Annotated in this window: 50 protein-coding genes, 2 pseudogenes and 1 riboswitch (2 of these 53 cut by a window edge); of the genes and pseudogenes, 19 read left to right on the forward strand and 33 right to left on the reverse strand. The window is 50.1% G+C overall.

Translation table 11 applies throughout. The features are described from left to right. The 11 genes and pseudogenes from ttcA to ccoN form a co-directional block, all read right to left on the reverse strand. On the reverse strand, positions 1–450 hold the beginning of the coding sequence (gene ttcA / locus C2M29_RS09545; protein ID WP_105190230.1) for a tRNA 2-thiocytidine(32) synthetase TtcA. 468 nt of this gene lie to the left of the window's left edge; 450 of the gene's 918 nt are visible here — the first part of the coding sequence; its start codon is at positions 448–450; its stop codon lies off the left edge, out of view. Positions 451–556: 106 nt separating this feature from the next. Beyond that, the gene (gene uspE / locus C2M29_RS09550) at positions 557–1,480 is read right to left on the reverse strand and encodes a universal stress protein UspE (protein ID WP_105189566.1); all 924 of its coding nucleotides are present in this window, start codon (positions 1,478–1,480) and stop codon (positions 557–559) included. A 105-nt stretch (positions 1,481–1,585) separates the two neighbouring features. After that, positions 1,586–2,341, reverse strand: coding sequence for an FNR family transcription factor (locus C2M29_RS09555; protein ID WP_105189567.1), 756 nt, complete (start codon positions 2,339–2,341; stop codon positions 1,586–1,588). A 36-nt stretch (positions 2,342–2,377) separates the two neighbouring features. Next, positions 2,378–3,049 carry a sulfite exporter TauE/SafE family protein gene (locus tag C2M29_RS09560; protein ID WP_105189568.1) on the reverse strand — a complete coding sequence of 224 codons (672 nt, stop codon included), beginning with the start codon at positions 3,047–3,049 and terminating at the stop codon, positions 2,378–2,380. Next, positions 3,036–3,209, reverse strand: a complete 174-nt coding sequence (gene ccoS / locus C2M29_RS09565) for a cbb3-type cytochrome oxidase assembly protein CcoS (protein WP_105189569.1) — start codon at positions 3,207–3,209, stop codon at positions 3,036–3,038. The genes C2M29_RS09560 and ccoS overlap by 14 nt, the downstream gene beginning before the upstream one ends. After that, the gene (locus C2M29_RS09570) at positions 3,206–5,581 is read right to left on the reverse strand and encodes a heavy metal translocating P-type ATPase (RefSeq protein ID WP_442792559.1); all 2,376 of its coding nucleotides are present in this window, start codon (positions 5,579–5,581) and stop codon (positions 3,206–3,208) included. Before C2M29_RS09570 ends, ccoS begins: the two co-directional genes overlap by 4 nt. Before the next feature lie 6 nt (positions 5,582–5,587). Beyond that, positions 5,588–6,082 carry a FixH family protein gene (locus C2M29_RS09575; protein ID WP_105189571.1) on the reverse strand — a complete coding sequence of 165 codons (495 nt, stop codon included), beginning with the start codon at positions 6,080–6,082 and terminating at the stop codon, positions 5,588–5,590. 114 nt (positions 6,083–6,196) lie between these two features. Next, the gene (gene ccoP, locus C2M29_RS09580; protein ID WP_105189572.1) at positions 6,197–7,165 is read right to left on the reverse strand and encodes a cytochrome-c oxidase, cbb3-type subunit III; all 969 of its coding nucleotides are present in this window, start codon (positions 7,163–7,165) and stop codon (positions 6,197–6,199) included. Next, positions 7,162–7,347, reverse strand: a complete 186-nt coding sequence (locus tag C2M29_RS09585) for a cbb3-type cytochrome oxidase subunit 3 (protein ID WP_105189573.1) — start codon at positions 7,345–7,347, stop codon at positions 7,162–7,164. Before C2M29_RS09585 ends, ccoP begins: the two co-directional genes overlap by 4 nt. A gap of 5 nt (positions 7,348–7,352) precedes the next feature. Beyond that, positions 7,353–7,972, reverse strand: a pseudogene (gene ccoO / locus C2M29_RS09590) (cytochrome-c oxidase, cbb3-type subunit II). Between the two features lie 11 nt (positions 7,973–7,983). Next, on the reverse strand, positions 7,984–9,417 hold the full coding sequence (gene ccoN, locus C2M29_RS09595) for a cytochrome-c oxidase, cbb3-type subunit I (protein ID WP_105189574.1): 1,434 nt from the start codon (positions 9,415–9,417) through the stop codon (positions 7,984–7,986). A gap of 314 nt (positions 9,418–9,731) precedes the next feature. Between ccoN and C2M29_RS16590 the strand changes: the two genes are divergently transcribed. The 3 genes from C2M29_RS16590 to C2M29_RS09605 all read left to right on the forward strand — a co-directional run bounded on the left by C2M29_RS16590 (position 9,732) and on the right by C2M29_RS09605 (position 14,835). After that, complete coding sequence (locus C2M29_RS16590; protein ID WP_158684700.1) at positions 9,732–10,175, forward strand: hypothetical protein; 444 nt, start codon at positions 9,732–9,734, stop codon at positions 10,173–10,175. Positions 10,176–10,755: 580 nt separating this feature from the next. Then, positions 10,756–13,347 carry a TonB-dependent receptor plug domain-containing protein gene (locus C2M29_RS09600; protein ID WP_105189575.1) on the forward strand — a complete coding sequence of 864 codons (2,592 nt, stop codon included), beginning with the start codon at positions 10,756–10,758 and terminating at the stop codon, positions 13,345–13,347. A 111-nt stretch (positions 13,348–13,458) separates the two neighbouring features. Then, on the forward strand, positions 13,459–14,835 hold the full coding sequence (locus tag C2M29_RS09605; protein WP_442792548.1) for a hypothetical protein: 1,377 nt from the start codon (positions 13,459–13,461) through the stop codon (positions 14,833–14,835). 1 nt (position 14,836) lies between these two features. Here the strand turns inward: C2M29_RS09605 and C2M29_RS09610 are convergent, their stop codons facing one another. The 9 genes from C2M29_RS09610 to C2M29_RS09650 all read right to left on the reverse strand — a co-directional run bounded on the left by C2M29_RS09610 (position 14,837) and on the right by C2M29_RS09650 (position 27,051). Next, positions 14,837–15,289 (reverse strand): hypothetical protein, encoded by a 453-nt coding sequence (locus C2M29_RS09610; protein ID WP_105189576.1) that lies wholly within the window; start codon positions 15,287–15,289, stop codon positions 14,837–14,839. A gap of 63 nt (positions 15,290–15,352) precedes the next feature. After that, the gene (gene bamE, locus C2M29_RS09615) at positions 15,353–15,604 is read right to left on the reverse strand and encodes an outer membrane protein assembly factor BamE domain-containing protein (protein WP_105189577.1); all 252 of its coding nucleotides are present in this window, start codon (positions 15,602–15,604) and stop codon (positions 15,353–15,355) included. A gap of 20 nt (positions 15,605–15,624) precedes the next feature. Beyond that, entirely contained in the window at positions 15,625–16,422 is a 798-nt protein-coding gene (locus tag C2M29_RS09620; protein ID WP_158684701.1) for a CsiV family protein, read from the reverse strand. A gap of 11 nt (positions 16,423–16,433) precedes the next feature. Further along, positions 16,434–19,907, reverse strand: a complete 3,474-nt coding sequence (gene mfd / locus C2M29_RS09625; protein WP_105189579.1) for a transcription-repair coupling factor — start codon at positions 19,905–19,907, stop codon at positions 16,434–16,436. 13 nt (positions 19,908–19,920) lie between these two features. Next, positions 19,921–20,826: a carbon-nitrogen hydrolase gene (locus C2M29_RS09630; RefSeq protein WP_105189580.1), complete on the reverse strand. Its 906-nt coding sequence runs from the start codon at positions 20,824–20,826 to the stop codon at positions 19,921–19,923. After that, positions 20,826–21,866 (reverse strand): agmatine deiminase family protein, encoded by a 1,041-nt coding sequence (locus C2M29_RS09635; protein ID WP_105189581.1) that lies wholly within the window; start codon positions 21,864–21,866, stop codon positions 20,826–20,828. Before C2M29_RS09635 ends, C2M29_RS09630 begins: the two co-directional genes overlap by 1 nt. Positions 21,867–21,993: 127 nt before the next feature. Continuing rightward, entirely contained in the window at positions 21,994–22,572 is a 579-nt protein-coding gene (locus C2M29_RS09640; RefSeq protein ID WP_105189582.1) for a PilZ domain-containing protein, read from the reverse strand. 113 nt (positions 22,573–22,685) lie between these two features. Beyond that, positions 22,686–25,859 carry an efflux RND transporter permease subunit gene (locus C2M29_RS09645; protein ID WP_105189583.1) on the reverse strand — a complete coding sequence of 1,058 codons (3,174 nt, stop codon included), beginning with the start codon at positions 25,857–25,859 and terminating at the stop codon, positions 22,686–22,688. A 7-nt stretch (positions 25,860–25,866) separates the two neighbouring features. Beyond that, positions 25,867–27,051, reverse strand: coding sequence for an efflux RND transporter periplasmic adaptor subunit (locus C2M29_RS09650; RefSeq protein ID WP_105189584.1), 1,185 nt, complete (start codon positions 27,049–27,051; stop codon positions 25,867–25,869). A gap of 290 nt (positions 27,052–27,341) precedes the next feature. On the opposite strand from C2M29_RS09650, the gene C2M29_RS09655 reads away from it, so the two are divergent. After that, positions 27,342–27,932, forward strand: a complete 591-nt coding sequence (locus C2M29_RS09655) for a TetR/AcrR family transcriptional regulator (protein WP_105189585.1) — start codon at positions 27,342–27,344, stop codon at positions 27,930–27,932. On the opposite strand, the gene C2M29_RS09660 is transcribed toward C2M29_RS09655, so the two are convergent. Continuing rightward, positions 27,914–29,200 (reverse strand): Glu/Leu/Phe/Val family dehydrogenase, encoded by a 1,287-nt coding sequence (locus C2M29_RS09660; protein WP_105189586.1) that lies wholly within the window; start codon positions 29,198–29,200, stop codon positions 27,914–27,916. The genes C2M29_RS09655 and C2M29_RS09660 overlap by 19 nt on opposite strands. A gap of 141 nt (positions 29,201–29,341) precedes the next feature. Here C2M29_RS09660 and C2M29_RS09665 point away from each other — a divergent pair, with 141 nt between their 5' ends. The 3 genes from C2M29_RS09665 (at position 29,342) to secF (ending at position 32,707) form a co-directional block, all read left to right on the forward strand. Then, positions 29,342–29,824, forward strand: a complete 483-nt coding sequence (locus C2M29_RS09665) for a hypothetical protein (RefSeq protein WP_105189587.1) — start codon at positions 29,342–29,344, stop codon at positions 29,822–29,824. Between the two features lie 155 nt (positions 29,825–29,979). Next, a complete protein-coding gene (secD, locus tag C2M29_RS09670; RefSeq protein ID WP_105189588.1) occupies positions 29,980–31,818 on the forward strand; it encodes a protein translocase subunit SecD in 1,839 nt (612 codons plus the stop codon). After that, positions 31,808–32,707, forward strand: a complete 900-nt coding sequence (gene secF / locus C2M29_RS09675) for a protein translocase subunit SecF (RefSeq protein WP_105189589.1) — start codon at positions 31,808–31,810, stop codon at positions 32,705–32,707. Before secD ends, secF begins: the two co-directional genes overlap by 11 nt. A 46-nt stretch (positions 32,708–32,753) precedes the next feature. Here the strand turns inward: secF and C2M29_RS09680 are convergent, their stop codons facing one another. The 3 genes from C2M29_RS09680 to C2M29_RS09690 all read right to left on the reverse strand — a co-directional run bounded on the left by C2M29_RS09680 (position 32,754) and on the right by C2M29_RS09690 (position 34,207). After that, entirely contained in the window at positions 32,754–33,287 is a 534-nt protein-coding gene (locus C2M29_RS09680) for a cytochrome b (protein WP_105189590.1), read from the reverse strand. A 140-nt stretch (positions 33,288–33,427) separates the two neighbouring features. Continuing rightward, positions 33,428–33,784 (reverse strand): hypothetical protein, encoded by a 357-nt coding sequence (locus C2M29_RS09685; protein WP_158684702.1) that lies wholly within the window; start codon positions 33,782–33,784, stop codon positions 33,428–33,430. A 39-nt stretch (positions 33,785–33,823) separates the two neighbouring features. Continuing rightward, complete coding sequence (locus tag C2M29_RS09690; RefSeq protein ID WP_105189592.1) at positions 33,824–34,207, reverse strand: VOC family protein; 384 nt, start codon at positions 34,205–34,207, stop codon at positions 33,824–33,826. Positions 34,208–34,496: 289 nt separating this feature from the next. Here C2M29_RS09690 and C2M29_RS09695 point away from each other — a divergent pair, with 289 nt between their 5' ends. Then, positions 34,497–34,850 (forward strand): DUF1428 domain-containing protein, encoded by a 354-nt coding sequence (locus tag C2M29_RS09695; RefSeq protein ID WP_105189593.1) that lies wholly within the window; start codon positions 34,497–34,499, stop codon positions 34,848–34,850. 53 nt (positions 34,851–34,903) lie between these two features. Here C2M29_RS09695 and C2M29_RS09700 read toward each other — a convergent pair whose 3' ends face one another. Genes C2M29_RS09700 through C2M29_RS09710 form a run of 3 tightly spaced genes read right to left on the reverse strand, consistent with a single transcriptional unit; the run spans position 34,904 to position 39,525 of the window. After that, complete coding sequence (locus C2M29_RS09700) at positions 34,904–37,693, reverse strand: ATPase (RefSeq protein WP_105189594.1); 2,790 nt, start codon at positions 37,691–37,693, stop codon at positions 34,904–34,906. Continuing rightward, a complete protein-coding gene (locus C2M29_RS09705; RefSeq protein WP_105189595.1) occupies positions 37,694–38,248 on the reverse strand; it encodes a condensin complex protein MksE in 555 nt (184 codons plus the stop codon). It abuts the gene before it with no gap. 2 nt (positions 38,249–38,250) lie between these two features. Next, positions 38,251–39,525 carry a hypothetical protein gene (locus C2M29_RS09710; RefSeq protein ID WP_105189596.1) on the reverse strand — a complete coding sequence of 425 codons (1,275 nt, stop codon included), beginning with the start codon at positions 39,523–39,525 and terminating at the stop codon, positions 38,251–38,253. Between the two features lie 329 nt (positions 39,526–39,854). Here C2M29_RS09710 and nhaD point away from each other — a divergent pair. From nhaD to lysC, 3 genes and pseudogenes are all read left to right on the forward strand, one after another. Then, positions 39,855–41,101: pseudogene (gene nhaD / locus C2M29_RS09715) on the forward strand (sodium:proton antiporter NhaD). A gap of 187 nt (positions 41,102–41,288) precedes the next feature. After that, entirely contained in the window at positions 41,289–42,278 is a 990-nt protein-coding gene (locus C2M29_RS09720; protein ID WP_105189597.1) for a 2-dehydropantoate 2-reductase, read from the forward strand. Positions 42,279–42,366: 88 nt separating this feature from the next. Next, a riboswitch (Lysine riboswitch) is annotated at positions 42,367–42,539 on the forward strand. Positions 42,540–42,619: 80 nt separating this feature from the next. Further along, positions 42,620–43,975, forward strand: coding sequence for a lysine-sensitive aspartokinase 3 (gene lysC / locus C2M29_RS09725; protein WP_105189598.1), 1,356 nt, complete (start codon positions 42,620–42,622; stop codon positions 43,973–43,975). On the opposite strand, the gene C2M29_RS09730 is transcribed toward lysC, so the two are convergent. Next, positions 43,941–44,543, reverse strand: coding sequence for a 4'-phosphopantetheinyl transferase family protein (locus tag C2M29_RS09730; protein ID WP_158684703.1), 603 nt, complete (start codon positions 44,541–44,543; stop codon positions 43,941–43,943). The genes lysC and C2M29_RS09730 overlap by 35 nt on opposite strands. Before the next feature lie 195 nt (positions 44,544–44,738). Between C2M29_RS09730 and C2M29_RS09735 the strand changes: the two genes are divergently transcribed. Beyond that, positions 44,739–46,061 carry a sodium-dependent transporter gene (locus C2M29_RS09735; RefSeq protein ID WP_105189600.1) on the forward strand — a complete coding sequence of 441 codons (1,323 nt, stop codon included), beginning with the start codon at positions 44,739–44,741 and terminating at the stop codon, positions 46,059–46,061. 78 nt (positions 46,062–46,139) lie between these two features. Here C2M29_RS09735 and C2M29_RS09740 read toward each other — a convergent pair whose 3' ends face one another. Together C2M29_RS09740 and C2M29_RS09745 are read right to left on the reverse strand one after the other, a co-directional pair. Continuing rightward, positions 46,140–47,120 carry a 2-hydroxyacid dehydrogenase gene (locus C2M29_RS09740; protein ID WP_105189601.1) on the reverse strand — a complete coding sequence of 327 codons (981 nt, stop codon included), beginning with the start codon at positions 47,118–47,120 and terminating at the stop codon, positions 46,140–46,142. Further along, the gene (locus C2M29_RS09745) at positions 47,086–47,598 is read right to left on the reverse strand and encodes a glutathione peroxidase (protein WP_105189602.1); all 513 of its coding nucleotides are present in this window, start codon (positions 47,596–47,598) and stop codon (positions 47,086–47,088) included. Before C2M29_RS09745 ends, C2M29_RS09740 begins: the two co-directional genes overlap by 35 nt. 95 nt (positions 47,599–47,693) lie before the next feature. On the opposite strand from C2M29_RS09745, the gene C2M29_RS09750 reads away from it, so the two are divergent. Continuing rightward, the gene (locus C2M29_RS09750) at positions 47,694–48,578 is read left to right on the forward strand and encodes an NAD(P)-dependent oxidoreductase (protein WP_105189603.1); all 885 of its coding nucleotides are present in this window, start codon (positions 47,694–47,696) and stop codon (positions 48,576–48,578) included. 31 nt (positions 48,579–48,609) lie between these two features. On the opposite strand, the gene sbcB is transcribed toward C2M29_RS09750, so the two are convergent. Then, complete coding sequence (gene sbcB / locus C2M29_RS09755) at positions 48,610–50,055, reverse strand: exodeoxyribonuclease I (RefSeq protein ID WP_105189604.1); 1,446 nt, start codon at positions 50,053–50,055, stop codon at positions 48,610–48,612. Between the two features lie 549 nt (positions 50,056–50,604). On the opposite strand from sbcB, the gene C2M29_RS09760 reads away from it, so the two are divergent. The 4 genes from C2M29_RS09760 to C2M29_RS09775 all read left to right on the forward strand — a co-directional run bounded on the left by C2M29_RS09760 (position 50,605) and on the right by C2M29_RS09775 (position 55,495). Continuing rightward, positions 50,605–51,315: a hypothetical protein gene (locus tag C2M29_RS09760; protein WP_105189605.1), complete on the forward strand. Its 711-nt coding sequence runs from the start codon at positions 50,605–50,607 to the stop codon at positions 51,313–51,315. 157 nt (positions 51,316–51,472) lie between these two features. After that, positions 51,473–54,163 carry an insulinase family protein gene (locus tag C2M29_RS09765; protein ID WP_105189606.1) on the forward strand — a complete coding sequence of 897 codons (2,691 nt, stop codon included), beginning with the start codon at positions 51,473–51,475 and terminating at the stop codon, positions 54,161–54,163. 241 nt (positions 54,164–54,404) lie between these two features. Beyond that, a complete protein-coding gene (locus C2M29_RS09770; protein WP_158684704.1) occupies positions 54,405–54,818 on the forward strand; it encodes a GFA family protein in 414 nt (137 codons plus the stop codon). A gap of 116 nt (positions 54,819–54,934) precedes the next feature. After that, entirely contained in the window at positions 54,935–55,495 is a 561-nt protein-coding gene (locus tag C2M29_RS09775) for a DUF922 domain-containing protein (RefSeq protein WP_158684705.1), read from the forward strand. A 21-nt stretch (positions 55,496–55,516) separates the two neighbouring features. Here the strand turns inward: C2M29_RS09775 and C2M29_RS09780 are convergent, their stop codons facing one another. Together C2M29_RS09780 and C2M29_RS09785 are read right to left on the reverse strand one after the other, a co-directional pair. Next, on the reverse strand, positions 55,517–56,053 hold the full coding sequence (locus C2M29_RS09780; protein ID WP_105189609.1) for a DUF2937 family protein: 537 nt from the start codon (positions 56,051–56,053) through the stop codon (positions 55,517–55,519). Positions 56,054–56,058: 5 nt separating this feature from the next. Next, a complete protein-coding gene (locus C2M29_RS09785; RefSeq protein WP_158678960.1) occupies positions 56,059–56,757 on the reverse strand; it encodes a lytic transglycosylase domain-containing protein in 699 nt (232 codons plus the stop codon). Between the two features lie 424 nt (positions 56,758–57,181). On the opposite strand from C2M29_RS09785, the gene C2M29_RS09790 reads away from it, so the two are divergent. Both C2M29_RS09790 and malQ read left to right on the forward strand, forming a co-directional pair. Next, positions 57,182–57,481, forward strand: a complete 300-nt coding sequence (locus C2M29_RS09790) for an isoamylase early set domain-containing protein (protein WP_105189611.1) — start codon at positions 57,182–57,184, stop codon at positions 57,479–57,481. 8 nt (positions 57,482–57,489) lie between these two features. Next, positions 57,490–57,671 carry the 5' portion of a 4-alpha-glucanotransferase gene (gene malQ / locus C2M29_RS09795; RefSeq protein ID WP_105189612.1) on the forward strand. It continues 1,831 nt past the right edge of the window, so the window shows 182 of its 2,013 coding nt (coding positions 1–182); the start codon lies at positions 57,490–57,492; the stop codon falls past the right edge of the window.

Consider the following 57,671-nt stretch of genomic DNA (forward strand, 5'->3'; position numbering starts at 1 on the left):
GTCACGGTGATGGCCCAGGGCAATCTTGGTGGCGCCCATTTCTTTGGCGGTGCGGTACAAAATGCCGCGGCGCAGACGTGAGCATAGCGAGCAGGTGGTTTTACCTTCGGGGATCTTGTCCTTAACGATGGCGTAGGTGTCTTCCTCGACTATCTTGTATTCAATACCCAACTCATTAAGGTATCCAGGGAGAATATGTTCTGGGAAGCCGGGCTGCTTTTGATCTAGGTTTACGGCGAACAGCTCGAAGTTGACTGGTGCCGAACGTTGCAGGTTTTGCAGTATATCCAGCAGGGTGTAGCTGTCTTTACCACCAGACAAGCACACCATGATGCGATCGCCTTCTTCAATCATATTAAAGTCGGCAATGGCCTGACCGGTATGGCGGCGTAAGCGCTTTTGCAGTTTGTTGAAATTGTATTGCGCTTTGGCTTGTGCTGAATGCGACACCTGGGCACCCTCGTTACGGCTAAAATCAAAGGCGCGTATTATAGGCTGACGCACTCTAGGCATCAAGAAAAAGGCAGCTGATGCTGCCTTTGGGTTTTGAAAAACGTTAATCTTCTAGGGGGCTGCGATAGCCGTCCGGCTTAAGCGCCAGTACATCGCAATCAAGGCTATCGATCACATGCTCGGCGGTGTTACCCACGAGTGCAGCACTAAACCCGGTACGACCCACGGTACCAATGACCACCAATTCGCTGTCGAGTTTTTTCGCCAGGCGAGGCAGCACGTCTTCGGGCAGGCCTTCTTCCACATGTTGATGATGCTCGGCAATACCAAATTGCTTACCCAGCTCCCGGGTGGAATTTAGGTGGTGCTCTTTCACCGTTTCATTATATTGAGACGGGTTAAACTCGGGGATTTCGATGGCAATATTGACCGGAGTTGCCGGGTAGGCATTGACCAGGTGCAGATCGCCCTGAGCGATTTTGCTAATAAACTGGGCATCCTTAATAATGCGCTCGCTCAGTGCTTGATGCTCTTCATCATCACTGGATGCATTAACGGCCGCCAAAATAGCGCCGCCAACCAACCACTTATGATCCTTCACCAGCAACAACGGAGTGGGGCACTTACGAATAAGGTGCCAGTCGGTAGGGGTGAAAATCACCGATTTAAGAGCGTGATGCTGATGGGTACCCTTGATCACCAAGTCATATTCATGCTCTAACACCTCACGAATAATGGCTTCAAAAGGACGGTTATGCCACACCACCTTGGTATCGAAGCTGATGTCCTCATGCTGTGCCGATAACGATTGTAGCCACTGCTGTTTATCGGCGATCACGGCTCTGCGCATGGCTTCACGCTCATCGCCGCTAAGCATGGTGGTCATTTCATAAGAGAAATCGTAGATGGATAAGAAGGCGGTTATTTTTGCGCCGGTGTTGCGTGCTATTTCAGCGGCTCGAGATAAGCTCTGTTGTAGCTCGACGGAAGGGTCGACAACTGCGAGTATTCGTTTAATTTTGTCCATTATGCGCCTCCTTAATACCTAATTTTAAGAGTATTTCAATACATCTTTGAGTGTAATCGAAATCTCTGATATTTAAAGGCGCTAATGGACTTAGTTTGAGTCAGATCAACTGCTTGGCGTAGAAATCGCTGCGGCCTGAGCAAGTTGCTGATGATCGTTGATGGTAATAAATTTACCGTCGACGCTAATAAAACCACTTTTTTGGAAACGGCTGAGTAAACGGCTGATGGTTTCAACGGTTAAACCCAGGTAATTACCAATTTCACCTCGGGTCATGGTAAGGCGAAATTCACGGGCCGAGAAACCACGCTCGCTAAAGCGACGAGACAAGGTATGCAAAAACGACGCAAGGCGTTGCTCAGCGGTCTTTTTGTTCAGTAGCAGCAGCATCTCCTGATCGTAATTAATCTCGTTGCTCATCAGGCGCATGATCTGCTGGCGCAATTTTGGCAAGCGTCCGGCCAAATCATCGAGGGTTTCAAAGGGAATTTCACACACCATAGAGGTCTCCATGGCCTGGGCAAAGCTTTGGTGAGTAAAGGTATGAATGCCATCGAAACCCACGAGATCTCCCGCAAGATGAAAACCAGTGATCTGCTCTTCACCTTGCTCGGAAAGGGTGAAGGACTTAAACGAGCCGCTGCGAACCGCGAAAATGGACTTTAGCTTAGTGCCGGACTCGAACAGGTAGTCGCCCTTGTGCAGTGGCTTTTTGCGCTCAATGATTTCATCAAGGCGGTCCATTTCTTCGCCATTTAAGCTAAAAGGAAGGCACAACTGTGAGATAGAGCAGTTGGTACAGCTAATGGTGCAATTCGATTTACCGGCGAATTTACCAGAAAGTTGTGTTTTTACGTCCATTTTACATTCCAAGGTAAGCAAGAGATGAAGTTAAATCTACGTGACTAGCGAGGCACTTGCAATAACCAAGCTATAGAGCCCATACCAAAGTAATAGATTACCTAGCACCAGGCGCACCCACGTTTGGTTAAGTATACCCTTTATGGCGTTGGCGCCCAAGCCCAAGGCGAGCAGCGCGGGTAAAGTCCCCAGGGCAAACAAAGCCATAAATAAGGCACCGTCGGCTGCACTTTGGCTGAAAATAGCCCAGGTGAGGGCACTGTATACCAAACCACAGGGCAACCAACCCCACAACGCGCCATATAACAGTGCCTTGGGGTAACTATTGACCGGCATCAGGTGACGATTAAGCTTGACGATATGGCGCCAAATAGCCCAGTTTCCGAGCTTTTCTATGCCGCCCAGGGGGTTAAATAGGCGCATCACATAGAGGCCAACGAGGACCATGAACACCGCACTGAGCAGGCTCAAAGCCTGACTAATATGGTTATTTTGACTGGCGAATGCGGCGCTAAAACCGCCGACCAGGGCACCGGCAAGGGCATAGCTGCTTAAGCGCCCGGCATTATAGGCAAGGGTTGCCCCGAGCGGCGGCAGATCGCGGCTGGCGAGCTGAAACGTGCCGGCGATACCCCCGCACATGGCGACGCAGTGACCGCTACCGGCTAGGCCCATAAGCAGGGCCGCGGCAAAGTTAATCTCGTTCATTGCTCTTGTCGTGTTCCTCTTTGTCGTCTTCAAAGAGAATACTGTGACCTTGCTTTTCCAGATCGGAAAACTGCTCGCTTCTGACCGCCCAGAAAAAAATACCTATGGCGATAAGCACAAACAAAATGGCAATGGGGATTAAAACGTAGATGATACTCATAAGCGCAGCAGCCGTAGTGAATTGGTTATAACAATAATCGAGCTTGCCGACATGCCGATCACCGCCATCCAAGGGGCGACCCAGCCCAAGGCGGCAAGGGGCAGAATAGCTCCGTTATAACACAAAGACAGGGTTAAGTTCTGCCTAATGATGCGCCGCGTTTGTTTGGCCACGCGGATCAGTTGCGCCACCGAGCGTAAGTCGCTGTTAAGCAGTACCACATCGGCGGTGTTTTTAGAAATATCGGCACCGCTGTCCATTGCAATGGAGAGGTGAGCGGCATTAAAGACAGGGCTGTCGTTCACGCCATCACCTATCATGGCGCATACCTGTCCTTCGCCATGCCATGTTTGCATTAACGCCAGCTTGTCTTCGGGAAGCAGGGCGCCGTGGTAGGCATCGAGCTCCAGCTTTTCGGCCAAGAACTCACCGGCTGTAGAAGGGTCACCGGTGAGCATCACACGGCTGATATTTTGCTCTTTAAGCTCCGCTTGCAGCGCTTCGGCATGGTCACGTACCTGGTCCTCCAGATAAAAGGCGGCCACGGGCTGTTGGTCGATAAACAACACCGCCTGGGCATTGAGGTCAAGGTCGTGGGTGAACCAGTTGGCCTTGCCTATATGTACCCGATGTGCTTGCCACACCCCGGCAACGCCAAAGCCGGTATGCACTTCCACCTGCTCCGGTTGGGGGTGAATGGGAGTGATATCGCTAAAGGCTTTGGCAATTGGGTGCTCGGAATAGCGCTCCAAACTGGCCGCTAATGAACGCAACTGCTGGTCGCTGTAACTGGTATCGAGAATTTCTATTTCGGCGATGGCGAAGCGGCCGTAGGTCAGCGTGCCTGTTTTATCAAAACCGACCTTGGTCAACTTGGTGGCGGTTTCCAGCACATGGGCTTGTTTTATTAACACGCCCCGCTTGGTGAGGTTGGCCACCGCACAGGTGAGCGCCGTGGGAATTGCCAGGCTCAAGGCACAGGGGCAGGTGGCAACCAAGACAGCTATGGTCACCCAAAAGGCATGTTCCGGATCGATTTGATACCAGGACAACGCGGTAATCGAGGCAAAAACCAATAAGCAGGCGACAAACCACTGGGCCACCTTGTCGGTGATTTGCGCAATTTTCGGGCGTTGACTCAGGGCACTGTGCTGCAGGCGAATAATCTGATTGACCAGGGTGTTTTGGCCTACCTTGTTTACCTCTAAGGTTAACACTCCGTCGTGATTTACCGTGCCGGCATGAACCTGATCGCCGTGGGTTTTGTTAACTGGGTGATGTTCGCCGGTCATCATTGACTCATCGACGCTGGAGCGCCCGCTCACCACCAGGCCGTCGGCGGCAATGGTTTCGCCGGCTTTGACTCGCACCGTATCGCCGAGCTTTAACAACTTAGCGCTGATCAACTGCTCTTCGTTATCGCCGTCAACCACGCGGGCCGTCAGTGGCAGCAGTTGCTGCAGGTTTGCGGTGAATTCGCTGGCTTTGAGGCGGGCGCGAAACTCCAGGTATTTGCCCAGCAGCAGTAAGAAGGTAAACATACAGATGGACTCAAAATACACCTCGCCGGTACCGCTGACGGTGGCATAACCGCTAGCAAAATAGGCGCCGAAAATGGCCAAGGAGACGGGCACATCCATATTTAATTGTTTGGCCTTTAAGCCGGTGATGGCGTTACTTAAAAACGGCAGTGCTGAGTAGAAAATTACCGGCGTGGCCAGGCTTAGGCTGATCCAGCGAAAATACTGTTCAAAGTTGTCTTCCATGCCGGAAAACATGCCAAAGTACATGGCGAAGGCAAACATCATCACCTGCATGGTCATCAAGCCGGCCACACCGAGACGGCGAATAAAACTCTTTGCCTGTGCCTGCTTTTGCGCCGCTTCGTTATCGGCCTGGAAGGGGTAAGACTTGTAGCCGATCTCCGCCAGGCTGGTGATCAGGGTACTGAGTTTGGCCTGAGTGTCGTCCCAGACGATCATGGCGCGATGGGTTGAGGTATTTACATCGACGCGCTTCACCCCGGAATGAGCCAACAGCTGTTTTTCAATCAGCCAGGCACAAGCAGCACAGCTTATGCCTTCCACACTTAGCAGTACTTCTTTGTCATTGCCCTGATGGGAAATAAATTCCTGCTGGATAGACTCGTTATCATAGCTTTGGATCAATGCCAGTTGCTCTGGCACCAGCTGCTGAACCTTGCCCGCGGACTCGGTGCGGTATTTGTAATAGTCACTCATGCCCTGAGCGATAATGGTCTCGGCCACCGCCTTACAGCCAATACAACACATGGGCTCGGGCTGGTTGTTAACAACAACCGACTCATTGAAGCCCTTGGGTATGGGCTCCAGGCAATGAAAGCAGGACTGCATGCTCATTTATTTATACTCGGGGCTCACTTTAATCGCGCCCGGTTGTGGCAGTTGAATGTTTTCTTTTAACTTCCAGGTGTCATCGAATGGGGTGATAAACACCGTATAGGCACCTTGCTCGATAGGTGCATCGAGTAGGGTGGTGAACTGGCCACGAGCGTTTTTGGTAAGCCTGAAGGTCTGGTCTTTATCGCCAATGGTACGGTGATATAACCCTATGTTTAGCGCCGCTACCTTTGAGTCATCGCCCTTCGTGAAGGTAAAGCTGATACGCTCACCAGTGATTTGCAAATCGCCATGTAAATACAAGGCCTTAGCCTTATTGAACTTGGTTAACTCGAGGTTGATGGCCTTGCCTTTTTTATAGTAGTCATCGACCACCATATCCGGGCCATTGCCCACCGCCAGAGTGATCAGGCCAACACAGGCAATAATGGTTGCAAGAGGGAAGAAAAGTAAAAACCAAGGCCAAAACTGCTTATACCAGGGAGTTGCGTTCATAATACCAAGTTAGTTGCCAGATAAGTGACGGCTATTTTACGGCATTGGTGAATAAAATCCTAAAAAAAAGCCTCCAAATAGGAGGCTTTTTTGATTTCGATTAAATTCGTATGCTTACTTGTCTTGCGACAGGCTGTATACGTAGGCGGTCAACAGGTGAACCTTGTCTTCGCCAAGAATGTCTTTCCACGCTGGCATTACACCGGCACGACCGTTACGTAGCGTTTCTTCTACAGAACGAGCTGAACCGCTGCCGTATAACCAGGTGTTGTCGGTTAGGTTAGGCGCACCGAAAGGTAGGTTATGAGCCACCGAACCTTTACCGTCGGCACCGTGACAGGCAGCACACATGGCAAACTTAGTTTTACCTGCGGCGGCATCACGTTGGTTAACCGTACGACCAGAAAGGCTAAGTACATAGGCAGTCATTTCTTTGATGCCTTGGTCACCAAGGGCTGCTTCCCAGCTAGGCATAGCAGCAACACGACCGTGTAGTAGCGTTTCTTTGATCTTGTCAGGCGTACCACCGTATAACCAATCATTGTCGGTTAGGTTAGGGAAGCCGTCACCACCACGGGCGTCAGAGCCGTGACACTGAGCACAGTTTTGTAGAAACAGGCGTTGGCCGATTTCTAGCGCTTGCTCGTCAGATGCCAGGTCCAGTACGTCACGTTTAGCGAATGACTCAAAAATAGGGCCGAATTTTTCTTCTGCCGCGCGGTACTCGCCATCCAGCTGGATGCGGTAGCCGTTAGCGTGCATGTCTTCAACCGCTTTTTTCGACTCTTCTAGTGATGTTACGCCCTGGTTAGAGCTTTTCCACTTTAACAAACCCTCAAAGTTACCCAGGCCAGGGTAGGCTGCTAGGTAGTACACGGCCCACACGAAGGTCGCGAAGAACATGTAAGTCCACCATTTAGGCAGCGGGTTGTTAATTTCTTCGATGCCATCGAATTCATGGCCACAGCTCTCGCCTTCTTTAACACCTACGAAGTTCTTTAAGTTCCAAACTAGTAGGCCGAAGATAAGAACTAGACAGGCCAAGGTTAGAACGATGACCCAAATACTCCAAAAGCTAGTCATTTCTCAGACTCCTTTTCCTCATTAGTGATTGTGCTTTGGTGTTTCTTTTCGTCTTCAAACACGGCGTTGGCTGCATCGTCGAAGCGCTTTTTGCTGCGCTTGCTGAAGGCCCACAACACAATCACGATAAAAAGTACCATTATTACCAGAGTTAAAATGCCTCTGAACGTGCCGTAATCCATAATAATTACTTCAAGTGTGTGCCAAGTTGCTGCAAGTAAGCGATAAGCGCTTGCATTTCGGTCTTGCCGTTTACAGACTCTTGCGCGCCCTGGATGTCTTCATCCGTGTAAGGCACACCAAAGTCACGGAAAACTTCCATTTTCTTGGCGGTCAACTTGCCATCAAGTACGTTTTCATCTAACCAAGGAAAAGCCGGCATATTTGACTCAGGAACCACGGCGCGTGGGTCCATTAAGTGAGCATAATGCCAATCGTCAGAGTAACGTTCACCAACACGAGCCAGATCTGGACCGGTACGCTTAGAACCCCACTGGAATGGGTGGTCCCACACGCTTTCACCAGCAACAGAGTAGTGGCCGTAGCGTTCAACTTCGTCACGGAAAGGACGGATCATCTGTGAGTGACAGTTGTAACAACCTTCACGTACATAGATGTCGCGGCCTTCAAGTTCTAGCGCCGTTAGAGGACGTAGACCGTCTACCGGCACAGTGGTGTCTTTTGGAACATCAACGGAGTGATTTCCACTAGGGCACCAAAGCTGATTGCGAACACCGTGAGAATGGCCATTAGGCCAACGTTCTTTTCAACAATTTCGTGTTTGTTGCTAGAGTTATTATTGCTCATCATCCTACCCCTTAAGCTACTTGTGCTTGCGCATCGTCTGCAATTGAGCCTTTCTTAGCTGCAATAGTGCGATAGCTGTTGTAGGCCATTACCAGCATACCCGCTACGATGAATACACCGCCTAGGAAACGCATGATGTAGAAAGGATGTGATGCTTCTAGCGATTGTACGAAGCTGTACATAAGCGTACCGTCTTCGTTTACTGCACGCCACATTAGACCTTGCATTACGCCAGAGATCCACATAGCAACGATGTACAGTACAACACCTACTGTGTGTAGCCAGAAGTGGGTGTTAACCAGTTTCACGCTGTACATACGGCTGTGGCCGAATAGTGCAGGGATCAGGTGGTATGTTGCACCGATTGAAATCATGGCAACCCAACCTAGGGCACCCGAGTGTACGTGACCAACGGTCCAGTCAGTGTAGTGCGAAAGCGCGTTTACTGACTTGATAGCCATCATTGGGCCTTCGAACGTAGACATACCGTAGAAAGAAAGCGATACAACTAGGAAACGAAGTACCGGGTCGGTACGTAGTTTGTGCCATGCGCCAGATAGCGTCATGATACCGTTGATCATACCACCCCAAGACGGAACGAATAGAATTACAGACATCACCATACCCAGTGACTGAGTCCAGTCAGGTAGCGCGGTGTAGTGTAGGTGGTGAGGACCAGCCCAGATGTATAGAGAGATAAGTGCCCAGAAGTGAACAACCGATAGACGGTAAGAATAAACAGGGCGACCCGCTTGCTTAGGTACGAAGTAGTACATCATACCAAGGAAACCAGCGGTCAGTAGGAAACCTACCGCATTGTGACCGTACCACCACTGTACCATGGCATCAACGGCACCGGCGTAGATAGAGTATGACTTAGTCAGTGATACCGGTACGGCCATGCTGTTAACAATGTGCAATACCGCAACCGTGATAATGAAGCCGGCATAGAACCAGTTGGCAACATAGATGTGCGATACTTTACGCTTAATCAGGGTGCCAAAGAAAACAACAGCGTAAGAAATCCAGACGATGGCGATTAGGATATCGATTGGCCACTCAAGCTCGGCATATTCTTTCGAGCTGGTAATACCCAAAGGCAGGGTAATGGCGGCTAAAACGATAACCAGTTGCCAGCCCCAGAAGGTGAAAGCTGCAAGTTTATCGGAGAAAAGGCGCGTTTGGCAGGTACGCTGCACAACGTAGTAAGACGTTGCGAACAGGGCACTGGTGCCGAATGCGAAGATAACTGCGTTCGTGTGTAACGGACGTAGTCGAGAGTATGTTAGCCATGGGGTGTCGAAGTTCAATGCTGGCCAGGCAAGCTGGGCAGCAATTAACACACCAACACTCATGCCAACGATGCCCCAAATCACTGTCATAATAGCGAATTGGCGAACAACTTTATAGTTGTACTCAGTTTGTGATGCTACTGTTTGGCTCATTGTCAGGTTTCCGCTGCATTATTATGCGATTAGAAATGAAATACCTACTCTTGCGAATAGGGCCTACTGATGGTGTCAAAGCCGACTACCTAAAACTCTCATTTCACTAAGCGTTTCAGAAAGCAGACTCACAACACTCTTATTATTTGCGGTCGAAATAATAAAATTTTTGACCTCAAAAAGATAGCGCAAATGGCTAAAATAATGACTTCAATCAAATTATCACGCGAAGTTGGGGATTTTTTAACTAATGCCTAGTCAGCGGTGATCCCTTTGGTTAATATTGTCGCTAAATTAATGTTCAATAAATAACCATGCTGCCGCCGTTCCACACCCGTCACTACCTTATTTTGTTTCCCCTGTTGGCGACGCTGCTGTCATTGACCGCGTGTGACGACGCCGACATGAGTATAGTCAAAGATGGGCCGCTCACCCATTGTTGTGATTACCACCCCTTGCATATCGAGCCATTTTACTTCGCCCTAAGTGCCGAGCGTGTCCATCCTGAGTCGTCGTTTTCTGTTTCTTTGCACATGCCATCCGATACGCAGATACAGGGCGCAAAGATGCAGGGAATCACCATGTATATGGGCACTATCCCGGTGCTTTTTAAGCAAATAGACGAGCAGTTGTGGCAGGCCGATATCATGGTTGGCGCCTGCTCCGAACCTAACATGCTCTGGCACTTAAGTGTCAATGTGAGCCATAACGGACAAGCACAAACCCTTACGTATCCCATTAACGTTACCCACCCGTAACACGCCCAGTGGACGGCCTCGTTCTATCCCAGTAATTCAACGGCAAAGCTCATTTCCGGCTGATACTTAGGTCTCGGTGCTGTTTCGCCGCGCCCGTTTGAATATTCTGTTTGCATATAAATTCACCGATAGTTGGTTGGATTATAATCGCCAGCCATTATTGTTTTTTCAGCAAGTCAAAAACTGGTGGCGCTAAGCTATTAATTTAACCCGTATATTTTAAATGCATGAATAACGGCCTGTGTATAACTTGTAAATTTTCGATTAAGCAAACCCCGGCACCTCTGATTACATTGAGTTACAAAGTCACCGCATATAGTTTCAGGTATCAAAAATTGTTATTTGCCAAGGTGCTTAGTTCGCATTTTTAAAGGCTTATAGGCGTAAACATTTATAACAAGTGGTTACATGCTTTTATGGGAAAACTCGGGGTATTTTGTGTTGTTTGATATGCGTACTTTCATTCAGTTTTCGTTCAGTTAATTAAACCTAAGTTGCTCGGCGTTGTGCAGTAAATTCATAAAAATATGAACTGCATAGCCACCCAAAACGGGTAAAAATTCAACAAGTAGGGTTTAATATGAAAAAGACACAACTAGGGCTAGCTGTTGTTGCAGCTTTGCCTATGTTCTCAAGTGTTCAAGCAATTGCTGCGGATTCTTCAGCCGACGCAATTGAAAAGATTCAAGTAACGGGCTCTCGCATCAAGCGTACCGACATGGAAACTGCGTCGCCAGTAACCTTGATCGGTGCCAACGATATTAAAGCCATGGGTGCGACCAGCATCGATAGCGTATTACAAAAAATGACTGCTGCCAGCGGTGCCATGACTAACCCTGCCGTGAACAACGGCTCAGGTGGTAACGCACGCGTTGATCTACGTGGTTTAGGTGCTCAGCGTACGCTAGTACTTGTAAACGGTCGTCGTATGATCAACTCAGGTACAGGTGCTGCGTCTACTGTTGACCTTAACACCATCCCTGTTTCTATGATCAAGCAGGTTGAAGTACTAAAAGACGGTGCTTCTGCTGTTTACGGTACCGATGCGGTAGCCGGCGTAGTTAACATCATCCTTAAAGATGACTTTGAAGGTCTGGACATGAACCTAAGCGGTGCAATCACCGGTGAAGGCGATGCCGATGAGACTTCATTCGACATCACTATGGGTTCTAGCTTCGACCGCGGTAACGTGGTTATCGGTCTTCAGTACACCGACCGTGGCGATGCTTCTCAGGCTGACCGTGATTTCTCTGATTGTCCAATCGAAGAAGATTACGATAACGGCAGCTTCTACTGTGGCGGTTCTTCTTACACGCCTTTCGGTCACGTTTGGGCTGAAAATGCCAGTTTACAAGGCCAAGCTGACGGTGAATGGCACGACTACGACGGTACTAAAGATGCATACAACTACTCGGCATCTAGCTACCTATACACGCCAATGCGTCGTCTTAACCTAACGGGTGTGGGTAACTTTGAGCTAACAGACACTACGCGTCTAGTTTCAGAGTTCACTTACTCTAAGCGTTGGTCAGATCAGCAAATGGCACCTCAGCCAGTATGGTTCGACTTTACTTATGACGCTGAAAATATGGGTGATTCTCTAGTTTCACACGGTGTTGCCGACGGTGAAGAGATCTCTTACGGTCGTCGTATGACTGACGTTGGTCCTCGTGGTTACGAGCAGGTTGTTGATACTGTACGTGCCGTAGTTGGCCTAAACGGTGAATTCGACAACGGTTGGGGCTGGGATACATCAGTTGTATTCGGTCGTAACGACTCGGTTGACCGCGCAACTAACCTACTAAACATGGGTTCAATCCAAGACGCTATCGTTGAAGGCGACTTCAACCCATTAGATCAAACTGACTGGTCTGGTGACAACTTACAACAGTACAACTACACCGAAAACAACTCGGGCGGTAGCCAGCTATTGGTTATTTCTGCGGGCCTTAACGGTGAAGTAATGGAACTTCCTGCTGGTTACGTAGGTTTCGCTGCGGGTATCGAGCGTCGTGAAGAAAAAGCCTGGTATGTGCCAGACTCACTAACTTCACAAGGTCTTGCTAATGACCCACGTGTTGAGCCTACCGGCGGTCGTTTCGATGTAAACGAAGCTTATGTTGAATTCGCCGTGCCGCTAGTTGCCGATGCAGCATTTGCTGACAGCATCGACCTAAGTGCAGCCGTTCGTGCATTCGACTACAGCACCTTCGGTTCTGACGAGACGTGGAAGCTAGGTCTAACTTATCGTGTAAACGATGAACTAATGCTTCGTGCGGTACGTTCAACAGCTTTCCGTGCTCCTACCGTATCTGAGCTATACCAAGGTAAATCACCTTCATTCGAACAGGTTAAGTTCCCAGGTGCACAAGACCAGGCTGAAGTAACTGTAGGTGGTAACGACCAATTGACTCCAGAAGAAGCTGATACGCTAACTGCTGGTTTCGTATACGCGCCTTCATGGTTAGACGGTTTCTCAATGACCGTTGACTACTTCGACATTGAAATTGAAAACGCGATTTCAAGCGTAAACGACCAGTACATTGTTGAGTACTGTCTAGACAAGAACACAGGTGGTTACATCAACACAGGTTCGGCTCTATGTCAGTCTGCAGACATCAACTTCAACCAAAGCACTGGCCGCATCAGCTTCAACAACCAGCTACAAAACATCGGTGCTGAGCAAACTAAAGGCTACGATGTTAACTTCAAGTACGCGTTTGACGCCCTTGATCTAGCATGGCGTACAGGCCTGGATATCACTATCCTTGACGAATACATCGTTGACTCAGGTACAAGCAGCATCGACTATGTAGGTCTAGTAACTTCTAGCCTAGGCAGCTACGCTGAGTACAAGACTAACTTCACGCTAAATGTTGCTGGCGACAACTGGGACGCACAGTATCAAGCACGTATGATCGACGGTCTTGACAGCTACTCATGTCTTGCCGATGACGCTGAGTGTCTAGTACCAAGCGTTGGCACCGTGGTTTACCATGACATCAGCGGTTCATACATCATCAACGACACTGTGTCGCTTTCTGGTGGTGTAAACAACTTGTTTGATAAGCAAGCGCCTTACTACTCAGGCAACAACGATTCTAACACTGACCCGTACACGTATGACGTACTAGGTCGTCGCTTCTTCGCGAGTGTGAACGTTAAGTTCTAATTGGCTTTAAGCCTTAGCATTAAAATGCCTATCAGCGTGCTGATGGGCATTTTTTTTATCCATGAAAAATAGGTTATACTTTTATTATCAATACAATAGGGGGCTTAGCCTTTGCACGAAATCGCTACACTCAAACTTGATGAAGGCTTGCGTCTGGCGCTTGGGCAATCATTGCTACCTAAATCCCACACCCGTATCGAGTTGTATTTTTGTATCCCCAATGAAATGGGTATTAATCCCAACACTCTGGGGGAAGAAAGCTTCTACTATAACCATATTAAAAGTCATTTGGCTTATAATGCCAGCGGTATACATTTACCCTTAGTTCGTAGCCGCTACGTAAGTAAAGTGCGTGGTGATGAGCAGGAATACCGGCAAAATCTTAACCTATATTGCTATCAGGTACGTCTGGCAGTGGATACTGATATTTCTGAAGCGCTGAGTATTACTGAGGCGGACGAATTTTATATACGGGCATTAGCATTAAAACAAGAAACCGAGCGGCTGTTAAAACGTTTGCGCCGTTACAAGCCGAAAGAGAAGAAACTGTTATCTTTCTATCACAACGCGGATAACTTTCTCAGTTGGTATATTGAGCAAGGGCTTTTAAGGTTACTCGACAAGGCGCCAAAAACCACCGACTTCGGTTTGGAGCGTTCGCAATTACTACAATTTTGCCAAGATGAGAACGAGCACCGTCAAAATGCCCGCTATAATTCCTCATCAACCTTGGAAGATCCCAACCGTCTCGCCAATAAGATGCTGTTATTACAGCGTTTAATTGAACATGGTGTGGTCTTGAAAAGAGAGACGAAGAACCTGAATACGTTGTTGAAAAGGATGGTTAAAGGTCTGGTAACTGCGGTGATCATGGCTTTTGTGATGGTACTCGTACTCAATACGCGAACCAGTTTTACTCAGGTTACCGTTGGTCTAGTGGCTTTATTGGGAGCCATTTATGGTTTACGGGAGATATTTAAAGAAGATATTACCCATTTTTTATGGCGGCGTATTATTCGTGGTCGCGCCAAGTGGCTTAATATATTTTATAACACTACTACTCGGTCTCGAGTTGGCAAACAAAAGGTGTGGTTGGAATATATTAGGCCTAAGCGTATACCCAAGGATGTTGCGGCTATATTTTCTAAACGACGTCAGCAGAATAAGCAGGCTGCACAATGGCTATATATGCAGTTTGAAAACCAGGTTATGGTTAATGCGTTTTTACCTGGCTACGACGCATTAAATCAAACTACGAGTATAAGCTTGGCACCCATGGTGCGTTATTTACGTAAAGGGGAAGGGAAGCTATATGAATATACAGGTAAAAAAATACGTAAGCATGTGGTTGAGCGGCGTTATCAGATTAATCTGGTATTAGTAAGCCACAGCAGCGCTGGCGATAAACAGGCCCAGCGCTATAAGATCACTTTGAATCGTTCCGCGGTCGTGGCCTTAGAGCCCATAGGTGAAGTACAGCATAGTTAGATTAGTTAGTGGTGTCGTTGACCACGTCATCGATCTTGCTGGAGTCGATATATTTTTCCAGTCCAGCGATGGACTGCGTGACCTCAGGGCTGGCAAACAATTCCTGACCCGCTACCTGGCCAAGCACTTCAAAACTGCCTTGGATGGCATATGGCCCTTCGTAACGAATGGCATCTCTAGTTTGCACCTTGCATGACTTGGTTAACAAGCGCATAAATAACCCGGCGGTAAGCTTGTTGGCTGTTTCCATTTGTTGCCCTGTCACGTTAGAGATGTCTTGTACCGCAGGGTGGGCAGAGGCGGCGGCAAACATCCATTGTACTAATTGGGTTCTATCTTGAGGGCTGGTTGATTTAACCAAACATTTTGCCAGGTCATCGGTATAAATACCGGCAATGGAGTGACTTGATAGCAGTAGGGTGGCACAGGCGCCAACCAGGCTTATTTTTTTCATGGCAATATCCTTATTCCATTAATGAGAGTAGATTGTCGGGGTGGCAACGCCACCCCATCTCGATTACAAACCTTTTTCAGAATAAAGAGTTACTTTATCCGATACCAGGGTAACTTGAATGTTTTTGCTTTCTGAACCCCAGATGCAGTTGGTGTGTAGGGCTTTGTCTTCACAGGCAGACGGGCTGCCTAAAAGCGCTTCTACTTCTGCGCGGTCCATACCGACCTTGATTTGCTCGTAGTTTTCCAAGGTTACTTTAGAACAAGCAGTTAGGGTTAAACCCGCGGCGATAGCTAAAAGAAGCGATTTTTTCATGTTATTTTCCTTATCACTAATTAGTGATTAAAACGTCTAATTTGCACCAGCATGCCAATTTGCGGGTGATCGAAGTAATGGATTTCGCCAGAAATAACGCGACGAAATTGTGAAAACTCACCACTGACCGAGGTGTCGGTGTCGCCTAAGGCGCGGGTCACCAGGTTAGAGGTGATGTAAAGATAATGGTTTAGGTGCACCTTTAAAAAGCCATCCAATTGCCACTGCGGTTCGTAGTGCGTGCTTGGTGCTAATAATAGACCATCTTGTGCCATCTGTTCGGGTAGCTCGCTCAAGGTCGCCACCTGCTCACCACCGAAAAGGCGAAAACGCGGCGCCGAGCGTTTAGATTGACCGGCAAAACGCCAGCCGGTATGCACAAGAACCCGTTTGCCTTTACGGTTGAGGGCCTGGCGCTGCTCGTCAAATTGCAGTTGCTCGGGCGCAAGCACATAAGGACTGGCGGTATGGTCTTGCGCCTCGGCCTTGGGTACCTTGGGCAAGCGCTGCAGGTTCACCAAGTCGGCGGCATTGTAGTCACAACTAGCGCCCGACGCTTGCCCTTGCAGAGCAAACACATCGTTGGCTCTTGTTGGCGGGCTTATTTCGCCATTAGCACACTGGCCGTTTAGGGTATACAGGTAGGCTGGGGTCAGCAGGTCGTTGTCGTATTGATACTGGCTCAGATCGAGCTCCTCGTTACGCAGCGTTTCCGTACTTTGGGTCTGGCCTTGGTCAAAGACCAGTACCTCGATTTCAAACCAACGACCATCGGCGTAACTCGGGACACTGAGCATTGCCAGCAACGTGATTAACATTATTCTTATCATTAACTTCCTACCTTGGCTTCAAATTCGGTGATCATCGCCGTAATTAACTTAAGTCGCTCTTTGGCATTGGCTTCACTGATCATAAAGCGTAACCGATTCGCGCCTTCCATTCTATAGTGTTTTGGATCTGCTTGAATTAAACCAATAATAAAGCCCGGGCTCACCTTGGTGTGTTGGCTAAATTCAAAGTAACCGCCCTTAGGGTTGGCTTCAACCTTGGTTATTCCTATTGCACCGGCACGTTGTTTTAGCTCCTGCAGGGCGAATAAGTGTTTGGTGGCGTCGGGCAGCAGGCCAAAGCGGTCAATAAGCTCCACCTTAAGCTCGTCCAGAGTTTCCGTATCACCGGCACTGGCAATGCGTTTATACAAGCCCAAGCGCAGATTCACATCGCCTATGTAGTCGTTGGGGAGCAGCGCAGGCAGCTTGAGATCCACTTCGGTGTGGGATTTAAGCAGCTTATCTAAAGTGGGCTCCTGGCCATTTTTTAACGCTTCAACGGCCTGTTCCAGCATTTCCATATACATGCTAAAGCCAATGGTTTGAATTTGCCCGCTTTGCTCATCGCCAAGCAGCTCACCGGCGCCACGAATCTCCAGGTCATGGGTTGCCAGGGTAAAGCCGGCGCCCAGGTCTTCCAGCGAGGCGATGGCCTCAAGACGTTTTTGTGCATCTTTAGACATGGCTTTGGGCGGTGGCGTTAACAAATAGGCATAGGCCTGGTGATGGCTGCGGCCCACACGACCACGTAGCTGATGCAATTGCGCCAGGCCGAGGCGATCGGCTCTGTCCATAATAATGGTGTTGGCGCTGGGGATATCGATACCGGTTTCTATGATGGTGGTACAGACCAGCACGTTGAAGCGTTGATGGTAGAAATCGCTCATCAGCGATTCCAGTTCGCGTTCGCGCATTTGCCCGTGGGCCACCGCAACCGAGGCTTCAGGAACGATAGCACGGATATCTTCTGCGGTGCGCTCTATGGTTTCAACATTATTGTGCAGGAAGTAAACCTGACCACCGCGCTTAATTTCCCGCAAAATCGCTTCGCGGATCATCTCATCGTCGCGTTGACGGACAAAGGTTTTTACCGCCAAGCGTTTTGCCGGCGGGGTGGCGATGATGGATAAATCTCGCATGCCACTCATGGCCATATTAAGGGTGCGCGGAATTGGGGTGGCGGTCAGGGTAAGAATATCGACATCGGCACGCAGCGCCTTGATTTTTTCTTTATGACGTACACCAAAGCGGTGCTCTTCGTCCACCACCAAAAGGCCTAAATCGGCAAAGTCGATGTTTTCCTGCAGCAGTTTATGAGTACCGATCACGATATCCACCTGGCCCTCTTTAATCTTGGCCAGGGTGGCATTTTGTTCCTTGGTGGATTTAAAGCGCGATAGTATGTCCACAGTCACAGGGAAGTCGGCAAAGCGATCGCGAAAGTTCTCAAAATGCTGCTGTGCCAACAGGGTGGTGGGAACCAGCACCGCCACCTGCTTACCATCGGCCACGGCAACATAGGCGGCGCGCATGGCGACCTCGGTTTTACCGAAGCCGACATCACCACATACCAGACGGTCCATGGCGTTTTTACTTTGCATATCATGAAGCACCGCGCTGATGGCGTTTTGTTGATCTTCGGTTTCTTCGAACACAAAGTTATCGCTGAACTGGCGATAGCCGGCCTCGTCGAGGGCAAATTTATAGCCTGGCTTGGCCTGGCGCTTGGCATAGATATCGAGCAGTTCGGCGGCAACATCGCGAACCTTTTCGGCTGCGCGTTTTTTGGCCTTTTCCCAGGCGTCGGAACCCAGTTTGTGTAATGGCGCACTGGCTTCTTCACCACCGGAGTAGCGACTGAGCATATGCAAGGCCGCAACCGGCACATAAAGCTTAGCCTCATTGGCATACATAATGGTCACAAATTCGGTGGCCACGCCCGCAGCATCCAGGGTTTCCAGGCCGATATAGCGGCCCACACCATGGTCCAGATGCACTATGGGCTGGCCTTCTTTAAGTTCGGCGAGGTTGCGAATGAGCGCATCACTGCTGACCTGATGCTTATGCTTACGGCGACGACGTTGGGAGACACGAATGCCAAGCAATTCTTGCTCTGTGATCAGGCTGACGCGGCCGTTGTGATTCAGCACCACACTTTGTTCAAATGGTGCCACGATCAGGGTGATATCCGCATCGCTCGCCAACGCTGCGTCAAGGTTGTCGCAGGGCGTGATTTTTAACCCACTTGGTTTTAGCAGGGTCAACAGCGCTTCACGGCGACCATCGGACTCCACGCTTAAAACGATGCGGCCCTTGTTTTGCTTCTCTGCCAAGGCATAGTCCACAAAGGCGCCATAGGGGGGCTGCTTGGCATGGTCGATACGTACTTCGGGCAGCGGCTCGGTGCCTAGGTTAAAGTGCCCGGCGCGCAGGGGCAGGCTTGCCTGGGAAAGCTCGATGCGCGGATACTGTTTAAAGCGGCTGTTAAGTTCTTCAAGGGGCAGATATAAACGTTGCGGCTCTAGTAAGGGGCGCAGTGGGTCAACCTTGCGGCTGTTATAGCGGCTGTGGACATCCGCTAAGAAACGCTCTGCACCGTGCTGAATATCACCCATATGCATAAACACCGCCTGCTCGGGCAGGTAATCGAACAGGGTATCAAGCTGATTGAAAAACAGCGGTAAATAATATTCTACCCCCGGTGGCAATGCGCCCTTGGAGACCTGCATATACACAGAATCCTGTTCGGCACTGGCGCCAAAGGCTTCACGGTATTGAATACGAAAACGCTCAATATCCGCGTCCGTGGTGCCAAACTCATGGGCCGGGAGCAGGTTGATGGCCTTGATCTGCTCGGTAGAGCGTTGCGTGTCGACATCGAAATGACTCATGCTGTCAATTTCATCATCAAATAAATCAAAGCGAACCGGTGCATTTTGGCCCATGGCGAAGAGGTCGACGACCGAGCCACGCACGGCAAATTCGCCATGCGCCATCACCTGTTGGGTGTGAAGATAGCCGGCATCGTCAAGCTGCTTGCGCAGCTTGTCGATATTCAGGGTGTCACCGACGCGATAGACGATGGCGTTGCCATAGATAAATTGTTTGGGCGCCGAGCGCAGCATCAGGGTCGACACCGGCACGATGAGCACACCCTGGTGCGAGTCGCGCAGACGACTCAAGGTGCTTAAGCGGGTGGAGACGATATCCTGATGCGGCGAGAAGTGATCATAAGGCAGGGTTTCCCAGTCGGGAAACACCATAACCTGATCGCGAGGCAGTAGCGCATGGAGTTCGTGCTCAAGTTTAAGTGCCGTGGGCGTATCCGGGGTGATCAGCACCACCAGTTGCGGGTGTTGCTTTACCGCTTCGCCGACACTCAGGGTCAGGGCGCTGCCGCTTAACTGACCCCATTTGATTTTATCTTGTTGCGTTTTTACCCAAGGCAATTCGATGAACTGCGCTAACTGCATGGAAATCTCCGTTTTAGTCGCGATAAAGTTTGGTTAGGTCGCCATAATGATCGATACGGCGGTCACGTAGATAAGGCCAGATACGGCGCACATTCTCGCCACGGGCAAGATCCAGGTTGGCGCTCAAAACCTCGGCCTGGTCATCGCTGGCGGTGGCTAAAAACTCACCCTGAGGTCCGGCGATAAAGGAGTGACCCCAAAATTGGATACCAGCGCTGTGACCGGTAGGATCGGCTTCAAAACCGGTGCGGTTGGCACTGATCACATATACGCCGTTGGCCACCGCGTGGGCGCGTTGAGAAATGACCCAGGCATCTTGCTGACGTTTTTGCTCTTCGGCATCGTCGTTCGGATCCCAGCCGATGGCGGTCGGGTAAATCAGGATTTCCGCTCCCTTAGTGGCCATTAGACGTGCGGCTTCAGGGAACCACTGATCCCAGCACACCAATACGCCCAGGGTGCCCACCGAGGTTTTAATGGGTTCAAAACCCAGATCGCCCGGCGTAAAGTAAAACTTCTCGTAAAAACCCGGGTCATCCGGGATGTGCATCTTGCGGTATTTACCGGCAATGCTGCCGTCACACTCAAGCACCACCGCGGTATTGTGATACAGACCGGCGGCACGGCGCTCGAACAAGGAAGCAACAATGACTATGTTCAGCTCTTTGGCCAGTGCGCCCAGGGTATCCGTACTTGGACCTGGAATGGTTTCGGCGAGATCAAACTGGTTTACATCTTCGCTCTGGCAAAAATATAAGCCGGTGTGCAGCTCTTGCAACACCACTAGCTTGGCGCCCTTGGCGGCGGCCTCGCGGATCCCGGCGATGGAGTTAGTGAGGTTAAAGTCGCGGTCTGCGGTGTTTTGCTGCTGTACTAATGCCACAGATAGAGGCGCAACGGCTAAGTTCGAAGAGGACATTATTTATTCTCCAAAAAACCATGGGGCAACTGCATGGTAATACAGTGCAGGCTGCCAAATTGTTCAATCAGGGCGCAGCAGTCTACGCCAATTACTTCACGTCCCGGATAGGCCTTGGCTATTTGTGCCAGTGCCACCTGATCATGGCTATCATTGTAGGTTGGTACCAAGACAGCATCATTAATAATCAGGTAGTTGGCGTAGGTGGCCGGTAGGCGCTCGCCTTCGCTGTTATACACGGCTTTGGGCCAGGGCAGGGCAATTAATTCGTAGGCGTCATCGTTAAGGCCACGCAGGGCCACCAGTTCTTCGGCCATTTTGCCAAGCTCGTCATAATGCTCGTCTTGCGGGTCGTCGCAGCGCACATACACCAGAGTATTGTTCGGGGCAAAACGCACCAGGGTGTCGATATGGGAGTCGGTGTCATCCCCGGCCAGGTAACCATGGTCCAGCCAAAGAATCTTTTTAGCGCCAAGCAACTCGGATAATGCAGCGTCGATTTGCTCTGCACTCATGCTGGCATTACGATTTTTATTGTGCACACAGGCGCGGGTGCTCAGCAGTACGCCCTGTTCATTGATTTCAATGGCGCCGCCTTCGAGGATAAAATCGCTTTGCTCGGTACGCACGTTTTGATTGAGCGCCTGTGCAAACAGCTGACCATTTATGGCGTTGTCTTTATCGGCTTCATACTTACCGCCCCAAGCGGTGAATTGGCAATCGATGGCCTTAAGCTGCTGTCCGTCGCTTAGGGTCAGCGGACCATGATCCCGGGCCCAGGTGTCGTTACAGGGGGCATCAACAAAGTTTACCTGCGTCAGGTCTACACCCTGTTCGCTTAGGGCGCTGTGAATATGGGCTTTGAGTTCGGCATTGTCGGCGACGATCAGCAGGCGTTGGCGCTCGCTGATATGCTTGCTTAATTCAAGATAAACCTGCTCGACGGCAGATAGGTTGGCCGCCCAGTCGGTGTCTTGATGGGGCCAGGTGAGCATTACCGCATCCTGAGGATGCCACTCGGGAAGTAAACTAAAGGTCATTGCTGTCAATCACTGAAAAACAAGCCGCTAGTTTAGCATTTATAGCTTGAATGTCAGCTAAATATGCAGCTTTCAAGGCGGATTGGCGGCAATTTTTGCCGCCTGCTACCAAGTGCAGCCAAAGTATTTAGTGTTGTTGCTGGTTACGCTTTTTGAGCTGTCGGGTTTGCGCGTGCAAACTGGCTCTGACCAACAACTCCCGGTCTTGTTCACGAACCAGGGTGAAGAGGATTTGATGCATAAAGCCTTCCTCGTTGCTACTGACATCAATCACCTCGCCATAGCAATAAATGGCCGCGGCTTCATGCTCTAAAAACAGTTTGCAGCGAAAGCATTGACCGCGCTCAAGCGCCGACTCGCGCCACAGGGTAAAGCCGGAGCCGCCATAACTGTGGGCGCGCTCACTGGGATGTTCGGCATTTTCCTGCATCAGGATATGACTAAGGATGAGATCGATTTTGCGCGATTGTAAGGATAAATACTGGGCCAGTTCGCTGGCGGTTTCGCTCAGTAACCGCAGTGGTCGCAGCGCACTTTGTTCCAGAGTGCTCACCTCATTGGCCAGGCGAAACAAGGGCGGGATATCGTGCTCAAGGGCGTCGGTGTCGTTGGGGACTTGCTTCGGCTCTATGGCTTCAATCACCACATCAATACTTTCTTGTACTTGAAAAAATTCGGCAAACAACTCGCCTTTACTAGTAGCCATATTTATCTCTTAACACGCTGATTTTCCAATAGTAGCGGGCATTACAACAATTTTAAAGCGGGATTTTTGCGAGCACAGAGAAAAGGCGCCGCAGGCGCCTTTGTGTGAGTTGATTAAACCAAACCTTCTTTGGTATCTATTTGTTCTTTTTTATGTTGGCTGGCGATTTCATCCGCGAGTTCCTGGCGTGAGCGGCGCTCACCGAGGCGACGCTGTGTCAGCCAATAGAAAAACAGAGGCACAAAGAACACCGCCAGGAAGGTGGCCGCCATCATACCGCCCATCACCCCGGTACCAACACTGTGACGGGCACCGGCACCGGCTCCAGAGCTCAACACCAGCGGCACTACGCCGAGGATAAAGGCCATGGAGGTCATAATGATGGGGCGAAAACGCAGTCGTGCTGCCTCAAGAGCGGCGGCAGCGGCACTCCACCCCTGCTGATGCTTAAGCAGGGCGTACTCAACGATCAGAATGGCGTTTTTACCGGCCAGGCCGAGCAGGGTAACCAGGCCTATCTGGAAATACACATCATTGGTTAAGCCCGCTATCCAAATGGAAATCAGCGCGCCAAAGGTACCAAAGGGCAGGGCCAGCATAACTGACAGAGGCAAAGACCAACGCTCATAGAGCGCCGCGAGGATCAAAAATACCATGATCACCGCAAGACCCAGCGCCAATCCGGTCGTACCCGAACTGCGTTTTTCCTGAAAGGCGGTGCCGGTCCAGTCATAGCTCATATCCGCAGGCAATACCTGGGCGGCAATACGCTCGATTTCGGCGATGGCCTGACCCGAGCTGTAACCTGGTGCCGCCTCGCCCAGCAGTTTGACCGCTGGTAGGTTGTTGTAGCGACTCAGGCTATCAGGGCCGCGGCTAAACTCCATGGTGGTAAAGGCCGACATGGGCACCATCTCACCGGAGCTGCTTTTAACGTAAATACGGCCTATGTCTTGGGGCTGCATGCGATATTGGGCCTCCGCCGACATCAATACCTGCCAGGCGCGGCCAAACTTATTGAAGTCGTTAACATAGTAGGTTCCCAGCGTACCGGCCAGGGTATTAAAGGCTTCATTGATATTGACGCCCATGGCACGGGCCTGTTCGCGGTCAATATCCACCTTCAATTGCGGTGCGTCTGGACGCCACAGGGTTTGCACGCCGCCGACAATGGGGCTTTTTTGCGCCTCACTCATTACCAGTTGCATCGCCTGCTGCAACTTCTCTGGACCACCGGCTCCCTTATTTTGAATATAAAACTCAAAACCACCTGTGGACCCCAAACCGAATATCGCCGGCGGGTTAAATGCCAGGACCAAAGCCTCGTTAATATGAGCGGTCTTACCAAACAGCTCAGCGACCAGGGCCTTGGTGTCGACGTCACGCTCATCCCAGTGGGTTTGGGTGACGAACATGGTTGCGGCATTGTTTTTAAAACCGCCGCCGATAAAGTCAAAGCCGGTAAATGAGGCAATATTTTCGTTCGCCGGGTTCGACTGCACTGCGGCTATCACCTCGTCGACTACGGCGGAGGTGCGCTCTAACGAGGCGCCATCGGGTAGAAATACCGCGACGATATAAAAGCCCTGATCTTCATCGGGGACCAGTGAACTGGGCGTTTTTTGCCAGATACTGACGGTGGCTGTGACCATGGCTATCATAAGCACTAAACCCAGCAGGCCACGGCGCACCATAAAGCCGACGGCGCCGACGTATTTATGGGTAATGGCACTAAAGAACTTATTAAACCAGACAAAGAAGCCCGCGGTTTGCTTGTGTTCGTGTTTCAGAATAAGCACGCACAGCGCCGGTGTCATGGTTAAAGCCACAACACCAGAGAGGCTGACGGCAATAGAAATGGTAATGGCAAACTGGCGGAACAACTCACCTGTTAGCCCGCCGAGGAAGGCGATGGGCACAAACACCGAACACAACACCAGGACTATGGCCACCACCGGGCCAGAGACTTCGCCCATGGCTTTAATGGCCGCGTCACGGGCACTGACATGCTCTTCGTGCATAATGCGCTCAACATTCTCCAACACCACTATGGCATCGTCGACGACGATACCGATAGAAAGCACCATGCCGAACAGGGTCAGGGTATTGATGGAGTAACCCAACATATACATGCCGGCAAAGGTGCCAAGCAGGGAGACCGGAACCGCCAGTGTCGGAATCAGGGTGGCGCGCCAGTTCTGTAAGAACAGATACACCACCAGGAACACCAGGATCATGGCCTCAATCAGGGTCTTCAATACCTCGCGGATTGAAACCTCAACAAAGCGGGTGGTGTCATAGGAGACCACGTGTTCAAGGCCCGCCGGGAACTGGGGTTTAAATTCGGCCATCACCGCCCCCACTTCTTGGGCTACTTCCAGGGCATTGGCGCCGGGCTGTAGAAATATCCCCATCAGCACCGCTTCTTTGCCGTTAAAGCTACCTTCAAAGTTATAGTCCTTGGCACCGAGCTCAACCCGGGCTACGTCTTTTAGGCGCAGCGAGCTGCCATCGGCATTGGCGCGCAGGATAATGTTTTCAAATTCTTTTGGCTCCGACATGCGCCCCCGAGCGGTGACACTGTAGACCAAAGATTGTGGTTCAACATGGGTGGGTGTGGCACCTATGTTACCGGCGGCATATTGAGAGTTTTGCTCACGAATGGCGGTGGTGATTTCGTTCACCGTCACGCCAAGTTGGCTCATTAAGTCCGGGCGTAACCAGATGCGCATGGCATAATCCTTGGCACCGAATATTTGCACATTGGTGGTGCCGGGGATGCGCTTGATGCGATCCAGTATATTCAAGGTCACATAGTTCGAGGTCCACAGCGCCGAGCGACTGCCATCGGGGGAATAAAAAGCATGGACCTGCAAAAAGCTGGATGAGCCTTTTTGTACCACCACGCCCTGGCGACGGGTTTCCTCGGGTAAACGCGCTTCCACCTGTTTAACGCGGTTGTTTACGTCCACCGCGGCCTGATCGGCATCGGTGCCGATTTCAAAGGTCACTTCTATGGTGGTGGTGCCGGCACTGGTGGACGTCGATGCCATATACATCATGCCCTCAACGCCGGTGATGGCGTTTTCTATGGGGGCGGCCACGGTTTGCTCCAGCACCTGGGCGGCGGCACCCGGATAACTGGCGGTCACCTGCACTACGGGAGGCGCAATTTCCGGGTATTGAGCCACCGGCAGGGCACGCATGGCGGCAAGACCCGCAAGGACGATGACAATGGAGATGACAAAGGCGAAGATCGGCCTATCGATAAAATATCGAGAAAACATAATGCCGTTATCCTTGCTCGTTGGTGATGCTAACCGGCATGCCCGGGAAGAAGATACGGGCCATGCCTTCAACGATGACTTTGTCGCCGCTGCTCAGACCGCTGCGAATAATCCATAGATTTTCAATCTGGTCTCCGTCTTTATGACGATACCATTCGCCTACTTCAACGGGAGCGGGACGGGCAATGGTGGCTCCTTGTTCATTGGTGGCGGCCAGGTAGACGAATTTGCCGGTGCCGTTATCGAGTACTGCTTGTTGAGGCACGGCAAAGGTGCCTTTATGCTCTGCGCCGAGCAACTCGACCTGCACGAACTGACCTGGGCGAAGACTAAAGTCCGGGTTGGCGACGATGGCCTGAAATTCCGAGGTGCCGGTATTGGCGTTAATGCGCACATCGGTAAAGTTTACCGTGCCCATATGCTCATACAGGCTGCCGTCTTGTAATTTTAACTGGGTTTGCCATTGGCCATCGGCGGGCAAGGTTAGTTCGCCGCGTTTTTGTGCCTGGCGCATCATCAGTTGTTCACGCTCGGACAAGCCAAAGCGCACCCGCACCGGGTCGAGTGCGGTGATCTGCGTGAGTAATACCTCTGGGCCGGAAACATAGGTGCCTTCGGACACCTGCTCACGACCCATGATGCCGTTAACCGGGGCCTTCACTTGGGCATAGTCCAGGTTGAGCTTGGCTTCACGCAGTTGCACTTCGCTGGCATTGAGATCCGCCTCGGCGATATCGACGCTGGAACGGGCATTGTCATAATCGCGCTGTGACACCGATTTATCTTCGCGCAGCTTTGCCAGTCGCTTACTTTCTCTTTGTGCCTGCTCTAACCGTGCCTTGGCGGCGACTACGGCGGCATGGGCCTGTTCATAGGCGAGCTGATAGGGCGCCAGGTCTATGGTGAAGAGTGATTGCCCGGCACTGACCTTTTGTCCTTCTGAGAAATTACGCGACTCAAGCACGCCACTGACCCGGGCGCGAATTTCAACCTCTTTGGAACCCGATACTGTGGCTGGCAGTGAGATCACATAGGGTGCATCTATGGGGGTGACAGCCAGTACTTCAACCTGTGCCGGAGGCATGGTCTGCTGTTGTTGTTGTGCGCCTTGCTCACAGGCACTTAACAAGAAGCTGGCAGTGAGCGCCAAAGACGCAGAGCGGGCGAAAGAATTAACTAGGTTGCATCGCATAAGATAAGCGTTTCCCTGTGCAAGTTAAATGAAATTTAAGTGCCGCCGAGGCGGAATACTTGGCATCTTTAGGCTGTTATCAAATGGCAAACACACCCTTTTAAACAAAGCGTAGCGTCCATTCTGAAAAGAATGAATTCACTTTGATAAGTGTAATTAATGTAACCCAATGGTCACCAAGTAAACGAAAGTGTATACTTTTTTTTAATTTAGGTATACTTTTTAGTTTACCAACTATCTTCTTGGTGCAGTTTAGTTATACTGCCGAGCGTTGACATAAGGGGCAGCACATGAGTAGTACAAAACAACAAGCAGTGATCGGCGCAGCCATTGCCTTGTTTGCCCAACGCGGGCTGGCGGGCACGACGATGGAAGCGGTGGCCACTAAGGCCAAGGTATCTAAGCGAACGCTATACAAATACTACAGCAACAAAGAACAACTTTTTGATGGCGTTGTCGATTTGTTGATTGAGCGCATTCGCCCGCTACAAGATAATCCCTTCTGCACGCAAACGCCTATTAAAGAGCAGTTGCAGAAGTTAGCCGATGTTGCCCTGAGGTTGACCCAGGACAAAGACTACCTGACCCTGTCACGCATTATTTTGATCGAATCACTGCGCTCGAAAAAGCGCGCCGCCATGCTCGATGAGCGCTTTAAGCCTTGTGAGCGGGGGATTAAGGAGTGGTTCGAGGAGGCCGACAGCAAAGGTGCGCTCAGGGACATTGCCCCCGACACCGCCGCCGTGGTGTTTTTTGGCGGCCTCAAAGAGCTGGCATTTTGGGAGCAGTTGATCGCCTGGAAACCTCCGGTCGATAAAGCAAAGCTAGATGCCCTGGTCGAGCTTTGTAGCAAGATGTTTGTTCAGCCGCCGTTGAAATAATCCGGCGTACCGTGCGCCTCTATGCCTTCACTGAGGTGCTTGAGGGCTACGGCATACACGGCATCGCGAAAGTCCATACCATTTTGTTCCACCAGATCGTTGGCGCGTGTAAAGGCGCGCTGCATTACCTGACTCAATTCTCTGCTGACCTTTTCCCTTTGCCAGCGCTGTCCACAGCGGTTTTGCACCCATTCAAAGTAGCTCACCGTAACACCGCCGGCATTGGCAAGAATATCGGGGATCACAATTATTCCCTTGTCTTTTAAAATGGCATCGGCATCGCTGGTCACCGGGCCGTTGGCAATTTCAACGATATAACGAGCATTGATAGCCGCGGCATTGTCGGTGGTGATAACGCCATCAAGAGCCGCGGGTATAAGGATGTCGACGTCACTTTCCAATAATTGGGCGTTACTAATACGTTCATGCGCTTGGGCCTCGCATACCGAGCCTTCACAGTACACGGCCTTGAGCTCCTTATGCTGTTGCTTTTGCCGATAAACGCTGTCTATATTCAGCCCCTCCTGGCGATAGATGGCCCCTTGCGAGTCACTTACCGCGACCACTTTATAACCGTCATCGGCGAGCAAGCGCGCCACGTGGTAGCCGCCACTGCCAAACCCTTGCACGGCGACACGAGTTTCTTCGGGAACAAGTTTATCGCGTTTTTCCAACTCCTTGATGCACAGATAGGCGCCTCGCCCGGTGGCATCGTCACGTCCTAAGCTACCGCCTAAAGCTATGGGCTTGCCGGTGATCACTGCCGGATTCTTTACCCGAGTGATTTTTTCGTATTCATCCATCATCCAGCCCATAATCAAGGCGTTGGTATAAACGTCCGGCGCCGGGATATCGCGCTCCGGACCAATAAAGTCGGCCATGGCGCGCACATAGGAGCGCGACAATCGCTCAAGTTCAAAGGGAGAGAGGATTTTAGGGTCGACACAGACGCCGCCCTTGGCGCCACCAAAGGGGATACCGACTACCGCACACTTGAGGGTCATCCACAGCGCCAAGGCCTGTACTTCATCGGCGTTGACCTGAGGGTGAAAGCGGATCCCGCCCTTGGTGGGACCGAGCACATTATTGTGTTGGCAACGATAGCCCGGGAAGTAGTGAATATGGCCGTTATCCATGCGCACCTCAACATTGACATGCAACATGGCGTTGGCGTGACTTAATGCACTGATCACCTGATTGGAACATTGGGTGAGTGCGCCGATACGCTGTAAGCGTGCTACCGCATCGTTAAATACCCGATTCGCCATATAATCCCCCCTTGGTGTGATTTCTTTTTTTAATTTGTGCGATTTTTATCGCCACCGGTTTGATTTGTCTTGTTTTGCCCATACCTAAGAGTAGGTTGTCCTTTGCTGAAATAACAACTGAGCGGGGCAATATGATGATTTGTGGGTGAGCTTATTGTGCGTGCGTTTTTGATAATCTGGGTGGCAGCGGTCACACTCGTTTTGGCGAGTGCGCTTGGTGCTGGGCAGTTTTCGCAGCAGAGTTACTCACCTGCACCAACGGCACTGTGTGTCGCGCAGCAAGTGCAAAGTACTGTCCCTTGTATCACCTCGGCGTTTGGTATGGATATGGATGCCAAGCAGCATCAAGCGCCCACGTCTCATCCGGTACAACTGCCCCAGCGAGCCATGGGCTCGCACCCGAGTTACTTTTTACATCCCGAGCAGCAACCCTTGTATCTGCTCGCCTACACCCTGGCGCAACAAGACGAGCCTAGTCGCCTGGATAAGATCAGGTTGACGCCAAGGACCGACTTACCCTGGTATATGCATACGTGTCTACCCAACAGTGGCTTGCTTGACAACTGCAAGGCCGCCAATCTCACCTATCGCAGCCGTCTGCTGTACCACTCTCTGCCTGGTTAGCGGCTCGGCTAACGACCCGCTTAACAACCCATTTAGCGGCTGGAACAAGTATCCAGCAAACGTTTAATTCCTTGTTTACAGACCTGTTTAGGCCGCGTCTGCTGACGAGGAAGGCAAATTTTTACGCTTGTTATGACAAGTGTAAGGTAGAGATTATGAATAATAAAAACAACTCGTTATGGCGAGCTAAGCGTGGCATGGGCGTATTTACCACCCTTGCCCTCATTGTGATATTGGCACTGAGTGCCTTACCCAATTTATACCCCAATACCAAGGTGATTTCTGTCAAGAATCCAGAGGGAGCGCTGGCCTTGGTTCAGGTCGAACGCTTGCTCGAGAGCCAAGGTTTCCCTGTACAAGGTGGCCACTTTGACACCCAGGCACAGAGGTTATTGTTGACCCTGGAAAAACCGAATAACAGCGCCGCGGCGGCCGGGGTATTGCGACAACACTTAGCGGACGCCGACGTCAAGGTGCAAACACAAGCGACCACACCGAGCTGGATGCAAAGTCTAGGCTTAGCGCCGATGAAACTGGGATTGGATTTAGGGGGCGGCGTGCTTTTTGTCCTGCAAGTCGATACCGACCAAGCTATGGCGCAGCGTATTAAATCCATTGCAGCGGATGCCAATACTCTTAGGCGCACCCATGGAGTGCGAGGCGTGAGCATAGACACTGGGGATCATGCCCTGGTGCTGCGCTCCCCACTGCGTTCGGCGGCTCAGGGCGAGCAATTACAAGAGCAGCTGCAGCAGCTGTATCCACAATTGCATGTTACGCGCGAGCAAAAGGGGGATTTTGTCTATTACACACTGCATTACCCCGCGGCCCAACAGCAGCTTTTCGCCCGTGAGGATATGGCTCAGGCTCTGGCCACCTTGCGCAAGCGCATTGAGGAGCTGGGGATCACCGAGGCTGTGGTGCAGCGTCAGGGCGAGCAGGGCATTCGCATTGAGTTGCCCGGCGTCCAAGACCCGGCCGAGGCCAAACGTATCATAGGTGCTACCGCTCAGCTCTCATTTCACGGCTTGCAGGAGCAAGGTGGCAAGCGGGTGTTAACCCAAGAGGGAGACCGAGTGGCCATCGATGCCAAGGCCATATTTACCGGCAATGATATTACCGGAGCACAGGCCGGACGCGATGAGTGGGGCCAAGCCATGGTGCAGTTGCAGCTCTCATCCCAGGGCGGCGATAAAATTAATCGCTTCTCGCGCGCCCATATCGGTGAGCCCATGGCCACCTTGTACAGCGAGTATGTGCAAGGCGCCGATGACAATGTGCATAAACGTGAGGAGGTGATCTCAATTGCCACCATCAATGAAGCCTTGGGAACGCGTTTTAGTATTACCGGTCTGGGTTCCTGGCAGCGGGCGCAGGATCTCGCCCTGGTGCTGCGTTCCGGTTCTTTGGAAGCGCCGATCCGCATCATCAAGGAACAAACCATGAGTCCGAGCCTGGGCGAGCAAAATATCAATAATGGCCTTAATGCCTTATTGCTTGGCTTTGCGTTGACCCTGGGATTTATGCTGTTTTGGTATCGCCGATTAGGTGTGGTGGCGAACCTGGCGTTGATGGTTAATGTCGTCAGTTTACTTGGGCTGATGTCCTTGTTGCCCGGGGTGGTGTTAACGCTGCCGGGGATCGCCGGCTTGGTCCTAACCATAGGCATGGCGGTTGACACCAATGTCATCATCTTTGAGCGCATCAAGGAGGAGCTACGCCTGGGGCGCACTCGCTTGCAGGCACTGCAGCGAGGTTATCAACACGCCATGAGCAGTATTATCGATGCTAATCTCACCACCTTTATCAGCGCCTTGGTGCTGGTGGGGGTGGGTTATGGTCCGGTCAAAGGCTTTGCCATTACCTTGGCCCTGGGTATTGCCACCAGCGTCTTTAGCGGTGTACTGGTATCCAAATATCTTTCCTATTTGTTGTTTAACTGGGCGAAAGAACCGGCTAAGCACCCGACCAAGGAGTTCCATCATGGCGAGTAATTTTAAATCCGTGCGCAAATTTGGCCTGTGGTTGAGTGTTGTGCTTATGGTATTGAGCCTGTTGATCATCACCATTAAGGGCGTACCCTTGGGGCAGGATTTTACCGGCGGTTACGTCAGTGAATTTAGTCTGCCTCAGTACGTCGCCCAAGAGCAGTTAAACCAAGTGCTCGGCAGCTATATTGATGGACCATTTCGCTTAACCGAGCGGGGCCTGGGGCAATGGTCGGTATTTCAAACGCCCGAGGCGGGACGCGCTAGCGGCGATTGGCTGGCGAGCTGGTCGGTGCACAGCGGTGCAACCGTGCTCGATAACAGCTTCTTGGGTGCCGCCGCCGGCGATGAGTTGGTAGAGCAGGGAATGATGGCTCTGTTATTTGCTACCCTGGCGGTGATGCTTTATCTCCTTGGTCGTTTTGAATGGCGCTTAAGCGTGGCGGCAACCCTCGCCTTGGCTCATGATGTGATTATCACCCTGTCGCTGTTGGCCTTGTTTGAGGTGGAATTTACCTTAACCGTGCTGGCGGCTATTTTGGCGATAATCGGTTACTCCCTTAATGACTCCATCGTCATAGGCGATAAGGTGCGCGAGATAGTGCGCGCTAAACCCGAGCAAAATGTGTCCAGAAGCGTGAATGAGGCCATTTTTGCCTCCATGAGCCGAACCTTGATCACCTCCTTGACTACCTTAACCACCATTATCAGTATCTGGATGATGGCGGGGGCGCCGCTGCGTGGTTTTGCCATCACCTTGTTCATTGGCGTCCTGGTGGGTACCTGGTCGTCGGTATTTATCAGTGCCACCTTGCCCCAAAGCCTAGGGTTAAGCAGTGATAATTACCTGCAAAAGGACAGTGAGGAGGTCAAAAGGCAATTGGCTGAGCCTTAAGCAGGTTTAAAAAAGGGGAGCCTAGGCTCCCCATCTTATTTTTGAATTAGTCGCTGCTACGCCCCAGCATACGACTTAAGGTTTTATCTTTATCGATAAAATGGTGTTTTATGGCCGCGGCAATATGCACAAGTAGGGTCACAAGCAACACCCAGGCAGCTGGTCCATGAATATCGTGCCCAAGGTTACCCATCCATTCGATTTTTTCACTTTGGGGATAGAGCTCGAAACCAAAAATCGCTGCACCATGGCCGCCGCCTATGCTCATCATTAACCCGGAAATGGGCATCAACAAGGTGCCTATTAGCAGCACCATATGCACGGTTTTGGCGGCCATTTCCTGTATCCTGCTCAGCTCGGCGACATGAGAAATTTCGCCTTCTTTGAGGCGCCATAGCAAGCGGGCAAAGGCAAAACAGAGCACGGTAATGCCAAAGGATTTATGCAGCGCCAGCAGCTCAAGCTTTTCATCTCCCTTAGGCAGCTCCTCAACATAGAGACCAAATGCCAACACGCCGATAAATAACAAGCCGGTTAGCCAGTGCAACACTATGGTAGGGGTAGAGAGTTTATTATCCATATTTAAGTCTCTGAGTTAGCGATACTAAAAACCCAGTATGGGCGAAAATTGTCTCATTTTCGATGGCGCTGAGCGTAAAGAAGTGCAAATTTCACACAAAACAGGATGTGGATCATGTTTTTACTCCTACACCGGGGGTGCTAATTTACGCCGGTGGGACCAAATAAGCGAATGGCCAGCATAAAGGTAAGGGCCATAAATAATGTGGAGATCATCGAGACCACGATGGGAATGGCGATCAGTTGCCACAGCTTAAGTATCAGTACCCTTCTTAGGACGAAGGCAAAGAGTATCACCGAGACGATAAGTGTGGCGGGCTCGATAAGGCCGACAAGGTCGATAATCCAGCCACACATAAGTTGAATGACTAAAAAGCTGATGCTGAGCACCAGGGCCCTTTTATTGGTCTCTTCTTTTACCCGTAAGTACGCGAGCACAAAGCGAAAGCCAATAAAGGTTCCGGTAAAAAACGTAATTAAAAAAAGTGGCTGAAACAATGAATTGGTCACCCTGGCGGCTCGCTAAACTGGCTTAGATTAAGGATAGACAACAAAAGCGAGTTTATTGCCATCGCAATCGCGTACATAAGCGGCATAAAAGCCATCACCGTATTGCGGCCTATATCCGGGGGCGCCGACGTCGCTGCCACCTTTTTCCAGCGCCATTTTATGCAAGGCAACGACTTGCTCCGGTGATTGCACCCTAAAGGCCGTCATCGTGCCGTTGCCTGGACCGGCTGGCTTGCCATCGAATGGATAGCCTATAAAAAAGCGCGGTACCGACTCATCCTCGGCAAGGCCGTAAGAGACACAGTTCTCCTCTTGCCAGCATATTTCCATGCCCATCTGTGAAAACAGGGGACCGTAGAAGTCTTTAGCCGAAGGTAAATCGCTCACTCCAATCATGGTATAGGCAATCATTTATTCTCTCCTGTTGATGGATGGATACTAAAGCGTAGTGACTTAGGGGCAATAGAATGAGTATATGCAAGGTACTGAATTTATTGTAGAGAATCATGACTAAGCCGTTGTGCTGGCCGTCATTAGGGATAAATTTACCGACGTTTCACCGAGAATAATCCATGCTATAGGGGCGGTAGTAAACGAAGCCGCTAGAAAGTCACTCTAAAATTCGCAAGGAACAAGCTGGCTTTGGGCGGCCCCTAACACACAATGCAAAGGTGCCGCGCGGGCACCAAGGAGAATAAAAATGAGTTATGTTGATGGTTTTGTCTGTGCGGTGCCAACGGAAAAACGAGAAGAATATCGCCAACACGCGAAAATAGCCGCCGGGTTGTTGAAAAAGTTTGGCGCCGAGCGCGTGGTGGAAACCTGGGGGCACGATGTACCCGAAGGCAAGGTGACATCTTTTCCCATGGCGGTGCAATGCAAAGATGATGAGACCGTGGTGTTTTCCTGGATCCGGTGGCCGTCAAAAGAAGTGCGTGATCAGGGCTGGGCAGAATTTATGCAGGACCCTACCTGTCAGGAGCAATTAAATCCCATGCCCTTTGGTGGTAAGCGAATGATTTACGGTGGTTTTGAAATATTGGTTGACGAATAATTCCATTTTTACCCAAATAAAAATACATAAAGGGGCGAAAGCCCCTTTATAAATTAAGAAACCAGCGCTTCGTTTTCGACGCGGATCCAATCCTTTTCATCCACCCAGTTTTGTTTGCCATCGCCTAGGGTGCGGATAGGGACGATATAGTCGCAGCTGATCTGCGGCTTAACCGAGGCAAAGATGGGCACAAAACCAAAACTCAGTGCGGTTTCGATAATGGCCTGCTGGTTTTGCGGGTCGATATCGGCGGCTTCATCGATATACAAGGGCACTCGGTATTGGCTTTTCTCTTTATCCGACAGCAGATGGCGAATAAACAACATGCCACACAACAACTTGATGGTAATACGGGTACCGTTTGAACCGGCCGAGTCGATTTTATCGAAATACTCGGTGTCGCCAGCGCGGTTAACCACCTCAAAGCGGATATCGAAAAGATCGCTCAGCGTCAGTCCTGCCTTGTCGGAAGCGAGCTTGATCAATTGATCTTTGGCCTCATTCACCTCACTTTCGTGTACATCCTGCTCCGCCAATAAATCCAGGCTGTCGCCTTGCTCGTAAAGATCCGAGGTGGAGAGTATGGTGTCTATGCTTTGCACCAGGGTTTTTCTTGGTACCACTTCAATCTTAAAGCCTTTGAGGTTTGAGATCTGGTGCTCGCTAATGCCTTGGTTAAACAGGCGCATTTCTGCGGTTAAGCGGTTTAAGTCCTGACGCAGTCCTTTGATGGTGGCGGCAACGTCGGTCAGCGCCACCCGGGCCTGACGGTTAACCGCTTCGCGCTCGTTATCCAGGTTATGATAGGCGCTGATCAGCTTTTGGTACTTGCTTAGCTCATCGCTTTCGTTATCAAACTTGGTAATGCCGGCGTTGTAGATATGCAAATAGGTATTGCGCACATTGATATCGAAGTTGCGCAGCTCCTGACAATCCTTGTTAAAGCCATGAATGGTGTCGGCCAGGGCATCGAGATCAAAGGTGATATCGATAAGATAGGGGGTGACCTTGCCGCTGATAAAATCCAGGGTGTGATCCAAGCGCTCGCTCTTAACCTGCTGCAAACGAGCTTTTTGACGCTCCAGCGCTTCTTTTTTCGAGTTGATAATGGCTCGGCGGTCGGCAATGCCGGCGGCATTTTGCTGCACTTCGCTCAAATGTGCATCCACCTCTTCTTGCTCACCATGGAGGCTTTCCTGCAGGGCCTGTTGGGCCTCGGCAGAGCGTTGCATCACCTGATATTGTTCAAAGCGTTTTAACGCCGCTTCCTGGGCCATTAGTTGCTCATACAGGGCATCACGCTCAGCCTGTTTACCGGCGACATCGGCAGCCACCTCGCGCTGGGCTTGAAGATCGTTAAGTGAGCGCTCAAGGGATGCCAACTGCTCGCTCAGCTGTGCCTTGTCGGCACCGCTTTGCATCTGTACTACCGGCAGTTTTTTCAGGGAAATGGTCGCGCCGGGCACGACCAGCTCGCCACCGCGCACCGCCTGGGTGAGCTGGGTTAAAAATACGCCAAAGGCATCTTCATCGCTAATATTGACCTCGCCGCCGTTGCTGGTGGCAAAAGAAAGCAGATCCGGGTTAAGTACTCGTGAAATCTCTTCCACTTCTTTAAGCGACAAGTCTTCGCGCATGCGGGTAAAGAGGTTGTACTCCAGGTTCTTCAATTGCAGTTTCAAACTCTTAATCTGCTTTTGCGTTTCTTTTATGCGGTAATCCAGAGTATGCAGGCTTTGACCCTCGGCGCTTTTGAGCGAGTGCGACAGGGCTTCGTATTCTTGTTTTAGTGCTTTTAACTCACTGTGTAGCGTAGCGCTGTTGGCCAGTTCAAACTCTCGATGCAGGGCATCGTAATCGCTAAACCAGGCCCCCAGCTCGGTGAGCTTGCGCTCGATATCCCGAGACTGTTGCACGTAGAGGCGCTGCTTTTGCTCGAACTCTTCCTTCTCCTGCGTGATTTCTTCAAGCTGCTCAGCCAAGGTGGCGTGTTGGTCCTCATAAAAGGTATCGAATTCTGCCAGGGCGAGATCGATTTTTGGCGCATAGGCGCCAAGCTTGCCCTTGAGTGCACTTTGGTGTTCCAACATACTTTCCAGTGCGGCAATGGGCTCTTGCATGGTTTCCAGGGCATTAAGCTCACGGCGGGCGCGATTAACCTTGTCGAATGCCCGCTGCCAAACCTCGTAAAAATCGACATGAGCGTTGGACATATGGCGCTCAAAGACACGCATCATAAAGCGTTTCACATCGCTGGCGCCAAGCTTATGCAGGTTGAGCATGCGACGGAAGATTTCTTTATAGGTGGCGGCATCGCTGACATTGTTGAGCGGGATCATGCGCAGGTTGATGTCGCCGTCAAAGGGCGTGGCACCGCCTATTAATAGGGCATTGAGTTCCTGCGCCTTAAGTTCGATGGGGTTAAAGCCCTTGTCCTTGAGGTGATTGAACAAGCGGGTGTATTTGACGATGCGCTTGTTGTCGGTAAAGTCATCGAGGTTCAGCGCGCCGTTATAACAAAAGAACTGATGGGCAAAGCCGGCTATTTTGCCAAGGCCCGCCACACCAATCACCACCTTGCCATGGGGCAGATCGGCCTCAAGCAAGATATAGGACTGGTCGGAATTAAAATAGAATTTGCGGGTTTCTTCTAAATCGTGGCCATCCCATTCGGTCAGACGCAGGTCATTAATAAGGGGAAACTGCAGGGCGTTGATCACCGAGCTTTTACCCGTGTTGTTCGGGGCGCAAATAGAGCTGCTCTTATCCAGTGGAATGACGCACTTGGCATAGCCCGCGGTATTTAACAGGGCTAGTTTACTCAGACCGTGTAATTGCTGCATTTATAGCTCCTCGGCGCTTTCGAGCGCGTCTTCATTTACTTCTAGCAGGGCATCGAGATAGCGGTGAATGGGGGCGAGTAAACGAAAGACGCTGTCCTTGTCTTTGGCCTTGGCCATGCCCAGCCGTACCATGCGCATCAGTACGTCCTTGCGCAGATCGGTGCCGGAGAAAATCTCCAACTGGTCGTAAAGCACCTTATTGTGCAGCACCAGCTCCTGGCACAGCTCAAGATCCACGTCTTTGTCGAACAGCGCGCGCATCGGGTCCTGGCCCTGGTTGGCGTAATGCTCAATCAGGGTATAGATAAAGAGCGCAATGGCTCGGGAGATCTTACCCATGTTGGCGGTGCCCTCATCGGTGGCAAAATGGAAAAAACCACGGGCGTCGTGCACCAAGGTATGACCCAGGGCACTAAACAGGGCGGCGTATTGCTCTTGCTGCTGGTCCAGCTCTTGCCAGGCGAGATTGTCTTGCTCGCTGATATGATAGCCGCTGACCAGTTTCTTATTGATGTAATGCAACTGAGTGAGCTGCGTTAAGTCTATGGTGCTCATAATTATTCGCTAGTGTTAGTTGGTGTAGCATCGCTGGCATCGATAAAGGGATACAAGGCAAAGCGCTTGCCGGCGATGGTTTTAGTTTCAAGCTGCTCGCTTTGACTCAGGGTCAAAGAAGCGTCATTAATAAGTTTTTGGTACAGATAAAGCAGCTCGTCGGGATCCAGCTCCGGATAATGCTTATCCAACACATCGATAAGCTGCTGTTTGCGTACCTTACTTTTACCCTTAGCGGGTTTAAAGAGGGCACGCACATCCCTGAAACTAGGAATGTTTGGCGCGTGATAGGGCTCGGCGGCACTGGCGTCGGGCATTTCAAAATCGTGCTCTTCGAACTCGCTGAGGCCGGCCATATAGGCCACTAGTTGTGCATTGCTCCCCAATTGGTGATGCATAGGGTCGCTGGCAAAAAACGGTTGATGGGCGCTCATGACATTATCGAGCCCGCGTTTGCGAATAAGTCCCAGCACTTTGGCGGCCTGACGGGTGATCAGGGTGTTTTGTCTCAGTTCTTCGCGCAGCGGCATCAACATATCGGCACTTTGGCGCAGGCTTTCGCGGCCTATATGGTGCATATCGAGAATACGGGTGCGCAACTGCTCCAACATGCGAATGGTTTTGGTGTCGCGGCCGCTTTGTTTAAGGTGCAACAGGTGCTCGGTGAGACCTAACTCAATGGCATCGAAGCAAACTTGGAAGGCACCACTGATGTCGAGCATCTCCAGCATTGGCTCTATGTATTCGTCAAAGGCTTCAATCACCGCCTTATAGCGCTTACTCAGGGACATGCTTGAGCCATTGGCCTTGGCTTGCTCTACCAGGTTATAAATGGCGTTTTCATTGTGCTTATAGAGTTTGACGATTTTGCGTACCCGTTCATCCATAATGCGGGTGTAGCGGCTGATATCGCCGTAATCATCGTCGTTGACCGCTTTAGAAAGCTTATTGCTTAAGCGATCCAAGTCTTCCACCAACACATGAATTTCCGCGGCCACGCCCAGGCTTTCATCTTGCAATAAATACGCGGCAAAATCGCTGACCGCACGGTTGATCTCCAATTGCGATGATTTTGCTAAGGGAACAAGAATGTCTTGGCTGAGCAGGCGGTTGGTTTCTTTGTAAATTTGGGCGCCGGAATAATGGGGAAAGTGCTGTTTTATGATGCTTTGCACTTCCTTGATGCTAAAGTCGCCCATTTTGAAACGTTTCATCAGGGTCTCAAGCACCGGCCATAGCTCCGTCAGCGTGTTAAGCACGCGTTTCGCTATTATCATTTATATTCTTTCTTTGTGCTTGGCAATAGGCAGGGATTATAACCAAAGGTACAAAAGGGGAAAATAGCTTTTCGCTGTTACTTTAACTTTACGGAGAACGTTGTTTTTGGTTGACAAGAATTATGTAAAGAAATTGTCATTTACCACGAATTGGTAATAGCCCCTTTGTCATATGAATGTTAGAATTCGCGCCGCTTGCAGACTGTAACCGTCTGTTAATAACTCATGGTATCGCTAAGTTTGTTATTTGTACATCAGGGTATTTTTGTACCACCAATAAACTTAGCCGTACTTTTTTAAATCGCTTGTCGCAAGGAATAATACCCAAAATGGTCAGTGCGCTCATCTTGACGCTCATTGCCGTGGCGTTTGTGCTTATTGTTGTGGAAGACGTCATCCATGTAAATAAGGCTAAAACCACGCTGTTTTTCGGCACGTTGTGCTGGATTATCCTCTTCATCTCGCCCCTTCACGGTCATTCCCTTGACCATATTAAGCATGAACTCAATGAGAACATTTTAGAAATAGCGACCTTGTGGCTGTTTTTAATGGCGGCCATGACCTTTGTTGCCTATCTCAACTCCAAAGGGTTTATTCAAAATTTGGTGCAACGGGTACTGCCAAGTAAGATTAGCGAGCGCAAGCTGATGTTCCTTATCGCGGGTTTTGCGTTTTTATTCTCATCGATTTCCGACAATATTACCGCGACCTTAGTCTCGCTGGCGGTGGTGATGTCGTTGAAACTCGATGGCCGCAAGCTGGTAAAATACGCGACCTTGATTATCTTTGCGGTTAACTCCGGCGGCGTGTCGCTGATCACAGGTGACGTCACCACCTTGATGATCTTCCTGGCCGACAAGGTGACCATAGGAAATCTGTTGTTATTGATTGCTCCCGCGGCCTTTAGTGTACTGGTGCTGGCGACCTTGTTATCGATGAAGATGCGCGGCACGGTGACCTTTTCTCTGGGCGAGCGCAAACCCATAGAAAAAACCGACATTACCATAGCGGCAATTTTCCTTTCGACAATCGTCGGCACCCTGACCATGAGTGTGCTGTTTCAAATTCCGCCCTTGTTGACTTTTTATTCGGCTTATCCTTGATGTTCCTTACCGCACAGTTTTTGATGCGCAAAAAGGATGTGAACAAGCAGATCATCGACTATATCCGTGAGATTGAGTACGACACCTTGTTGTTCTTCGTGGGTGTATTGTTATTGGTTGGCGCGCTAAAGGAAGTGGGCGTGCTGGCCCAGTTTACTCATCTGTATGAGGTGTTAGCGCCAAGTCAGGCCAACTACCTGATGGGTCTACTGTCGGCAGCGGTCGATAACGTACCTTTAACCGCGGCACTGCTTAAAGCAGATATTCATATGGATACCCAGAACTGGCTGGCATTTACCTATGCTACCGGGGTAGGCGGCTCCATGCTGGTGATTGGCTCGGCGGCGGGTATTATCGCTATGAGCAAGGTGCGCGATTTGACCTTCGGCAGCTACCTGCGTAACAGCTTCTATCTCTTGATTGCATACTCCGTGGGGTATGTGGGCGCCTATTACATGGGCTCTTTTGTGTAATCCATCTCCCACATGGCATAAAAAAAAGACCACTTAAGCGTATGCTAAGTGGTCTTTTTGTCTTTGTTCACAGCCAGAACACACAGATTGGTACACTAAACATTACTTCGCGTATTGTTCCGTGCTTAAACTTATCGCACTATTATCGAATTAAGTAAGTTATTGACCGTATTAAAAAAGGTGGCTTATGCGTATTGCGGTTTTTGGTGCCGGTTCGACGGGCTGTTATTTAGGGGCGCTGTTAAGCGCGGCGGGGCTCAGGGTGTCTCTGATATGCCGGGCACGAATTAAAGACGCCATTGTTAACAACGGCGGCATTCATATCAGCGACTATCAGGGGCTGGACAAAACCCTGATGCCCAAGGAGCTGCTTACCGAACCCCAGGGGCAGCGCTTTGATATGGTTTTTGTCACCTTAAAATGTCATCAATTACAAACCGCGCTGCCACAGTTGCTGGCCCTCACCGACGAGCACTCCGAGCTGGTGTTTATGCAAAATGGCCTCGGCAGTTTTGAGGCCATCAAGAACCAGTTCGGGGCGCGCAGCTGTGTGTTTGGTATTACTCCATTCAATGTGTTGCAACAAGGCGCGCATTTTCATAAGGGCACCGAGGGTGAATTTGTGTTTGCCAAAACCGTCCGCACCGAGCAAATAGCCAAGGCCCTGCGCGAGCATGGGTTTAACTGTCAATTAGAGGCGCAGATGGAGTCGGTGATCTACGGCAAGCTGCTATTGAATCTCAATAATGCCCTTAATGCGGTGGCCGATATGCCCATTAAAAAAGAGCTGGAAAATAAAGCGTTAAGACACGTGCTGGCGGCGGCGATGCGCGAATGGCTTGGGGTCTGTAAGGCCATGAACATCGAGCTGGCGCAGTTTACCAAGGTCAAGCCGGCGCTGGTGCCGGTGATCCTAAGTTTACCGAATTGGTTATTTAAGCGTGTGGCGTCCGCCATGCTGGATATTGACCCCAAGGCGCGATCGTCCATGTGGGAGGACATTCAGGCGGGGCGTAAAACGGAAATCGCCTACCTCAATGGTGCCGTGGTAGCCCTGGGTGAGCGCTACGGCGTAGAGACACCGGTCAACCAGGCCATAGTAGCCTGTATTGAAAAGCGAGAGCGGGGCAGTGAAGTAGACCTTGCGGATCTAGTCCAGGCCGCCAGGCAAAAATAAAGTGCAGAAGAGCGCCCAGGTGGTGATTGACATCCAGCCATCCAAACGTTAAATTGCTTGCCTAGGTTTGCGGTTCATACCGTAAACCAGTAGCAGAAGAGGTGCGATAGCTAGGTAGTAAACGCGAGGCAGACGTAGGCCCACGACCGTTTATGAGGGAGACTATCGCCGAGGAAGTACATTGCTCGTCACAATGGCTTTCGGTTCTTGAGGCTGAATCCTCGGAACTGTCACCTGTTTGGGTGGAGGGCTTCTGGCAATGGACATACCTTTCTTTTAAGTCTTGCCAAGTTCTCCTGATTGTATTTGAAAAATAACCTATTTTTCATCTCGGAGAGAAAATGAATCAGGAATTTACCGTCGCCAAATTCGGCGGCACCTCAGTGGCCGATCATGCAGCAATGAACCGTTGCGCCGATATTATTGCCAGCGACCCGCAAGTACGCATTGTCGTTGTCAGTGCCAGCGCCGGGGTCACTAATCATCTGGTCGCCTTGTGCCAAACCGGGCTCAGCAGTGAAGAGCGCCAGGCCCATATCGACGGCGTTATTGCTATCCAATTAAATATCCTCGAGTGCCTGAGCCTGGATGCGGATTTAGCCCATGGTTTTGATGTTACCCTGAATGATTTTAAAAACACCGCACTGCATGCAGCACAGACCAATGCGCAGCGCGACGAACTGCTTAGCTTTGGCGAGCGTTTATCCTCTTATTTATTCACCCAGGTGCTGCGCGATAAAGGCGTACGCTCGGCTCGCTTCGATGTCCGCTCGGTACTTAAAACCGACAGTCAGTTTGGCAAAGCACAGCCGGAGATAGCACAAACCAAGGCACGTGCTACGGCGGAGTTGGTGCCATTGCTCAGCGAGCAGGTGGTGGTGACGCAGGGGTTTATCGGCAGTGACGAATACGGCGAAACCACCACCTTGGGGCGTGGCGGCTCGGACTACAGTGCCGCCTTGTTGGCGGAGGCCTGTGGTGCCAGCAACATTCATATTTGGACCGATGTGATTGGCATTTACAGCACCGACCCACGTTTATGTAATAAGGCAAAGCCCATTGCCCATCTGACCTTTGACGAGGCCGCAGAAATGGCGACCTTCGGTGCCAAGGTATTGCATCCGGCCACCATTTTACCGGCGGCGCGCAGCGGTATTGGCGTGTTCGTTGGCTCCAGTCAGGACCCACAAGGTGGCGGCACCTGGATTGAAAAGGTGCCAAGCAAGGAGTTGATCACCGGTGTTCGCGCTGTTACCCAGCGCAAAAATCAGCTGTTGCTGACGTTAAAAAGCCCGGAAATGCTGCTCGCCAGCGGCTTCTTGGCGCGGGTGTTTACCATTCTTAGCGAGTATAAGATTTCCGTTGATTTGGTCACCACATCGGAGATAAGCGTAGCCGTAACCCTGGATAATGCGCCTAACGCCAGTCGCCCGGAGCTTGATCAGGAGGCCCTGGAGCGCTTGGCCGAGTTTTGTCATGTCAGTGTGGAAACTAACCTGGCCTTGGTGGCCTTGATTGGCTCTGAGATTCAGTTACGCCAAAGCGAGCTTAACCTGATGCGGGTGCTCAGTGGTTTTGATATTCGTTTGATCTGTCATGGCGCCTCAAAGCACAACCTGTGCTTCTTGGTGGAGCAATCACAGTCGGATCGGGTGGTGCAGGCTATTCACCAGCAGTTGTTAGAACAAGGTCGATAAGTTCGACCTCGGCCTTGGCGGTGATCAAACTGAGATCGAATTGCCGCCAGGGCTGACAATAAACCTGAGCCGGGAAGCGTTCAAGTAAGGGCAGTATGGGCTGGCTTAACAGCGTGCTGATACTTTGTTTGGCGGCCTTGGCATAGGCTTCTTTTAACGTCCACACCCGAAAAAAGGTGTCGACATCGTTCCCTATATCCCGGGCTTCCACCTCGGGGTAAAAATGCGCCGCCAGTTTGGCAAAACGCCGGTTGGCATCCCGCTTTTCAATGTCTAGGCCCAAAAGAGATTGCTGTCCTTGGGTCATGGCCACGGCGATATGGCCGTGCGAGTGGCTGATCACCACATTGACATCCAATAATTGTCCGTCGATATAGAGCTGTAGCGCTTTTTCCTGCTCGTCAAACACACTCTGCCAACGTGTAAGGGGGATGTGCGCGTATTGCGGAAATAGCTGTTTTGCCAGGGTCTTGATGCAATGGCGGCTGCTTAGGTATTCGCGCTTGGCCTGGGGTTGGTTTACGCCTGTGTAGTACCGCCAGCTCCGTTGGGTGCAGGTGGGCTTCATTGAGCTCAATGGCGGCACCAAGGCACAGTAAGACTTTTTCCGATATCGGCACAGATGGTGTGGTCTTTGGTAATGCGGGAAAGCGATAAGCTGCATTAAACATGGGATGAATGGTCCGATATGGTTGGTGGCGACTACTTTGTTAATGGTAAGTGTGGTTTAATAGCGGCAAAACAATAACAGATATCAATAAGAATGACGAATAATCGTGACGGCTTTCAAAGTCGCATAGGATTTGTGCTGGCAGCTGCCGGCGCCGCAGTGGGTTTAGGAAATATATGGGGGTTTCCAACTCAAGCTGCAAACCACGGAGGCGGAGCCTTCCTACTTGTTTACTTTATCGTAATTTTTGCCTTGGCACTGCCCGCGCTCTTTACCGAGTTGTACCTGGGCTATGCGGCACAGGCCAACCCGGTTCAGGCGCTTAAACGTGCCTGGCAGAACAAGGCACCCAAGCTTGGCGCTGGCGCCGGTTACCTGGGCCTGGGCGGCGCCGTGATCATGCTGAGCTTCTATTCCATCGTGGCCGGTTGGATGCTGGCCCATGCGTTGGCACCCATCGCGCAAATGCTCGATATGCCCGCGGCGGCAGAGTTCTTAAGCAATGATTCCTTGACGCGCAACCTGGTATTTACGCCCTTAATGCTGGCGCTGACCGCCAGCATTATTTTGCAAGGTGTGAAATCGGGGATCGAAGCCTGGTCACGGCGCTTAATGCCCTTGCTCTTGGTTTTGTTGGTGGCGCTGATCTTCTATATTGGCTCCCTTGACGGGGCGGCGGAGGGCTTTGCCCATTATCTGAAGCCGGACTTTGACAAGGTGTGGGATGCGGATTTGATTATCGCCGCCATGGGACAGGCGTTTTTCTCCCTGTCGCTTGGTGTCGGGTGTATGATGATCTACGGCTCTTACCTTAAGCCGGGTGCTAACCTCGGCAAGTTAACCCTGAGCGTTGCCGCACTCGACACCTCAGTGGCGTTTTTAGCCGGTTTACTGATCGTGCCGGCCATTTTTGTGGCCAGCCATAACGGCGTCGAAGTGTTTGCCAATGGCAAGCTGATCGGCGAGGGCCAGCTCATTTTTGCGGTCTTGCCGCAACTGTTTGAAGCCATGGGCACCATGGGTCTGGTGATCGCCTTAGCGTTTTTCGTGCTGATGTCCATCGCCTCAGTGACCTCGACCATTTCTTCGACCGAGATCCCGGTAGCCTTTTTGGTTGAGAATCATCAAATGGATCGTAAGCGTGCGACCGCCTTGGTGACCTTAGTGGTGGCCATCGCCTCGGGTACCATCATTATGAACTTTGACTGGCTGTTTGGCTTGGTGATCCAGGTCTTTACCCAGTACCAGTTGCCATTGATGGGCTTGTTCTATTTCCTAACTCTTGGCTGGGTGTGGAATCGAGGCAATAAGCTGGCCGAGTCGAACCACCCGGGCATTAAAGCGCTGTTGTGGTATATCCGTTTGGTGTGCCCAATTTTGATGACCGCCGTGTTTATCAATGTAGCGATGAAATAATCCTACAAAGCCAACTAGAACGAAAAAAGGGATATGCTGTCATATCCCTTTTTTTGTGCCTGTTGAAAAGCTTTAAGCCTATATATCCAGTACCTGATTGGTGAGGGTGTCGCCCTTGGCGAATTGGTGCAGGTTAAAGTAAGTGGTCTGTACAATCTGTTCCAGCGCTTCTTGGGTGAAAAAGCCCTGGTGGCCGGTGATCAATACGTTTTTAAAGGTGAGCAGACGGGCAAACACATCGTCTTGAAGAATTTCTTCCGATCTGTCTTTAAAGAATAATTCGGACTCCTGCTCATACACGTCCAAGCCCAAATAACCAAGCTGTCCGCTTTTAAGCGCCTCGATACAGGCCTTGGTATCGAGCAGGGCACCGCGGCCGGTGTTAATGAGCATGACACCGCGTTTCATCGTCGCCAGGGCAGGTTTGTTAATGATGTGATGGGTTTGCTCATTGAGTGGACAATGCAGGCTGATGATGTCGCTGTTGGCGAGCAGCTCGTTTTGCGATACCAGAGTAAAGGCCCCGGTGGGTGCGGCCGGGTCGCTGACCAGCACCTTGGCACCAAAGCCGTTGAGTATTTTTACCAGCGCCTGGCCAATTTTACCGCAACCGATCAGGCCCACGGTTTTATTGTGTAGGTTAAAGCCAAGCAGGCCGTTTAGATCGAAATTATCCTCGCGCACCCGGTTGTAGGCCTTATGGGTTTTGCGCGCTAAGGTCAGCATCAGGGCTACACTGTGCTCGGCCACCGCCTCCGGGCTGTAGGCCGGCACTCTGGCCACGGCTATGTTATGTGCTTTGGCCGCCGCCAGGTCGACATTATTAAAGCCAGCGCAGCGCAGCAGGATAAGGCCGATGCCAAGGTCGGCCAATTTGCCTATGACCTCGGCATTGAGGTTGTCATTTACGAAAACACAAACGGCATCGAAGCCTTTGCTAAGGGAGCAGGTATGGACATTAAGGCCGACATCGAAATATTCGATATCTACGTCTGCGGGGCAGAGTTCATCAAATACCTTTTGTTCATACCTTTGCGAGCTGAATAGGGCTAATTTCATCAAGTTGACTCTCTATCACCGACCTTAGGGTGTCGGGTTTGGTACGTGGCGCGTAACGATTTACCAGCTGTCCTTGAGAGTTTATGAGAAATTTAGTGAAATTCCATTTTATTGCCCGATTTTGGGCAATGCCACGGGTATGCTCTTTGAGGTAATTAAACAGTGGATGGGCGTCCGGGCCATTGACCATGACTTTACTAAACAACGGAAAACTAACATTAAATGTGCTTTCACAAAAGCCTTTTATGGTGGCGTTGTCGGCAATTTCGTGGCGCCCAAACTGATTGCAGGGAAAGCCTAAAATTACCAGCCCCTGATGTTTATAGTCTTGATACACGCGCTCCAGTGCGCCGTACTGGTGGGTGAAGTTACAGCTGCTAGCGGTGTTGACGATAAGCACCACACGTCCTTGTAATTGTTTGAATGAATAGGGTTGGCCGTCGATAAGTGTGGCGTTGAAATGGTAAATACTATCCATTGAGTGCTCCCTTGCTAAAACCAGACGTTTTTAGCCTTTGCCTTTGATATACTGTGTGCGTTTTTTCGAGGCTAGCAGGCAAATAGGTCAGAAATATGTCAAAAAAATGTACCTTTATCGGTCTAGGGGTTATGGGCTATCCCATGGCGGGTCACTTACAACAAGCGGGATACGATGTTTGCGTGTACAACCGCAGCGCCGAAAAAGCGCAAAAATGGGTTGAGCAATACGGTGGACGCAGTGCGGCAACACCCGCACAGGCAGCCAGCGACGCCGAATTTGTATTCGTGTGTGTGGGCAATGACGATGATGTGCGTAGCGTGATTTACGGTGATGATGGTGCCCTTGCAACCATGGCGCCGGGCAGCTATTTAATCGATCACACTACCACTTCGGCGCTATTGGCCCGTGAGCTAGGTGAAGCGGCCCAAGAAAAGCAGGTGGCCTTTATCGATGCGCCTGTTTCCGGTGGCCAGGCCGGTGCCGAAAATGGTGTATTGACCGTAATGTGTGGTGGCGATGCGGATGCGTTTGCCGCGGTGCAGCCGGTAATGGCGCCATTTAGTCGTTTTAGCGAATTGCTTGGTCCTATTGGCAGTGGCCAGCTATGTAAAATGGTCAATCAGATCTGTATCGCCGGTGTGGTTCAGGGTCTGGCCGAAGGTTTACACTTTGCCAAAAAAGCCGGCTTAGATGGTGAAAAAGTAGTGGAGACCATTTCTAAAGGCGCGGCAGGCTCTTGGCAGATGGAAAACCGCTACAAGACCATGTTGCAGGGTGAATACGAGTTTGGCTTTGCCGTTGACTGGATGCGCAAAGACTTGGGCATCGCCCTGGATGAGGCGCGTAGCAATGGCGCGACCCTGGCGCTGACGGCCTTGGTTGACCAATATTATGGCGATGTACAGGCCATCGGCGGTAATCGTTACGACACCTCCAGCCTGTTGGCGCGCTTGGAGAAGCTAAACCCTAGCGACTAAGCTGGGTTTGCTCTTGCGCCCAGGCCGTTTTTTACAGGCTTTGGGCGTAATGATAAAGGGCTTTGAGCACTGCCATATTGCGCTCATTGCTCTCGTTTTCATGCACCAGATTTTCAAGGCTGAGCATAAAGTCCTGAGCATTAATAGACGGGTTGTCTTCTCCGTGCATTAGTTTGTTCTGGCAGTATTTACGCCATGAATCCAGCTCCGCTGGGGTCAGGCTTTCCGGCCAGTTACGAGCGCGATATCGAAACAGCATGGTGGCGAATTTCGGGTCTTCAAAGTCCAGCTCCAGGTTCCCCAGCTCCAGCGGTGAGGTGCTGCGGATCACATCGAACTTGGCCTTATCTCCATTGCTGATAAAGCCACTGTATAGTTGATAATCCACATTGGTGGTGGCGGCAAATTCACGGCTTTCATTAAATACCTCGGCCACCTTGTCACGCAACTCGGGATGCGCCTTTAAAAACTTCAAATGCTCCAGGCATTGCTCTCTGTCTATGCCCAGACGTTCGGCGTTTTCCGGCAACAGGGTTTTTGCCGGCGCGAGAATAGGGCACTTGTTTACATGCACCAGCTTTAAGCCGATGGGCGCCTGACCTTCGGGCAGCTCGTCACGGCGGGTATAAAGGTACTCGCGCAGCTGTTCGACGGATAAATCGAGCAAGGGTTGGGGGTCTTGTGTCAGGTTAAAGCAGACCACGGCGTTTTTGTTGCTCGGATGAAAGCTCATGGGTGCAATCCAGGTGGTGCAGCCCTGCGTTGCCGGAATACGCGACGAGGTATGCACCAGGGGTGTCATATTGAATACGTCCACCATCTGCAACAGCGCTTTTTTATGGCGCAGGCCGAAAAAGAAGTTATATAGCTTGGGCTGGCGCTCTTTAACCAGCTTGGCCAGGGCAATGGTGGCCTTAACATCACTTAAGGCATCGTGGGCATCGGCATGCTCTATGCCGTTGGCCTTGGTGAGTTTTTCTAGGCGAAAGCTGACACTGCCGTCTTCCTTACGCGGCCAGTTTATACCCTCAGGGCGTAGCGCATAGCAGGCACGCACCAAATCAATAATGTCCCAGCGACTATTGCCGTTTTGCCATTCCCTTGCATAGGGGTCGTAGAAGTTACGATACAGGGTGTAACGGCTGACTTCATCATCGAAACGAATGCTGTTATAGCCGGCCACACAGGTGTTGGGCTGGCTGAATTCTTCGTGGATCTTGGCGATAAATTCCGCCTCGCTCAGGCCGTGGCGCAGCGCATGTTGCGGGGTAATGCCTGTGACCAGGCAGGCCTCGGGATGAGGTAAATAGTCAGGCGCCGGACGACAGTATTCAATCAGCGGCTCGCCGATAATATTCAGATCGAGATCGGTACGAATACCGGCAAACTGACTCGGCCTGTCTTTTTGCGGGTTCGCCCCCCAAGTCTCATAGTCGTGCCAGTAGATTGTGCTCTGCTCGTCGCCGTTATGCGCCATTGTCGATCCTTTCGCCTAACTTGTCTGTAACCGCGTAACTGCATGTTACTTATGATTTCCGTCATTATTACATAGCAAGTCATAGTCACAAAGTGTGGAGTTGTGCTTGGCGGTGGGATTAGCAAGCAGTGATATTATTAGCGACTCATAATATGCCTGCCGCATACAAATTAGTGAAGCAACTCTGGATTGGTGGGATTACAGTTAAACGCAATAAAAAACCGTCAAAGTATTAACTTTATCAATGATGTCTATTGACAATAAATTGATATGTTGAAATGTTAAACGCTGATTATCAAGTAGATAATGATGAAAATTATAAAAGTATCTTATTAACTGTCGGCATTATTGCTACTAACAAGCAATGGAACATTTAAGTGTCAGAATGCATATGGTGTGGACGGTGATGGAAATGTCACAGACGCATTGGGCGTAAAGTAGGAATGCTTATTGAAGAAGCGGACAAGATAGAATAAGCCGCACTTAAAAAGATACATGATAAGGTACGCTGTATTATCATGATTTCTCATTTCATATAAGGAAGTATTAATGAACCGTAAAACACCAGCCATTATTCTAGCCTCAATTTTATTAGTTGCATTAGTGTTTTTAATCGCTTTTGAGTTCGATGAACAGCCGTCGGTTGCTTTGAATATTGTTGAGCAGGATTTAAGTTCAAATATGCAATCGACTCATAAAGATAATGCCAGGAGCTCAGAGCCTTTAAGCGAAGATACTCAGGATGGCAGTTTATCAACGCTTCAAAAAGTAAATAGCGAGGAACAACACCAGCTAAAGCCAGAAGATAACGACATTCAAACTAAAGACCAAGTTAAGCCTAGTCTTGATAGTTTTGATGAATTGATTACTGAAGCGGATGGAAAACTCTACATGGACTCGGCTCCCATCGACTCAATGGATAGAGAGCAGTTATCTTGGTTTATATCTAGCTTGCCTAACACAATGACCCAAGCTCGTTCGGTGGATGTTATGGAAAATCTTAATCAAGAAATTGTAAATTACGCTACCGAAGCTGACGGTATATTTATTAATGATATGCAATGCTCAGATATGATCTGCGGTGTTATGTTCGAGTCCAGAGACAAGTTGTCAGTAAAGACCGCATTATCTGAACTTTCATCTTCAGATTCATTTAATAACAATACGCATGGCGGTGTGCTGAGAATTCTTGAGGAAAATGGAACCTTCTATGGCGTAATAGTGACATCAATAACAGAGTCAAATATTTTAATACGTTAAATGTCAATTATTACCAGCTAGGCTAGTAAGTAAGGCACCCATTCACAATATAATAATTCTAGTTAACTTAGAGTTTCACCCTCGGTTAGCTGGATAGCTATGGCAGGTAAGCCTTTAGCAAACAAAGTGACATTAAGAGATTTAGGAAGTTTCAAGGATGACAGGGATACACAATGTTAAAGCGAATAAAGGTTTGTTTGTCGTTTTCCTCCTTATCGCACTATATCTTTCAGGGCCGGCTTTTGCCGAAGAAAGTTATAAACAACTCACTTTGGCTAACGGTGTTGAAGTCTATTTAATCTCAGATCCTGTGGCGCCTGTCTCGGCTGCATCTTTGATAGTTCAAGCGGGCTCGGGAGATGATCCCGAACATCTAGCTGGGCTTGCGCATTTGCTAGAGCACGCCGTACTCCTAGGGAGCAAAGAATATCCTCAACTAGGTTCATTCAATCATTACTTTAAAAAGCACAATGGTTGGTCAAACGGTTCAACAAGAACGGATCACACCCGATACCACTTTCAAGTTAATAACAGCGAGTTTGAGTCGGCGGTAAATAGACTCGCCGATGCAATTGAAAACCCGATTATCAATGACAGCATCATGACAACGGCAATAAAGGCTGTGGATGACGAGTTTTCGGGGAAATCAATGGATGAGTGGCGTGGCACCCTTGAAGTCATCAAGGGAAGAATGAAAGAAGGTCATACTGCCGCTAAGTTTGATGTTGGTAATAAAAGCATATTTGATAAATTCCCAGACAACCTACAACAAGAGTTAGTTAACTTTCATCAAACGTACTATGTTGGTACCAATATAAAGGTGGTGCTTTATTCCAACCAGCAAATAGCGGAGCTTGAGAGGGTAGCGCTAAAGGAGCTTTCGATAATTAGAAAAGGGCTTGCAAACAATAGATCAGATAAGGGCTTGGTCTGGGAGCGCCCAAAACTGAATTTAGTTAATGTGAAATCCAGAGGAACATCGAAGTCTTTAGATGTTTTATTTCCAATACCGTCTAAGTATTTTTATGAAAAAAATAAAGTTAACCAGTTAGTCCTCAACTATCTAGGGACAGAAACCCAAGGCTCTTTGTATCAGCACCTGTATGATCAGGGCTTGATCACTTCGCTTAACGTGAATTTATTGGGTGACGCTGACTACGGTCTGCTTGATGTGTATTTAAAGTTGACTGACAAAGGCTTACAGAATACTGATTTAATCGTCAACGAGCTATTTACCTATATTGCATACCTACAACACTCTGAAGAGCTTTTGCGGTATTTTCTAGAGTTGAAATATCAAGCACAACTGAGTGCTCGCCAGGAATTGGATATTGAACCGGGCGACAGAGCGTCTTTGATTAACGAAAGGATGTTCTATCTTCCCGTAAATGCGTGGATAGATGAGTCAAAACTCTACAAACCGCAGTATGTTACCTCGAATGACATCAATAAATTTAAGGGGTTCTTATCCACGGAGAATGCTTTGATTGTTAAAACATCTCCTGAGGCGAATACAGACAAGATATCGCCTATCTATAAACTCCAATATAAGCTCAAAAATATAAAGCTTATAAAGAACGACCTTGAGAATAAAACAGCTTATTCGCTGCCACAGGCCAATCCCTTTCTTAATCCCGAGTACAGTGAAACCCCAGCTCGACCCGAATCAACGTTATCTGAAAAACACTACTTTCAGGGGCATGATTTAGATATATGGGTTGAGAGTGGTTCACATCAGGCTGAGGCCATTTCTTCTTTGAGTATTTTTGCATTTCGCGAAGATTTGGAAGCTGATGAGGCGTCCTACCTGAACAGGGTTATCAAGATCCAAGCGCTCATGTTTGAATTAAGCGACTTTCTCTATCATGCCCAAAGCGCGGGCTATAAAGTGAGGATCAGCGCAACATCCCAAGGCTACAAAATAGATGTATCAGGTAATTCAGTTCATTTTGAAAAGATCATTAACAACATATTGCACCAAGTCTACAGTAATGAAGTGTCACAGCCTGAATTTAACCGCGCCAGGGAAGCAAGCTTGGCTGCAGTTGACGGCATTTTGCAAGGGAGCTTGGAGTCCAGAGTCAGAAGGCGCATACAGGATGTAGTGAAAGCGCGGTTTTCCCTTACCAACGGCTCGCTGGATTATTTGCGCCATGTTACTTTTGACGACTACACCCAGTGGCATCATTTGCAGCCGGCAAACTATAAACTTAGAGCGGTGCTAATTGGTGACTTTAACCAGAAACACCTGGCTCGGTACTTCAATACCAGCTCGTTACAGCCCAAGGAGTTTAAAGCTCTTTCACCAAAACTCGAACTAAAAACAAGTCATCGTTTAAATAGTAGTTATGATGATGGCGTTTGTGCCCTTACCGTTGATTTACGGGATAATCCTGCCTTTGCGTACCTATTGAGCGCCATTATACGTAAAGATTTTTATAACGAACTGCGCAGTAAAAAGCAGCTTGGTTACTTCGTTTCCGCGGAGCTAATACAAGGGTGGGAAGGGCCGTTTTTATCCTTCCAGGTGCAGTCACCAAATTATGATTCTAAACGCCTTTGCAGCGAAGTTTCCGTGTTCTTGGCAAGTTATCATGAGAGCCTAAAGAACATAGATGAAGGTGATTTTAACAAGGTGAGAGCATCGGTGCGTACCGCGCTGTTAACTCCCTTTGCCAATGTGCATAAACATCAAGCTGTGCTGAATGAGGAAGTTATCGGTGGCTTTGCTGCACGTGAAGAAATAGCTCAGCGATTGGCTTTACTTGATCAGGCTAGATTCCTAGCCCTGTATCAGAGCCTCATCGTTGAACAAAAGGCAGCAAGAATTAAGGTTACTGTAAATTAAGCTAATTATGATTTCAACGCCAGCAGCAAATTGAACCTGACACCTAGGCACTAAAAAAACTTAGGTCTATTATCTCTAGGAGCTATCACCGGGCTCTGCATTTAACGCTAGATGCAATCATCTAACCCTATCTAACCCTACGTGTTACTTATTTTTCCTCATTATTGCATAGCCTCTCACACCTACAATCCTTGGGCTACACTTTGCTAGGACGTGAATGATAATTAACCAGGAGATATTTATGGAATTACACGGAAGCTGCCTATGTGGTGGCGCCAGCTACAGTGTGAGCGGTGAGGTGAGTGGTTTTTATCTTTGCCATTGTCATCGCTGCCAAAAAAGTACGGGCTCCGCTCATGGTGCCATCGTCTTTATGGATGCGGCTCAGCTTGACTGGATGCGGGGCGAGCAACTCTTGACCCATTATCGTGTTGACGACAGCCGCCATGAAAAGTGTTTTTGCAGCGTTTGCGGCTCCTCCTTGCCCTTGTTAGTTGAGGAGCAGGGCGTGGTGATGGTGCCCGCCGGCAGCGTCGATAATGGTGAGCTGCCCCAGCCCAATGCCCATATTTTCACTTCGCGCCAACAGGGGTGGCAGCAATATATTGCCTTGTTACCGACCTATGAGGAATATCCGCCCAAAGAGAGCAAATAACTGAATACTGTCATTATTCTGTTATGAAGCCATGATATAAGCTTCCATAATTATTTAGCATAAAGAATGGGGTTACGGTCGTAAGTGGTGGCCGTAACCGTGACCTAGGAAGTAGTGTGCGTCTTATTCTTGTAGTTATGTTTTTATCTCTGCCGGCCTACGGCAAACTCGATGTCAGGCAGAGTACGCAAAATTATCCCGTCTATGCCGACGTGTTGAGTGAATTGCTGGTCGCGGTGGATTCTGCCTCGCCGGTGAAACGCGGTACTCGGGTCGAGCATGGTTATACTCACCATCAGATCGGCTGGGAGTTTTGGTTTAATAGCCGGGCCCGTCAGTGTCAGGTGAATAAACTCACCACCAGGGTAGAAATCGAATATACCTTACCCAAGCTAGATAGCTACAGCGAGGCGGTGAAGAAACTCTGGTCCCGTTGGTATCCACACCTGGCCGAATATCAGCGTAAGCAGGGGGTGATGATCATTGCCGCCGCCGAGCGTCTCGATAAGCAATTAGAGGCTTTACCCCAGCTGGGCAACTGTCGAATCTTGGAACAGCAGGCGCAGCGCATCAGCGAGCAGGTACAGAACGAGTTGGCACTGGCGTTGGAGCAATTACAACAGCAGACCGAATTTGGGCGCTCGGAAAATGCCTGGCTGGTGGATCACCTTAACTAGGCACCACCAAGGTTCGGCTTATTAAGCTTGAGTCCGAGCGGGGCGTAACATGCGAGCGGCGCGCATCAGGGCAAGCACCATAAGCACAAATAACGCCTCTATGGTCCAGCTGACGAGCAGGGCAAAAATAACCGCGCTGGCCAAGGCCTCAAGATTCAACTGAATTTGCGGCGTGTAATTGTGCCAGACCTGGGTGCCTATGCTTGGCACGGGGGAGCGCACCAGATGCAGATAGGGGTGTTGGCTAAATTCATTGAGGGCGTTTTGCAGCGTCTCACTGCGCTGTAACAGGGTGGCGAGATTATCGCCGCCTTTGGCATAAACTGGGTCGGCGCTTTGCTGATAATGGGCCAATAACTTGGTGAGGGAGCCATCAAAAAACTGCTCGGCATCGTCTTTAAAAGGCGCTACCGCGGCGTTGGTCTCAACCATGGCCGCACGTAGCGCATGTCCATAATCGTCTTTAAATCCAGGTACCTGAAGGCCAACTAGCGCGGCGATAAAGAATACGCACAGACGTAAGTAATTACGGCACCAACGGACGATATTTAACATCATAGAATTTAAGGTGAAGTAGCAGATTGCTCCAGTGTGTCATTATTCACCGTCAATTGCGAGGCTATCAAGTTTTGCTCCTCAAAATGTTGGCGATAGCGATTTCGCAAAATATCGATACGCTGCACAAAGGCACGGGTTTGTTTAAACGGGGGCACGCCCCCATAGTGCACCACATTGCTGGGGCCGGCATTGTAGGCTGCGGCCGCAAGTTTGGCATTGCCCTTAAAACGCTTTAACAAATGGGCGAAATAGGCACTGCCGGCGGCAATGTTTTCCGCGGGGTCGAAGGGATCGTTAATATTAAACTCTTTAACCAGCAGCGGCATAAGTTGCATTAGGCCCTTGGCACCCTTATGGGATTCGGCCTTGGGATTAAAGTTGGACTCCGCATGCACGATTGCCTTAAGCAGTGCCAGATCGATGCCGTGCTCTTTGGCGGCGTCAACCAGGTGCTGATGATACTTTTCTGTGTACAGGGGAGTTCTGTGCCAGGCGGCTAATTTCTCTTCGCACTGGGCACACTTCAATTCTACCACCTCAAAACCGCGGACTTTGGGTTTGGCATCGGTAAAAACCGCGATCCCTTGTTGGTTGTAGTAATGATAGATGGTGGATTGCGCCTGAACTGCAAATGTTGTCCCTAATACGGCAAATAATACAAACACTTTCAAGGCATTAAGTTTGAACGAAAAGGGTCTTTCCATGGTGTGTGCTCGCATTTTGAATCATCTTTGAGTTTAGCACAGGCTCATGATTTAGGATGAGAATTTACCACTTAAATGAATTTTTGCTTAATGACCAGAGTGTTAGCTTTTCATGCGCCTTGCTTTTAAACACGGCTAATCGGGCCAAAACACATTTTGTGCACAATTGCCTAACAAATGAATTGGCGTCTTTTTTAAGTTGGCATTGTTCATGCTCAGAGTGTAGGGAGGCAGAGGTTTTTAATAAAAACCAGGGTTAACAACCAAAATTGCACTATTTTGGCGCGAGGGCTGCACTGTAATAAAGCGTCCATATTTGCCTGTTAGCCTGATTGAAACTTTGCAAAACACACCGATTTGCTTAGCAGTATCCATAGCACATTGATGTGGCGATCGAATATTCAACCCTATTTGGAGCCCAGCTATGTTAAAAAAACGCTTTTTTAAAACCAAAGAAGAAGCCGAAGTCACTTTTGAATATAAGCACCCGGATGCGGAAGCGGTCGCTCTGGTCGCCGAGTTTAATCAATGGCAACCCTTGGCCATGCAGTATTCAAAAAAAGATCACACCTTTCGCACTAAGCTGCGCTTGCCGAAAAACAGCGAGTTTCACTTTCGCTATTTAATCAATGATGAGCAGTGGGACAATGACCACCAGGCCGATGCCTATGTCGCCAACGACTTTGGCACCGACAACAGTGTTGTCTCGACCTATCTGAGCTAGCACCAGTTATGGATGCATTTGCTCAGGCCTGTTACCTCATGGGGGTTGGCTATGAGTATCATAGCTATGAAGGTGAGCTGCTGCGCTTTAGTCCAGCGGTGCGCAGCCAAGCCTTGGCGGCCATGGAAGTAGATGGCACCAATTTGGCGGCCCTCACAGCGCTTAATTATCGCCTGGATGCAGCTCCCTG

This window comes from Pseudoalteromonas sp. T1lg48 (assembly GCF_002964785.1).
GTDB lineage: Bacteria > Pseudomonadota > Gammaproteobacteria > Enterobacterales > Alteromonadaceae > Pseudoalteromonas.

Coding starts and splice junctions, on each gene's coding strand:
- C2M29_RS09740 (WP_105189601.1), bottom strand. CDS start 47,120: ATGAAATTAGCCCTATTCAGCTCGCAAAGGTATGAACAAAAGGTATTT.
- C2M29_RS09710 (WP_105189596.1), bottom strand. CDS start 39,525: ATGATAATAGCGAAACGCGTGCTTAACACGCTGACGGAGCTATGGCCG.
- C2M29_RS09765 (WP_105189606.1), top strand. CDS start 51,473: ATGACAGGGATACACAATGTTAAAGCGAATAAAGGTTTGTTTGTCGTT.
- C2M29_RS09780 (WP_105189609.1), bottom strand. CDS start 56,053: ATGATGTTAAATATCGTCCGTTGGTGCCGTAATTACTTACGTCTGTGC.
- C2M29_RS09680 (WP_105189590.1), bottom strand. CDS start 33,287: ATGGATAATAAACTCTCTACCCCTACCATAGTGTTGCACTGGCTAACC.
- ccoP (WP_105189572.1), bottom strand. CDS start 7,165: ATGACTAGCTTTTGGAGTATTTGGGTCATCGTTCTAACCTTGGCCTGT.
- bamE (WP_105189577.1), bottom strand. CDS start 15,604: ATGAAAAAATCGCTTCTTTTAGCTATCGCCGCGGGTTTAACCCTAACT.
- C2M29_RS09600 (WP_105189575.1), top strand. CDS start 10,756: ATGAAAAAGACACAACTAGGGCTAGCTGTTGTTGCAGCTTTGCCTATG.
- C2M29_RS09645 (WP_105189583.1), bottom strand. CDS start 25,859: ATGTTTTCTCGATATTTTATCGATAGGCCGATCTTCGCCTTTGTCATC.
- ccoS (WP_105189569.1), bottom strand. CDS start 3,209: ATGAGTATCATCTACGTTTTAATCCCCATTGCCATTTTGTTTGTGCTT.
- C2M29_RS09695 (WP_105189593.1), top strand. CDS start 34,497: ATGAGTTATGTTGATGGTTTTGTCTGTGCGGTGCCAACGGAAAAACGA.
- C2M29_RS09655 (WP_105189585.1), top strand. CDS start 27,342: ATGAGTAGTACAAAACAACAAGCAGTGATCGGCGCAGCCATTGCCTTG.
- C2M29_RS09635 (WP_105189581.1), bottom strand. CDS start 21,866: ATGACCTTTAGTTTACTTCCCGAGTGGCATCCTCAGGATGCGGTAATG.
- ccoN (WP_105189574.1), bottom strand. CDS start 9,417: ATGAGCCAAACAGTAGCATCACAAACTGAGTACAACTATAAAGTTGTT.
- C2M29_RS09705 (WP_105189595.1), bottom strand. CDS start 38,248: ATGAGCACCATAGACTTAACGCAGCTCACTCAGTTGCATTACATCAAT.
- C2M29_RS09585 (WP_105189573.1), bottom strand. CDS start 7,347: ATGGATTACGGCACGTTCAGAGGCATTTTAACTCTGGTAATAATGGTA.
- C2M29_RS09630 (WP_105189580.1), bottom strand. CDS start 20,826: ATGTCCTCTTCGAACTTAGCCGTTGCGCCTCTATCTGTGGCATTAGTA.
- C2M29_RS09700 (WP_105189594.1), bottom strand. CDS start 37,693: ATGCAGCAATTACACGGTCTGAGTAAACTAGCCCTGTTAAATACCGCG.
- C2M29_RS09785 (WP_158678960.1), bottom strand. CDS start 56,757: ATGGAAAGACCCTTTTCGTTCAAACTTAATGCCTTGAAAGTGTTTGTA.
- C2M29_RS09790 (WP_105189611.1), top strand. CDS start 57,182: ATGTTAAAAAAACGCTTTTTTAAAACCAAAGAAGAAGCCGAAGTCACT.
- mfd (WP_105189579.1), bottom strand. CDS start 19,907: ATGCAGTTAGCGCAGTTCATCGAATTGCCTTGGGTAAAAACGCAACAA.
- C2M29_RS16590 (WP_158684700.1), top strand. CDS start 9,732: ATGCTGCCGCCGTTCCACACCCGTCACTACCTTATTTTGTTTCCCCTG.
- C2M29_RS09610 (WP_105189576.1), bottom strand. CDS start 15,289: ATGAAAAAAATAAGCCTGGTTGGCGCCTGTGCCACCCTACTGCTATCA.
- C2M29_RS09650 (WP_105189584.1), bottom strand. CDS start 27,051: ATGCGATGCAACCTAGTTAATTCTTTCGCCCGCTCTGCGTCTTTGGCG.
- C2M29_RS09720 (WP_105189597.1), top strand. CDS start 41,289: ATGCGTATTGCGGTTTTTGGTGCCGGTTCGACGGGCTGTTATTTAGGG.
- C2M29_RS09575 (WP_105189571.1), bottom strand. CDS start 6,082: ATGAACGCAACTCCCTGGTATAAGCAGTTTTGGCCTTGGTTTTTACTT.
- C2M29_RS09570 (WP_442792559.1), bottom strand. CDS start 5,581: ATGCAGTCCTGCTTTCATTGCCTGGAGCCCATACCCAAGGGCTTCAAT.
- C2M29_RS09750 (WP_105189603.1), top strand. CDS start 47,694: ATGTCAAAAAAATGTACCTTTATCGGTCTAGGGGTTATGGGCTATCCC.
- C2M29_RS09690 (WP_105189592.1), bottom strand. CDS start 34,207: ATGATTGCCTATACCATGATTGGAGTGAGCGATTTACCTTCGGCTAAA.
- C2M29_RS09555 (WP_105189567.1), bottom strand. CDS start 2,341: ATGGACGTAAAAACACAACTTTCTGGTAAATTCGCCGGTAAATCGAAT.
- C2M29_RS09640 (WP_105189582.1), bottom strand. CDS start 22,572: ATGGCTACTAGTAAAGGCGAGTTGTTTGCCGAATTTTTTCAAGTACAA.
- lysC (WP_105189598.1), top strand. CDS start 42,620: ATGAATCAGGAATTTACCGTCGCCAAATTCGGCGGCACCTCAGTGGCC.
- C2M29_RS09745 (WP_105189602.1), bottom strand. CDS start 47,598: ATGGATAGTATTTACCATTTCAACGCCACACTTATCGACGGCCAACCC.
- uspE (WP_105189566.1), bottom strand. CDS start 1,480: ATGGACAAAATTAAACGAATACTCGCAGTTGTCGACCCTTCCGTCGAG.
- C2M29_RS09620 (WP_158684701.1), bottom strand. CDS start 16,422: ATGTTAATCACGTTGCTGGCAATGCTCAGTGTCCCGAGTTACGCCGAT.
- sbcB (WP_105189604.1), bottom strand. CDS start 50,055: ATGGCGCATAACGGCGACGAGCAGAGCACAATCTACTGGCACGACTAT.
- C2M29_RS09730 (WP_158684703.1), bottom strand. CDS start 44,543: ATGAAGCCCACCTGCACCCAACGGAGCTGGCGGTACTACACAGGCGTA.
- C2M29_RS09770 (WP_158684704.1), top strand. CDS start 54,405: ATGGAATTACACGGAAGCTGCCTATGTGGTGGCGCCAGCTACAGTGTG.
- secD (WP_105189588.1), top strand. CDS start 29,980: ATGAATAATAAAAACAACTCGTTATGGCGAGCTAAGCGTGGCATGGGC.
- C2M29_RS09560 (WP_105189568.1), bottom strand. CDS start 3,049: ATGAACGAGATTAACTTTGCCGCGGCCCTGCTTATGGGCCTAGCCGGT.
- C2M29_RS09760 (WP_105189605.1), top strand. CDS start 50,605: ATGAACCGTAAAACACCAGCCATTATTCTAGCCTCAATTTTATTAGTT.
- C2M29_RS09735 (WP_105189600.1), top strand. CDS start 44,739: ATGACGAATAATCGTGACGGCTTTCAAAGTCGCATAGGATTTGTGCTG.
- secF (WP_105189589.1), top strand. CDS start 31,808: ATGGCGAGTAATTTTAAATCCGTGCGCAAATTTGGCCTGTGGTTGAGT.
- C2M29_RS09660 (WP_105189586.1), bottom strand. CDS start 29,200: ATGGCGAATCGGGTATTTAACGATGCGGTAGCACGCTTACAGCGTATC.